The organism is Emcibacter nanhaiensis, assembly GCF_006385175.1.
GTDB lineage: Bacteria > Pseudomonadota > Alphaproteobacteria > Sphingomonadales > Emcibacteraceae > Emcibacter > Emcibacter nanhaiensis.
In genome coordinates this window covers 231,031-287,689 of record NZ_VFIY01000015.1, presented here as the reverse complement: position 1 = coordinate 287,689, position 56,659 = coordinate 231,031, and the positions used below count along the sequence as shown (strand labels likewise).

Annotated in this window: 56 protein-coding genes and 1 tRNA gene (2 of these 57 running past the window's edge); 15 read left to right on the top strand and 42 right to left on the bottom strand. The window is 56.9% G+C overall.

The window, feature by feature from the left end; genetic code table 11:
- From FIV46_RS13300 to FIV46_RS13290, 3 genes are all read right to left on the bottom strand, one after another.
- Positions 1–269, bottom strand: partial view of an Mpo1-like protein gene (locus tag FIV46_RS13300; RefSeq protein ID WP_139941418.1) — the 5' portion only. 37 nt of this gene lie to the left of the window's left edge; 269 of the gene's 306 nt are visible here — the first part of the coding sequence; its start codon is at positions 267–269; its stop codon lies beyond the left edge, outside the window.
- A gap of 324 nt (positions 270–593) precedes the next feature.
- The gene (locus FIV46_RS13295) at positions 594–1,784 is read right to left on the bottom strand and encodes a PP2C family protein-serine/threonine phosphatase (RefSeq protein ID WP_139941417.1); all 1,191 of its coding nucleotides are present in this window, start codon (positions 1,782–1,784) and stop codon (positions 594–596) included.
- Between the two features lie 53 nt (positions 1,785–1,837).
- Positions 1,838–2,140, bottom strand: a complete 303-nt coding sequence (locus FIV46_RS13290) for an STAS domain-containing protein (RefSeq protein WP_139941416.1) — start codon at positions 2,138–2,140, stop codon at positions 1,838–1,840.
- 353 nt (positions 2,141–2,493) lie between these two features.
- On the opposite strand from FIV46_RS13290, the gene FIV46_RS13285 reads away from it, so the two are divergent.
- Together FIV46_RS13285 and FIV46_RS13280 are read left to right on the top strand one after the other, a co-directional pair.
- Positions 2,494–3,387, top strand: coding sequence for an ATP-binding protein (locus tag FIV46_RS13285; protein ID WP_139941415.1), 894 nt, complete (start codon positions 2,494–2,496; stop codon positions 3,385–3,387).
- A gap of 59 nt (positions 3,388–3,446) precedes the next feature.
- Positions 3,447–4,223, top strand: a complete 777-nt coding sequence (locus tag FIV46_RS13280; RefSeq protein ID WP_139941414.1) for an enoyl-CoA hydratase/isomerase family protein — start codon at positions 3,447–3,449, stop codon at positions 4,221–4,223.
- Positions 4,224–4,251: 28 nt separating this feature from the next.
- On the opposite strand, the gene holA is transcribed toward FIV46_RS13280, so the two are convergent.
- From holA to FIV46_RS13260, 4 genes are all read right to left on the bottom strand, one after another.
- Positions 4,252–5,304, bottom strand: coding sequence for a DNA polymerase III subunit delta (holA, locus tag FIV46_RS13275; protein WP_139941413.1), 1,053 nt, complete (start codon positions 5,302–5,304; stop codon positions 4,252–4,254).
- A complete protein-coding gene (locus FIV46_RS13270; protein WP_139941412.1) occupies positions 5,301–5,852 on the bottom strand; it encodes a hypothetical protein in 552 nt (183 codons plus the stop codon). Before FIV46_RS13270 ends, holA begins: the two co-directional genes overlap by 4 nt.
- Before the next feature lie 28 nt (positions 5,853–5,880).
- Positions 5,881–8,448, bottom strand: coding sequence for a leucine--tRNA ligase (gene leuS, locus FIV46_RS13265; protein ID WP_139941411.1), 2,568 nt, complete (start codon positions 8,446–8,448; stop codon positions 5,881–5,883).
- Positions 8,449–8,573: 125 nt separating this feature from the next.
- The gene (locus tag FIV46_RS13260; RefSeq protein WP_181163238.1) at positions 8,574–9,026 is read right to left on the bottom strand and encodes a DUF3576 domain-containing protein; all 453 of its coding nucleotides are present in this window, start codon (positions 9,024–9,026) and stop codon (positions 8,574–8,576) included.
- Positions 9,027–9,428: 402 nt separating this feature from the next.
- Between FIV46_RS13260 and FIV46_RS13255 the strand changes: the two genes are divergently transcribed.
- The gene (locus FIV46_RS13255; RefSeq protein WP_139941409.1) at positions 9,429–10,340 is read left to right on the top strand and encodes a hypothetical protein; all 912 of its coding nucleotides are present in this window, start codon (positions 9,429–9,431) and stop codon (positions 10,338–10,340) included.
- A 34-nt stretch (positions 10,341–10,374) separates the two neighbouring features.
- On the opposite strand, the gene FIV46_RS13250 is transcribed toward FIV46_RS13255, so the two are convergent.
- The gene (locus FIV46_RS13250) at positions 10,375–10,884 is read right to left on the bottom strand and encodes a thiamine phosphate synthase (RefSeq protein ID WP_219846120.1); all 510 of its coding nucleotides are present in this window, start codon (positions 10,882–10,884) and stop codon (positions 10,375–10,377) included.
- 169 nt (positions 10,885–11,053) lie between these two features.
- On the opposite strand from FIV46_RS13250, the gene FIV46_RS13245 reads away from it, so the two are divergent.
- On the top strand, positions 11,054–11,716 hold the full coding sequence (locus FIV46_RS13245) for a YggS family pyridoxal phosphate-dependent enzyme (protein WP_139941407.1): 663 nt from the start codon (positions 11,054–11,056) through the stop codon (positions 11,714–11,716).
- A gap of 125 nt (positions 11,717–11,841) precedes the next feature.
- Here FIV46_RS13245 and FIV46_RS13240 read toward each other — a convergent pair whose 3' ends face one another.
- From FIV46_RS13240 to pspA, 6 genes are read right to left on the bottom strand one after another with little or no spacing between them, the layout of a single operon-like run.
- Positions 11,842–12,384, bottom strand: a complete 543-nt coding sequence (locus tag FIV46_RS13240) for a L,D-transpeptidase family protein (protein ID WP_139941406.1) — start codon at positions 12,382–12,384, stop codon at positions 11,842–11,844.
- A gap of 45 nt (positions 12,385–12,429) precedes the next feature.
- Positions 12,430–12,699, bottom strand: coding sequence for a hypothetical protein (locus tag FIV46_RS13235; protein WP_139941405.1), 270 nt, complete (start codon positions 12,697–12,699; stop codon positions 12,430–12,432).
- A 25-nt stretch (positions 12,700–12,724) separates the two neighbouring features.
- On the bottom strand, positions 12,725–12,967 hold the full coding sequence (locus FIV46_RS13230; protein WP_139941404.1) for a PspC domain-containing protein: 243 nt from the start codon (positions 12,965–12,967) through the stop codon (positions 12,725–12,727).
- Positions 12,967–13,374 (bottom strand): envelope stress response membrane protein PspC, encoded by a 408-nt coding sequence (gene pspC, locus FIV46_RS13225; RefSeq protein ID WP_139941403.1) that lies wholly within the window; start codon positions 13,372–13,374, stop codon positions 12,967–12,969. Before pspC ends, FIV46_RS13230 begins: the two co-directional genes overlap by 1 nt.
- Positions 13,374–13,589, bottom strand: a complete 216-nt coding sequence (gene pspB / locus FIV46_RS13220; protein ID WP_139941402.1) for an envelope stress response membrane protein PspB — start codon at positions 13,587–13,589, stop codon at positions 13,374–13,376. Before pspB ends, pspC begins: the two co-directional genes overlap by 1 nt.
- Before the next feature lie 55 nt (positions 13,590–13,644).
- Entirely contained in the window at positions 13,645–14,331 is a 687-nt protein-coding gene (gene pspA / locus FIV46_RS13215) for a phage shock protein PspA (protein ID WP_139941401.1), read from the bottom strand.
- Positions 14,332–14,524: 193 nt separating this feature from the next.
- Between pspA and pspF the strand changes: the two genes are divergently transcribed.
- Positions 14,525–15,559 carry a phage shock protein operon transcriptional activator gene (pspF, locus tag FIV46_RS13210; protein ID WP_139941400.1) on the top strand — a complete coding sequence of 345 codons (1,035 nt, stop codon included), beginning with the start codon at positions 14,525–14,527 and terminating at the stop codon, positions 15,557–15,559.
- Here the strand turns inward: pspF and ribA are convergent.
- Positions 15,556–16,641 carry a GTP cyclohydrolase II gene (gene ribA / locus FIV46_RS13205; RefSeq protein WP_139941399.1) on the bottom strand — a complete coding sequence of 362 codons (1,086 nt, stop codon included), beginning with the start codon at positions 16,639–16,641 and terminating at the stop codon, positions 15,556–15,558. The genes pspF and ribA overlap by 4 nt on opposite strands.
- Positions 16,642–16,776: 135 nt before the next feature.
- Here ribA and FIV46_RS13200 point away from each other — a divergent pair, with 135 nt between their 5' ends.
- The 4 genes from FIV46_RS13200 (at position 16,777) to FIV46_RS13185 (ending at position 19,323) form a co-directional block, all read left to right on the top strand.
- The gene (locus FIV46_RS13200; RefSeq protein ID WP_139941398.1) at positions 16,777–17,466 is read left to right on the top strand and encodes a response regulator transcription factor; all 690 of its coding nucleotides are present in this window, start codon (positions 16,777–16,779) and stop codon (positions 17,464–17,466) included.
- 91 nt (positions 17,467–17,557) lie between these two features.
- Positions 17,558–18,094 (top strand): 6-pyruvoyl trahydropterin synthase family protein, encoded by a 537-nt coding sequence (locus FIV46_RS13195; RefSeq protein WP_139941397.1) that lies wholly within the window; start codon positions 17,558–17,560, stop codon positions 18,092–18,094.
- 70 nt (positions 18,095–18,164) lie between these two features.
- Positions 18,165–18,944 (top strand): SDR family NAD(P)-dependent oxidoreductase, encoded by a 780-nt coding sequence (locus FIV46_RS13190; protein ID WP_139941396.1) that lies wholly within the window; start codon positions 18,165–18,167, stop codon positions 18,942–18,944.
- Positions 18,945–18,948: 4 nt separating this feature from the next.
- Positions 18,949–19,323, top strand: a complete 375-nt coding sequence (locus tag FIV46_RS13185) for a dihydroneopterin aldolase (RefSeq protein WP_181163236.1) — start codon at positions 18,949–18,951, stop codon at positions 19,321–19,323.
- On the opposite strand, the gene FIV46_RS13180 is transcribed toward FIV46_RS13185, so the two are convergent.
- From FIV46_RS13180 to FIV46_RS13125, 12 genes are all read right to left on the bottom strand, one after another.
- Positions 19,320–19,832: a PAS domain-containing protein gene (locus FIV46_RS13180; RefSeq protein WP_139941394.1), complete on the bottom strand. Its 513-nt coding sequence runs from the start codon at positions 19,830–19,832 to the stop codon at positions 19,320–19,322. The two genes, FIV46_RS13185 and FIV46_RS13180, sit on opposite strands and share 4 nt — an antisense overlap.
- 177 nt (positions 19,833–20,009) lie before the next feature.
- Positions 20,010–20,453 (bottom strand): PAS domain-containing protein, encoded by a 444-nt coding sequence (locus tag FIV46_RS13175; protein WP_219846118.1) that lies wholly within the window; start codon positions 20,451–20,453, stop codon positions 20,010–20,012.
- 256 nt (positions 20,454–20,709) lie between these two features.
- The gene (locus FIV46_RS13170) at positions 20,710–21,210 is read right to left on the bottom strand and encodes a PAS domain-containing protein (RefSeq protein ID WP_139941392.1); all 501 of its coding nucleotides are present in this window, start codon (positions 21,208–21,210) and stop codon (positions 20,710–20,712) included.
- A 182-nt stretch (positions 21,211–21,392) separates the two neighbouring features.
- Positions 21,393–21,896, bottom strand: coding sequence for a PAS domain-containing protein (locus FIV46_RS13165; RefSeq protein ID WP_139941391.1), 504 nt, complete (start codon positions 21,894–21,896; stop codon positions 21,393–21,395).
- 96 nt (positions 21,897–21,992) lie between these two features.
- Positions 21,993–22,790 carry an exodeoxyribonuclease III gene (xth, locus tag FIV46_RS13160; protein WP_139941390.1) on the bottom strand — a complete coding sequence of 266 codons (798 nt, stop codon included), beginning with the start codon at positions 22,788–22,790 and terminating at the stop codon, positions 21,993–21,995.
- Between the two features lie 46 nt (positions 22,791–22,836).
- A complete protein-coding gene (locus tag FIV46_RS13155; RefSeq protein WP_139941389.1) occupies positions 22,837–23,412 on the bottom strand; it encodes a hypothetical protein in 576 nt (191 codons plus the stop codon).
- A 338-nt stretch (positions 23,413–23,750) separates the two neighbouring features.
- Positions 23,751–24,446 carry a LolA family protein gene (locus tag FIV46_RS13150; RefSeq protein ID WP_181163235.1) on the bottom strand — a complete coding sequence of 232 codons (696 nt, stop codon included), beginning with the start codon at positions 24,444–24,446 and terminating at the stop codon, positions 23,751–23,753.
- A 62-nt stretch (positions 24,447–24,508) separates the two neighbouring features.
- Positions 24,509–26,917 (bottom strand): DNA translocase FtsK, encoded by a 2,409-nt coding sequence (locus FIV46_RS13145; RefSeq protein ID WP_139941387.1) that lies wholly within the window; start codon positions 26,915–26,917, stop codon positions 24,509–24,511.
- A gap of 71 nt (positions 26,918–26,988) precedes the next feature.
- Complete coding sequence (locus FIV46_RS13140; RefSeq protein ID WP_219846117.1) at positions 26,989–28,197, bottom strand: aminotransferase class I/II-fold pyridoxal phosphate-dependent enzyme; 1,209 nt, start codon at positions 28,195–28,197, stop codon at positions 26,989–26,991.
- A 135-nt stretch (positions 28,198–28,332) separates the two neighbouring features.
- Entirely contained in the window at positions 28,333–29,559 is a 1,227-nt protein-coding gene (locus tag FIV46_RS13135; RefSeq protein ID WP_139941386.1) for an ammonium transporter, read from the bottom strand.
- A 307-nt stretch (positions 29,560–29,866) separates the two neighbouring features.
- The gene (locus FIV46_RS13130) at positions 29,867–31,141 is read right to left on the bottom strand and encodes an ammonium transporter (RefSeq protein WP_342780437.1); all 1,275 of its coding nucleotides are present in this window, start codon (positions 31,139–31,141) and stop codon (positions 29,867–29,869) included.
- 61 nt (positions 31,142–31,202) lie between these two features.
- The gene (locus FIV46_RS13125; RefSeq protein ID WP_139941384.1) at positions 31,203–31,541 is read right to left on the bottom strand and encodes a P-II family nitrogen regulator; all 339 of its coding nucleotides are present in this window, start codon (positions 31,539–31,541) and stop codon (positions 31,203–31,205) included.
- A gap of 302 nt (positions 31,542–31,843) precedes the next feature.
- On the opposite strand from FIV46_RS13125, the gene FIV46_RS13120 reads away from it, so the two are divergent.
- Positions 31,844–33,055 carry a UbiH/UbiF/VisC/COQ6 family ubiquinone biosynthesis hydroxylase gene (locus FIV46_RS13120; RefSeq protein WP_139941383.1) on the top strand — a complete coding sequence of 404 codons (1,212 nt, stop codon included), beginning with the start codon at positions 31,844–31,846 and terminating at the stop codon, positions 33,053–33,055.
- Between the two features lie 102 nt (positions 33,056–33,157).
- Here the strand turns inward: FIV46_RS13120 and FIV46_RS13115 are convergent, their stop codons facing one another.
- The 5 genes from FIV46_RS13115 to FIV46_RS13095 form a co-directional block, all read right to left on the bottom strand.
- Positions 33,158–33,817 (bottom strand): PEP-CTERM sorting domain-containing protein, encoded by a 660-nt coding sequence (locus tag FIV46_RS13115; RefSeq protein ID WP_139941382.1) that lies wholly within the window; start codon positions 33,815–33,817, stop codon positions 33,158–33,160.
- A gap of 214 nt (positions 33,818–34,031) precedes the next feature.
- The gene (locus FIV46_RS13110) at positions 34,032–34,238 is read right to left on the bottom strand and encodes a Trm112 family protein (protein ID WP_139941381.1); all 207 of its coding nucleotides are present in this window, start codon (positions 34,236–34,238) and stop codon (positions 34,032–34,034) included.
- A 9-nt stretch (positions 34,239–34,247) separates the two neighbouring features.
- Positions 34,248–34,940, bottom strand: coding sequence for an LON peptidase substrate-binding domain-containing protein (locus FIV46_RS13105; protein WP_139941380.1), 693 nt, complete (start codon positions 34,938–34,940; stop codon positions 34,248–34,250).
- Between the two features lie 9 nt (positions 34,941–34,949).
- Positions 34,950–35,852 carry a thioredoxin gene (trxA, locus tag FIV46_RS13100; protein ID WP_139941379.1) on the bottom strand — a complete coding sequence of 301 codons (903 nt, stop codon included), beginning with the start codon at positions 35,850–35,852 and terminating at the stop codon, positions 34,950–34,952.
- An 87-nt stretch (positions 35,853–35,939) separates the two neighbouring features.
- Positions 35,940–36,464 carry a prolyl-tRNA synthetase associated domain-containing protein gene (locus FIV46_RS13095; protein WP_139941378.1) on the bottom strand — a complete coding sequence of 175 codons (525 nt, stop codon included), beginning with the start codon at positions 36,462–36,464 and terminating at the stop codon, positions 35,940–35,942.
- A gap of 170 nt (positions 36,465–36,634) precedes the next feature.
- On the opposite strand from FIV46_RS13095, the gene FIV46_RS13090 reads away from it, so the two are divergent.
- Both FIV46_RS13090 and FIV46_RS13085 read left to right on the top strand, forming a co-directional pair.
- A tRNA-Gly gene (locus FIV46_RS13090) sits at positions 36,635–36,709 on the top strand.
- A gap of 151 nt (positions 36,710–36,860) precedes the next feature.
- The gene (locus FIV46_RS13085; RefSeq protein ID WP_139941377.1) at positions 36,861–37,532 is read left to right on the top strand and encodes a response regulator; all 672 of its coding nucleotides are present in this window, start codon (positions 36,861–36,863) and stop codon (positions 37,530–37,532) included.
- Between the two features lie 3 nt (positions 37,533–37,535).
- Here the strand turns inward: FIV46_RS13085 and FIV46_RS13080 are convergent, their stop codons facing one another.
- Genes FIV46_RS13080 through FIV46_RS13070 form a run of 3 tightly spaced genes read right to left on the bottom strand, consistent with a single transcriptional unit; the run spans position 37,536 to position 44,453 of the window.
- Positions 37,536–41,042 (bottom strand): PAS domain-containing hybrid sensor histidine kinase/response regulator, encoded by a 3,507-nt coding sequence (locus FIV46_RS13080; protein WP_139941376.1) that lies wholly within the window; start codon positions 41,040–41,042, stop codon positions 37,536–37,538.
- 49 nt (positions 41,043–41,091) lie between these two features.
- Positions 41,092–43,131, bottom strand: coding sequence for a 3-hydroxybutyrate oligomer hydrolase family protein (locus tag FIV46_RS13075; protein WP_181163234.1), 2,040 nt, complete (start codon positions 43,129–43,131; stop codon positions 41,092–41,094).
- 11 nt (positions 43,132–43,142) lie between these two features.
- The gene (locus tag FIV46_RS13070) at positions 43,143–44,453 is read right to left on the bottom strand and encodes a GntP family permease (protein WP_139941374.1); all 1,311 of its coding nucleotides are present in this window, start codon (positions 44,451–44,453) and stop codon (positions 43,143–43,145) included.
- 272 nt (positions 44,454–44,725) lie between these two features.
- Between FIV46_RS13070 and FIV46_RS13065 the strand changes: the two genes are divergently transcribed.
- Positions 44,726–47,059 carry a TonB-dependent receptor gene (locus FIV46_RS13065; protein ID WP_139941373.1) on the top strand — a complete coding sequence of 778 codons (2,334 nt, stop codon included), beginning with the start codon at positions 44,726–44,728 and terminating at the stop codon, positions 47,057–47,059.
- Between the two features lie 124 nt (positions 47,060–47,183).
- Here FIV46_RS13065 and FIV46_RS13060 read toward each other — a convergent pair whose 3' ends face one another.
- The gene (locus tag FIV46_RS13060) at positions 47,184–47,963 is read right to left on the bottom strand and encodes an SDR family oxidoreductase (RefSeq protein ID WP_139941372.1); all 780 of its coding nucleotides are present in this window, start codon (positions 47,961–47,963) and stop codon (positions 47,184–47,186) included.
- Positions 47,964–48,114: 151 nt separating this feature from the next.
- Here FIV46_RS13060 and FIV46_RS13055 point away from each other — a divergent pair, with 151 nt between their 5' ends.
- Complete coding sequence (locus FIV46_RS13055; protein ID WP_139941371.1) at positions 48,115–48,603, top strand: glutathione peroxidase; 489 nt, start codon at positions 48,115–48,117, stop codon at positions 48,601–48,603.
- Positions 48,604–49,074, top strand: a complete 471-nt coding sequence (locus tag FIV46_RS13050; protein WP_139941370.1) for a MarR family winged helix-turn-helix transcriptional regulator — start codon at positions 48,604–48,606, stop codon at positions 49,072–49,074.
- Between the two features lie 55 nt (positions 49,075–49,129).
- Here FIV46_RS13050 and FIV46_RS13045 read toward each other — a convergent pair whose 3' ends face one another.
- The 6 genes from FIV46_RS13045 to FIV46_RS13020 all read right to left on the bottom strand — a co-directional run.
- Positions 49,130–49,336: a cold-shock protein gene (locus FIV46_RS13045; protein ID WP_139941369.1), complete on the bottom strand. Its 207-nt coding sequence runs from the start codon at positions 49,334–49,336 to the stop codon at positions 49,130–49,132.
- Positions 49,337–49,633: 297 nt separating this feature from the next.
- On the bottom strand, positions 49,634–52,492 hold the full coding sequence (gene fdhF / locus FIV46_RS13040; protein ID WP_139941368.1) for a formate dehydrogenase subunit alpha: 2,859 nt from the start codon (positions 52,490–52,492) through the stop codon (positions 49,634–49,636).
- 20 nt (positions 52,493–52,512) lie between these two features.
- Positions 52,513–54,069, bottom strand: a complete 1,557-nt coding sequence (locus tag FIV46_RS13035) for a formate dehydrogenase beta subunit (protein ID WP_139941367.1) — start codon at positions 54,067–54,069, stop codon at positions 52,513–52,515.
- Positions 54,066–54,533, bottom strand: a complete 468-nt coding sequence (locus FIV46_RS13030; protein ID WP_139941366.1) for a formate dehydrogenase subunit gamma — start codon at positions 54,531–54,533, stop codon at positions 54,066–54,068. The genes FIV46_RS13035 and FIV46_RS13030 overlap by 4 nt, the downstream gene beginning before the upstream one ends.
- Before the next feature lie 229 nt (positions 54,534–54,762).
- On the bottom strand, positions 54,763–55,608 hold the full coding sequence (fghA, locus tag FIV46_RS13025) for an S-formylglutathione hydrolase (RefSeq protein ID WP_139941365.1): 846 nt from the start codon (positions 55,606–55,608) through the stop codon (positions 54,763–54,765).
- Between the two features lie 12 nt (positions 55,609–55,620).
- Positions 55,621–56,659, bottom strand: partial view of an S-(hydroxymethyl)glutathione dehydrogenase/class III alcohol dehydrogenase gene (locus tag FIV46_RS13020; RefSeq protein ID WP_139941364.1) — the 3' portion only. Its footprint extends 68 nt past the window's final position; the window shows 1,039 of its 1,107 coding nt (coding positions 69–1,107); its start codon lies beyond the right edge, outside the window — the gene reads right to left on this strand; the stop codon is at positions 55,621–55,623.

Here is a 56,659-nt window from a genome sequence, read left to right as displayed (position 1 = left end):
ATGACAAAGTCACCCACGAGGCTGTAGAAAGGATATTTGAACGTCGCCGGCCGGTTCTTTTCGAAAACAAAATGTCCGATCCAGGCAAAGCCATACCCCAGCACGGGCAACAGCAGTAACAGCAAAAACTGGCCGCTGATCACCGCATAAAATGCCGTGAGAATGACAAGGCCGGTACCGAGAAAATGCAGCCGGCGGCAGGTACTGTCCGAATGTTCCGACAGATAGAAGGGATAAAACTCCCCAAATGATTGAAAGTCCCTGTCCATTTAACACTCCCTTTTTGCGGTATCTTAGCTGCAAAAAAGCCCGAGTCTCAAGCATTTCGTGAGTCCCGATTTGGGACGTCTGGAATCGCCCCCTAAACTCAGTCAGTTACACATGCCCCTCGCGATTGCCCGACAATATGTTAGCATATGCTACAATTACCGTGTCGCAATAGGGGTATTGAGCATGTCCAAGCCGCAGATAGAGAATTTTTTCGTTGCTTTCCTGATATCCTACGTCCTGTCCGTACTGATCATGATTAACCTGTCAGCCTGATGCACATAGGCTGACCGACGTACGGCACAGTATAACGTCCGGGGGAAGGATTATGTTTCGAGCGCTCGCAGGAAAACCGCTGTCATGTCATCCTGATAGGGAGGACAAAGGGTTTGCTCGATATTTTCAGACATGACCTCACAAACAGTCAATCCGGCCCGGTTGTCCAACAGTGACTTTCGAAACAATTCTTCGAGCCCCTCATCCCCCAGGGGCACCCCGCTCCTGTCGGGAGTCTCGGTCAGCACATCGCTATAGAGGAACAAAAGGTCACCCGTCGCAAAGGATACCTCGCGCCGCTCGAACGAAGCCTCTGCCATGGCGCCCAGCGGATAACCGGTCGGGTCAAGCAGTCTGATTTCCCCGCTCCCCTGTCGGCCGATCATCGGTGTCGTGGATGCCGCGCTGGAATAAACCAGCGTGCCGGCCGGCACATCAATATAGCCACACAGCATGGTGGCATATTGTTCGACCGGCAGCAGCCGATGAAGCTGCCGGTTCAGCTCTTTCAGGTAGATCTCCGGCGAGGGAATATTTTCCGCATGATCAATAAGAGAATGCAAGCGGAAGGTATTCAGTGCGGCTGTCACACCGTGACCGGCAAAATCCACAATGTAGAAAAACAGCCTGCCGTCCTCCATCACCCGCATCCCCCAGAAATCCCCGCCAAGTTCGTCCGAGCTTTCATAATTATAGCGGACCCGAACCCGATGACTTTGTTCCACCTGCTGAAGAAAATTCCGCCCGGGCATCAGCGCTTTTTGCATCTCTCGCGCCACTTCCAGATCTCGGGTCAGGCGGGAACGATAACCCTTCAGGTCGCGAAGCATAATCCGGTTTTCCAGATGAATACGCGTTCGCGAAACCAGTTCCAGGGGCGATAACGGTTTGGAGACAAGGTCCGTTGCGCCTGCCTCAAAAGCCTCAGCCCTTTCCTCGGGCTCGGACATGGCAGTCTGGATCAGAATGGGAAGATCAACATAGAGCTCGTCCTGACGCAGGGCCCGGCAGACTTCGAACCCGTCCATATTGGGCATGATAAGATCAAGGATGACAATATCAGGATTTAACTTTTTGACTTTGTCCAAAGCGTCCAGGCCGTCGACGGCAAAATGCAAATTCTCAAAACCGCTTTTGCCCAAATATGAAGAAATGAGGAGCCGGTTGAGTTCCACATCGTCCACAATGAGTATACATGCAGATAATGCTTCCTGACTTATGGATGGTTCATCGACCCCCATATTTTAAACCTTTGTTGCCTCAAAAAAGGGCCGGAAATCCGGCCCGGTCTATGTCACACTATTTCAAACATTTTGTCGAACTGCGCAACATCAAACATTCTTTTCACCTGACCCTGGGGCTGTTTGAGGACGAGCCTGGAAGACAGCTTACCCACTTCATCCTTGGCCAGCAGAAGCATGCCAAGCCCGGCGGAGTCAATAAACTCAACGCCTGACAGGTCCATAACATTTTCCGGCGCCGAAGCCTCGTGCATCTTTCTGATAATTTCCCGAAATCCCTCCAGGTCGGAGAACGTAATTTTCTCGCTGAGAACTGCTTCAAAACTGTCATTTGCCGTTTCCAGTCTGTATTTCATGGCCTTTCCTCTGAAATATGAAAACCTTCCTGATTTGATATTTTGTTTTGTACAATTAACTCAGTCAGCGGGAAAAAGTTCCATTGAATTGCCAGTCAGAACAAATGTTACCAAATTCGAATGTTAGACGTCAAAAATTAACAAGGCTTTAAGCCTCTGCAACTCCAGCTATAAATTTAGACTCCCCTGAAGTAGATTGATTTATAATGATAATACCCCACTTTTAACGTGCTGGTAATTATTTCCTACTAGCATGATACGCGCAATAATTGCACATATACATTCGAAATTCAGACGCAGGATATATTCCTGCTCACTATATTCGCACAAAATATATGAAACAATAATCCCCGATGACTGTTGTAATCTTTAAAAATGCCGGATTGTCCCCTGAGGAGCTGGATATTGTCCTGGGCGAAGACTGGCTGCGCGTCAAACAAACCGACAACATGAAGGAAGCGATCGACATGCTCCTGGATACCTGCTCACGGGAGCAGGAGCCAAAACTGGCAATCCTTTTGAGTGACCAGTCGCTCCATGAGGTGGGACACCAGTTGATCCGTCAACTTGACGAGACAAAAGTCCTGCGCACTGTGCCCCTGGTTGTCGTCATTGACGATGAAGAGTCCTATGACAGATTGAGAAAAGAATATAGCGGTAGCCTCTACTGGCTGCATAAACCCTTCAGGATGATCTCCCTTACCTCCATCCTTAACTCTGCGCTGGAAGACTATCTGCAGCGGAAAAAACTGCGGCATGAAGTGAAGTCGCGAGAATCAGTGATCGGCTATATCCAAAAAGGAACCTTCCGGCTCAAAAACTTTCCCGACGCCGAGAAAACCGCCACCATGCTGTCACTCAGCTGTCCCGAACCTGACCGGATCGCCCTTGGCCTGTTTGAACTCTTGGCCAACGCGATCGAACATGGCAACTTGGGCATAACCTTTGACGAAAAACGTCGCTTCCTTGAAACTGGTACATACCGCGAAGAACTCGACCGACGGATGGCGCTGCCGGAAAACAGGGACAAATTTGTCGAAGTGGAATTCGAACTGACAAACAATGAAGTCGTCTTCCGGATTACCGACCAGGGTAACGGCTTCGACGTGGAAAATTATATTTCTGCCAAGATCGAACCGACTCCCCTGCCGCTCGGACGGGGCATTGCCCTGGCCCGCGAAACCAGTTTTGACACGCTGGAATATTTGGGCAAAGGCAACATCGTTCGCGCCACCGCCCGTTTTTAGAGGTTGCTCTCCCCCACGGGCTCGCTATTCTGGCAACTGTTCAGCAAGAGAGAGTCATCATGGCCCACGCCGAAATTTACTTGAGAATTACAGACAATATTGCCTGGCTGGTTCTGAACCGGCCGGACAAGAAAAACGCCCTTGATAAATCCATGTGGGAGAAAATTCCCCGGCTTGTGGAGGAGGCAACCAGGGAATCTCACGTCAGGGTGCTGATTATCCGATCAGAAGATTCGGGTTTTTTCTCGGCTGGCGCCGATATCAGCGAATTCACCCTTTTCAAGAACGACAAAGCCGCGCGGGACGAAAACCGCAAGGCGATCCGGGCCGCCTGCCGGGCCCTGGAGCAATGCCCGCTACCTACCATTGCCATGATTCAGGGCGCCTGCGTCGGCGGCGGCTGCATGCTGGCGCTGTGCTGCGATATCCGGCTCGGCAATGAACGATCAAAATATGGCATCACCCCGGCCAAACTGGGCCTGGTCTACGGCCTTGGCGACACCCGGCGGCTGGTGGATCTGGTCGGGCCGGCCCGGGCCAAGCAGATCCTGTATACGGCCGGTATCTTCACGTCCGACCATGCCCTGCGCATCGGCCTGGTCAATGATATTTTTCCCGATGACAAACTGGAGGAGGAAACCCTGAATCTGGCCGAGCAGATGATGGCCAATTCCGGCTACAGCCTGCGCCATCTCAAGCAGAATATCGCCCGGGTTCTGAATGGCGAGCGCGAAGATGACGAAGCGTCAGAGGCCCTGTTCAATGCCGCCTTTGACGGTCCGGACCACCAGGAAGGCGTCGATGCCTTCCTGAACAAAAGGAAGCCTCAATTTTAAGATGCGGTGAATTTAGCGCCTTGGGAATTTAACGCCTGGCCCGCGCCGCATTGGCAATCCTGAGGCAGGCCCGGGCGCAGATGGTTTCCGCCGGCATGTCCGTGGTCTTGCAGTCCTGCTCCGCCAGCATGACAATTTCCAGCGCCCGGCTGAGGCTGTCCGTGGTCCATTTGCCGAGGTGCGCCTTGAACTGGGCCGCCTCCATCGGAAACACCCGGGGCATCAGTTTGCCCATGGCCTGCTCCATTCCCTGTCCCTGGTCCATCATCCCGCGGACAAAATGCATGCGCTGCAGGCGCCGGGACACCGCATAGAGAATACTGATGGGATTTTCCCCGCGATTGAAGGATTTGAACAACACATCGTCAAGATTACGCAGGTCGCCGCCACTGGTCGCTTTGGCGATCATATCCAGGGTCAGGGCGCCGCTGTCACCGACACAGGCCCGGGCATCGTCCAGCGTAACCGTCAGCGTCTGTCCTTCCGGCACCTTGCCCATATAGGTCACCAGCTTTTCCAGCTCGCTCCTGGATATCATGCGGTCGCTGCCCATATTGGCCTGCAGGTAGGCCACCGCATCCGGTTCGATGCGCAGGTTATTGTCCCGCATCACTGACAGGATCAGCCCCTCCAGCGCCGCCTGGTTGTCCTCGTAACAGGGAATGGCGGCCGCATTCTTGGCGCCTTCAAACAGCTTGCGCAGCCCGGAAGACGGCTTCAGGTTGCCGGCCGCAATCACCACCAGGCCGTCTTCCCGGTTCGTTTCCTGTGCGCTGTCGAGAAAAGATTTGGCGGCTTCCCTGGCGTTCTCCCCGGCCCCGTCCACCCGGACCACCCGGCGGCCGCCCATCATGGAAATAGCGGCGGCCTCGTCAGCCAGAAGCGCCGGTTCGGACTTCAGGGTATCGGGATCAAGGCTCGCAACCAGAAACGGATCTTTCAGATCCTCAACCACCTGCCGTGCAATCTTCTCGGCCCGCTCCCGCACCAGCCCCTCATCAGGGCCATAGACCAGCACCGCTACATATTTGGGGTCCAGTTTTTTGACCTGGCTTTCAATGTCGCGGTATTGAATCTTCATTGGCCGGCCGAGACCTCTTTCTGCTGTTGCTGCTGGCGGGCGCTGAAAAAGGCGCCGATCCGCGTGGTGATCCGGGTGGTTACTTCCTCCGACAGCCGTTTCAGCGCCGCATTGCGGGCCACCATGTTGGAATAGTCCGACTGCACCAGGTCAAAGGTCACCAGCGCCCGGGCCGCATCCTCCATCACCTTTTCGCCGGTCGCAATATCCTCGAGGATATAAAGCGCTGTCAGCTTCAGACTCTGGGCCGTAACCGATTCATCCTCGGTAAAGCCATAGCCGTGCTCTTCCACCTGGAATTTGATGTTCAGGGAATATTCCACCGACGCCTGCGATCCTTTGGCCCTGAGCCGGCTCATCATATTATTGCGGATAACCTGGCCGATACGGGAATTGCGCCCGTCAGCATCGCGGATATCCTCGACCCGGATGTTGGCCATGGTCTGTTCCAGCTCCCGGCCCTGACCGGACGCGCTGCCGTACATGGGCCGGAAGCCACAAGAGGCAAGGGTCATCAGCAATAAAGCAACTAGTCCGGTTCTGAGCATGTAACCTGCAGGTTCCCTATGAGACAATCTAGACAACAATATTAACGATCTTGTTGGGCACCACAATCACTTTGCGGATTTCCTGGCCCTCAATACTGCTTTTCACTTTCGGCAGTTCAAGCGCCAGCCTCTCCACCTCGGCCTTGTCCATGTCCTTGGCCACTTCCATGGTGTCGCGCAGCTTGCCGCGCACCTGGACCGCAATGGTGACAGAACTTTCCTGCATCAGTTCGGCCCGGGCCACCGGCCAAGGGGCATTGGTCACCAGACCTTCGCCGCCAAGCTGTTGCCACATTTCCTCGGCCAGGTGCGGCATCATCGGCGCGCACAGCTGGACGATAGTCACCAGCGCTTCATGCAGGGCAAAAAGATCGCCGTCACTGCCATCGCAATCAAAGGCGCCGATGGCGTTGGCGAATTTATACAGCTGGGCCACAGCGCTGTTGAAATGGAAATTCTCGATATCCTTGCCGACCTGGGCGATGCTCTGGTGGCTCATGCGGCGCAGGTCCTGGGCCTGCTTGCTGAAGGCTGCCGGCTCGTCGGACGCAACATCAGCGGTCGCCTCAATATTGCCGGTCACCAGCCGCCACAGACGCTGGCTGAAGCGCCAGGCACCCTCGATGCCTTCCTCGGTCCATTCCAGGTCGCGCTCCGGCGGGCTGTCGGACAGCATAAACCAGCGGGCCGTGTCGGCGCCATACTGGTCGATGATTTCCGTCGGATCGATCACATTCTTCTTCGACTTGGACATTTTGATGGAGCGGCCGACCGTCACCGGCTCGCCGTCCTTGCGGGTCAGATAACTGCCGTCTTCCTGCTTCACCAGCTCGGCCGGGCTGATCCAGGCGCCGGCCCCGTCCTGATAGGTCTCGTGGCACACCATGCCCTGGGTGAACAGGCCGTCAAACGGCTCGTCAATATCCAGCAGGCCAACCTTTTTCATGGCCCGGGTAAAAAAGCGGGAATACAACAGATGCAGGATCGCGTGCTCAACCCCGCCCACATACTGGTCCACCGGCAGCCAGTAGTCGGCCGCCGCCCGGTCAAACGGCAGCTCCGAAGTCGGCGAGGTGAAGCGGGCAAAATACCAGCTGGAATCGATGAAGGTATCGAAGGTGTCCGTTTCCCGGCGCGCGGGCTTGCCGCAGGACGGGCAGTCCACATTCTTCCAGCTCGGATGATGGTCCAGCGGGTTGCCCGGCTTGTCGAAACTGACATCGTCCGGCAGTTTCACCGGCAGGTCAGCCTTCGGCACCGGCACCACGCCGCAGCCGTCACAGTGGATCACCGGGATCGGCGCCCCCCAGTAGCGCTGGCGGGACACGCCCCAGTCGCGCAGACGGAAATTGATGGTGCGTTCGCCCACGCCCATTTCCTCGGCCTTGTCGATCATCGCCGCCTTTGCTTTGGCATTGTCGAGGCCATTGAGGAAGTCACTGTTGATCATGATGCCGGGCTCGAGATAGGCCTCGCGGTCAACCTTGAAGTTACCGTCGCCGTCCGGGGAGACCACGGTGCGCACCTCCAGGCCGTATTTATGGGCGAAGTCCAGATCGCGCTGGTCGTGGGCCGCGGACATGAAGATGGCGCCGGTGCCGTAATGCATCAGCACGAAATTGGCGACAAAGACCGGCAGTTCCCGTCCGGGCTCGAACGGGCTCGTGGCCTTGATCCCGGTATCGAAACCTTTCTTTTCCATCTTCTCGATGGCTTCCTCGGTGGTCGCACCTTTGCGGCACTCCTCGATAAAGGCCGCCAGCTCCGGATTGTCAGCCGCCAGCTTTTCCGCCAGCGGGTGGTCAGCCGCCACCGCCATGCCGCAGGCGCCGAACAGGGTGTCCGGCCGGGTGGTATAGATTTCCAGACTGTCGTAGCCGTCGACACCATGGATGCTGAAGTTCAGTTTCAGGCCTTCCGAGCGGCCGATCCAGTTTTCCTGCATGGACCGGACCTTGTCCGGCCAGCGCCCGAGGGACGCCAGCGCCGTATTCAGTTCGTCGGCAAAATCGGTGATTTTCAGGAACCACTGGCTCAGCTTGCGCCGTTCCACCGGCGCGCCGGAGCGCCAGCCGCAACCATCCACCACCTGTTCATTGGCCAGCACCGTATTGTCCACCGGGTCCCAGTTAACCCAGCTTTCCTTGCGATAGACCAGACCGGCTTCCAGGAAATCCAGGAACATGGCCTGTTCCTTGCCGTAATAATCGGGATCGCAGGTCGCGATCTCCCGCGACCAGTCCAGCGACAGCCCCATCTGCTTGAGCTGGCCCTTCATATGGTCGATATTTTCATAAGTCCATTTGGCCGGATGCACCTTGTTTTCCATGGCGGCATTTTCCGCCGGCATGCCGAAGGCGTCCCAGCCCATGGGATGCAGCACATTAAAGCCGGCAGCGCGACGGTAGCGCGCCACCACGTCACCCTGGGTATAGTTGCGCACATGGCCCATGTGAATGCGGCCGGAGGGATAGGGGAACATCTCCAGCACATAATATTTCGGTTTTGACGGATCTTCGGCGGCCTTGAAGGTTTGCTGGTCATCCCAGACTTTTTGCCATTTTGCTTCGGTCACACCGGCATTATAGCGTGTCATTCTTATACTTCCTGATCTCTGGTCCTGATCTTAAATCCCTGATTTCAAATCAAGGAGGACCCGTCGCGGCACAGCCAATGACGGATCCTGTGTTTTTGGTGCCTGTTGTTTCCGGCGGCAGCCGGTCAGTTTTTCAGCGGGGCATTATTCCGCCGCAGCGCCCTTGCCTGCAAAAGAATCGCATTGGTCAGCTTAAATTCGGCCCCGGGACGCGGCCCGACGCTGACCCAGTCACCCTCCTGCTTCTGCTGCCGGTGGATCACCACCTTCACCGCATCGGCCCGCAGCTTTTTGCCGACGATCTGGATTTCTGCCTTGGTGCGCTCGCTGGCGTCACGCGGATTGGTCTGCCAGTCGGTCAGAATCACACCGCTGGACTGGTCAGCCTGCAAGATCGGCATGAAATTGATGGTATCCAGGCTGGCCCGCCACAGATAGGCATTAACACCGATCTGATAGACTTCTTCTGCCGCTTCGAGCCTGGCTTCGGATGCCCCTTTGTCACCGCCGCCGAAAATGCTGCAGCCGCCGAGGGAAAACATCATTGCCGCCAGAATTGAAAGTGCGGCAAACTTCACGCCCATCCCCTGTCTGCCTCCTGCCATTGTATTTTTTATCCGCTTAAAAATCATGCAACTTCCATTCGTCTGTTACGCATCAGTAATTCGTTGTTTTTCCTGTCACCAGGTTTTCACAATCCGGGGCATCATACCCCTTGACTTTCGCTTATTAAAGCTGTTTATCCGTTTGTCTGAAATCAGACAAGATTTTCTTGGCCAAACTGTGTCCCGCCGTCGGGCCACGCGGCAGTTGCCGGCGGACAAACCTGCTGACAAAATACATCAGCATCAGCGCCGAATGCCATGGAATCCATTTGATTTTTCGGCGGCAGACTTTATACTGTCACACTATAACAATAAAGATCAGGCAGTCTTTGTGGGTAGCTTGAAAAGTAACCAGAATATAATGAGGAAACACCCTTGAAACGGCCCACTGGCACATTGATACTGGCAAGCACCGTCGGCTTTATCCTGACCGGCACCGTTGCCCATGCCCAGATGAAGGTGGAAACCGTTTCCTTCGAGATGCAGCCGCTCTCTGTTTCTTTCGACGAATCCCGGCAGACCCGGAAACAGTCACAAGGTCATTCTGACGAGGTGGAAATCATTCTTGATGAGCCCACTGCAGAAACCGCCGATCAGTATATCTATTTCACCGACCCGGCCGAAGAAGAAAACCGCAAAAAGAAAGCCTCCTTCAAGGTGGAAAAATCTTCTGAAAGCAAGCCGTCCATATTGTTCAGCATGCAGCCCATGGATATCTCCAGCGGCGGCGTACAATTGTCCAGCGGCCTGTTCGACGGCCTGATGGCGGGCAACCAGGTGACCTTCTCCTACGGGCCGGCCGATCGCAGCATGGATCCGGATACCTTTGATATTTCAGTGGGCTCCAGCTTCCTGGTCAGCCCCTCATCAATCCTGTCACCGCTTTATGACGGGTCCCAGTACGACCTGCGCAACCGGCAGGTTTACAACCTGTCGCTGGATCTGGCCTATGCCGGATTTTCCATCGGCGCCTCCTTCAGCCGGGAAAAAAGCCTGTCAGAACAGAACCTGAGCGGCTATGACGTGGGCCTCGGCTACCGGGGCCGCAGCTGGTTCACCGATTTGCGCTTTGCCGAATACCGCCGCAGCCAGGAATATAATTATCTGTCCTCTACCGTGGATTATTTCGACAAGGTTTATGCGCTGGAACTCGGCGGCGGCTACAGCCTGCGGCCGAACCTGCATTTCACCGGCCGCTTCACCTATTACACCTATGGCCAGAATGCGGAACAGGATCCCCTGTCCGATACCCAGGTCTTTATCCTGGGCACCAACGTCAATTTCTAGGCGTCAATTTCTAGGCGTCAATTTCCAGGAATTTCTATCCTTCGTAGCCGCGAATGGAGGCCAGCCCCGCCAGAGTGCTCTGCCTGAGTCGCGGCGCCGTGTCGACATTGAGTCCCCCGAGTGCATAGACAGGTATGTTGCTCCGGCGGCATAACGTCCTGAACCGACAGGCGCCAAGAGTCCGCTCGGGACGGGAAAAAGTCTCGGCGTGGCTGTGGGTGGGAAACACCGGGGACAGCAGGACCGCGTCGGCGCCAAGACGTTCGGCCCGCAAAAGGGCTCGAGCGGAATGGCAGGACGCAGTAAACAGGAAAGTCTGATATGTCTGCCGCAACCGGGGTAGACGGTCAATCAGCCGCTCGGGCAGGTGAACCCCGTGAGCCCCAACCCGATGGGCAAGGGCAGCATCGCCGCCGACAAAGAAATAAAGCCGGCGCCGCTGACACATTTCCGCCAGTCGGGCGGCCAGAACCTCCCGTTCTGGATGATCATAATCGCGAAGAATAACCACACTGGTGGCCGGCAGACGGTCAGGGATCTGCACCGGATCAGGGTGAACTCCCGTGTCCGTCAGGTAAAGGGCTGGCCCAAGTGGCAAGTCAATCAGAGTTTCCGACCCGTGATGTTGATTTGTCCGATTGAGCTCTGCAGCGATTGCTGCTAGGGTCTGGCGCTGTAAAGACATGGCCCTATAGTAACACAGGACAGCTTTTGTGACCAGAGCCCTCGAAGACGTACTGAGCAAAATTTCCGCCGCCGCCGAAGCCGCCGGCCGCGCCCCCGAAAGTGTCCAACTGGTGGCGGTGTCCAAGGTGCATGGCGCTGACGTCATCACGCCGGTGCTGGAGGCGGGACAACGCCTGTTCGGGGAAAACCGGGTCCAGGAAGCAGCGGACAAATGGCCGGCGCTCAGGGAACAGTATCCTGACGTGCGCCTGCACCTGATCGGGCCGCTGCAAACCAACAAAGTGCGCCAGGCGGTGCATCTGTTCGATGTGATCGAGACCGTGGACCGGCTCAAACTGGCCCGCACCCTGGCCCGGATTTTTGAGGAGGAAGGCATTCGCCGCGAGGTCTATGTCCAGGTCAATGTGGGACGCGAGGAGCAGAAGGCCGGCATCAATCCGGACGAGGCCGACGCCTTCATCGACCTGTGCCGTGACGAGTTGAACCTACCCGTGACCGGACTGATGTGCATTCCGCCGGCCGGCGAGGACCCGGCCCCCTATTTCGGCCTGCTGGCCGGGATTGCCCGGCGCAACAACATCGGCATCCTGTCCATGGGCATGAGCGGCGACTTTGAAATCGCCATCAAGCACGGCGCCACCCATGTGCGGGTCGGCACTGCGGTGTTCGGCACCCGACCGGGCTACTGAACTCCCTTCAGGAAGTTGTCTAAAAAAACCCGGCACCCTGAAACCAGGGGCCGGGAGTGGAAGATATCAGACGCATGAAGTCCAATAAGAAATTCTGTTGGTTGCCGGAAGGCCGGGGATAGAGTCTAGTTGACCATTACTTTCAATGTTGTCTCAGGCGACAAATTCGGCAGCAGTTCCAGCAGGTGTTCCTTCTGCAGAGCGACACAGCCTTCGGTGCCTTCAAAGCTTTCCGGGTCGTTGCCGCGGGCCACATGCAGGAAGATGGCGCTGCCCTTGCCCGGCACCACCGGGTCGTCATTCTGGCCCAGGACGACCAGCACGTCATAGAGCTCATCCTCCCGCCACAGCCGCTCCGCCCGGGCGTGATAAGGCAGCATCACCGGCTGGTTATAGGCGGCATCCTCGGGGTCATCGCACCAGCCGTCTTCCTCCAGGATGGCCAGCATGGGCACCTGGCTATAAATCGGCTTAGACAACTTATCAAAGCGATAAAAAACGGTTCTCAGGGGAAACTGCCCCACGGGAGTTTTATGATCCCCTTCCTGCTTGTCCACCACAAGACCCTGTTTCCCAAGGGCACAGGGAAATATGCGGTCCCCGGCTTTCAACACCCCGCGACAGGGATTGTCATTGGCAGGCTCTACAATCAGTTCCTTCAGCAACATTTTATGTCCTCCAGTGTTCTCTGCTTTATCGTCGGGTTCCGTGGCTTAGGCCAGGTTATCGATTTCATGGGCCAGGTTAGTGCCCTTGTCAGTGGCGATGCGCTCCAGAACCCGGATCCGCTCCTCCAGCTGATCGATACGGGCCAGGCAGGCCTTCATCTGCTGCTTGCTGCAGTAGCTGTCCGACAGCCCCAGCTCGCTTGAAAGCTCGTCAAAATCGATACCTTTGTCGTGCTTTGACTTGATCCAGTACATGATCGCGCTGCCAAGTGTGCTAACCAGCACGATAAGGACGATCATTTCAAAAACATTCATGTTCCCCTCCGCGGATAGAAATTTATTATTGATACAGCCGCAGGGGCTTTTCTGCCATGACCAGCGCGGCAATGAAATAGATCAGGATGACAATCGGGCCGGTCATGAAAATTCCGAGGATCCCCAGGATCCTGAGAAAGGTTTTGTTGATGCCCAGGAACTCTCCCAGGCCGGAAAAGACGCCGCTGATCATGCCGCCGATCTTGTCCTTGTAGAGGCGGTTCGCGCCACAGTCACAGCTTCTCCTGTCACAGTAATAGCAAGACATCAGTTGTTCTCCAGATCGCGAAATTCTTTATGCAGTTTATATTCGCTTGAGGTCACATGGGCCTCGGCGGCCCGCAGGCGGCGCTCGATATCGCGAAACTTGTAACGCACGTCGCGGATCGTATTGCGAGGTTTGACCCGCACGTTTTTCCAGAACTCACCTTCCTTCTCGTCGTGATAAAGATCCGACGGTTTGGGGTCCAGCATCCAGGCCAGGAGCACATAGGCAATCAGGACCAGGGGACCGGCGAAGAAGAAAAAGGCGATCACCGAAATAATGCGGATGACGGTGGGATCAATTCCGAAATAGTCGCCCAAGCCGGCGCACACCCCGGAAATTTTCCCGTTTTTCTTGTCCAGATACAGCTTGTTGTATTTGGGGGCATGTTGTTCAGGATGAGGGCTCATTATTTGTTCCTCCAATCCGGGGATTCCGCATCCAGGATGCGCTCGATGTTATTCAACCTGCTTTCGATCTTCTCGGCACTCTCATAAAGGTCGGCGAGAATTTGTTCGTCTTCGCTGGTCAGCGTCTTGGCCGATTTCCATTTCGTGATGTAATGGAAAATGATCCACAGCGGCGCGACAACAACGAGGAACAGTATCCCGAAAACTTCGCCCATCAGACTTCTCCTTTGATGCTATATCCCCACGGGTAGGCTTTCGCCCCCACCCGCATTATTTTTTATCTTCTTTGCTTTCTTTGCCTTTGGCCATTTTGGCTTTCAGCTCGGCAAGTTCGTCTGCCACTTTCTGCTGGGCTTCCAGATCGGCAAACTCGTCATGCAGGGTTTTCTCCCGCCCCATGTCGGCAGCCTCGACCCGGCTTTCGGTTTCCTCTACACGACGTTCCACCTGACCGAAACGTGTCATCACATCGTCAATCCGGTTGTCGTAAAGTTTCTGGCGCACCCGAAGCTGGCTGGACGCAGAGCGCTGACGTTCGATCAGGGATTTCTGTTTGGCCTTGGCTTCCTTGATCTTGGCTTCCAGCGAAATAATGTCGCTTTCATATTTGGTCAGCGCTTCTTCCAGCGGCTCGCGGTCATTTTCCAGGCGCTCCGCCATTTCCGCAAGTTTGGCCCGCTCCACCAGGGCGCCGTTGGCCAGGTCTTCGCGATCCTTGCTCAGCGCCAGCTCGGCCTTGGCGTACCATTCATCCTGTGCCGCCTGCAGGCGGGTGAGGTTGCGCTCCAGTTCCTTGCGGTCGGCAATGACCCGGGCGGCGGAAGAACGGACTTCCACAAGAGTGTCTTCCATTTCCTGGATCATCAGGCGGATCATTTTTGCCGGATCCTCTGCCTTGTCCAGAATATGGTTGATGTTGGAATTTACAATGTCACTGAGGCGAGTAAAAATGCCCATAATCTTTCTCCAGTTAAATAGCTCAATACCTGCTACCCGGATATGACATTTGCAGAAAGCGTGCCAGTTTTACAAAACCCCCTTATCTCATTGATATTAAACATTTTTATTTATCGACTTAAAAATCTTGCCAAATTTCTGTTAGTGAATTACGCTACCCATTAGTTATTTTCAACAATATTTGGCAATTTTCATGGCGAGCCCACAGGATCAACCCATCATCGGCGAAAGCCCGGCCTTTCTGGAGGTCATTGACCAGGCGTCCCGGGCCGCCCGGCACGAACGTCCGGTACTGGTAATCGGCGAGCGTGGCACCGGCAAGGAGCTGATCGCCGCCCGCCTGCATTTCCTGTCCCCGCGCTGGGAAGGCAATTTCATCCAGGTCAACTGCGCGGCACTGACCGAAAGCCTGCTGGAATCTGAATTGTTCGGCCATGAAGCCGGCAGCTTCACCGGCGCCGCCAACAAAAGGATCGGCCGGTTCGAGGAGGCCCACGGCGGCACCCTGTTTATGGATGAGATCGCCACCTGCTCCATGTCGGCCCAGGAAAAAATCCTGCGCATCACCGAATATGGCACCTTCCAGCGGGTCGGCGGCAACAAGGTGCTCAATGTGGATGTACGCCTGATCGGCGCCACCAATGTGGACCTGCCCTCCGCCGCAGACGCCGGCGAATTCCGCCATGACCTGCTGGACCGGCTGGCGCTCGACGTCATCACCCTGCCGCCGCTCAGGGCCCGGCGGGAGGACATCATCCTGCTGGCCTTCCATTTCGGCCAGCGCGCGGCCCATGACCGGGACTGGTCCAGCTTCCCCGGGTTTTCCGAAGACATGATCGAGGCCCTGCAGGAATATCACTGGCCGGGCAACATCCGCGAGTTGAAGAACGTGGTGGAGCGGGCCGTCTATCATGCTGAAGATGAATTTGACCCGATCCATATTCTGGAACTGGATCCGTTCCGCTCCCCCTGGCGGCCAAAGCCGGCCGCCTCATCCCATAAGGACGAGAAACCGCCGGTGCAGGAGGCGCCAGCCGCGCACAAAGAACCGGTAATTACGGAGACCCTGGGCCCCACCGATTACACTGAGACCGTCGCCAGGGTGGAAAAGGACCTGCTGCAGAAGGCACTCGACGCCAACAAGCATAACCAGCGGGATACGGCGGTCTATCTCAACCTGACCTATCACCAGCTCCGCCACCAGCTGAAAAAACACGACCTGCTCTAGAGCAGGTGACCGGAGCGCTTTTTCTTGGTCCTGAGATAAAATTCATTGTGGGCGTTGGACGGGAATTTATGTTCGACCCGTTCGACAACGTTGATGCCACAGGCTTCCAGCCCCGCCACCTTGTCCGGGTTGTTGGTCAGCAGACGCACCTTTGAAAATCCCAGCTTCTTGAGCATCTGCGCCGCCGGCTCGAAGATGCGCTCGTCGCTCAGAAAACCGAGCCGTTCGTTGGCGTCCACCGTATCGAACCCCTGGTCCTGCAGGTGATAGGCCCTGAGCTTGTTGATCAGGCCGATGCCGCGGCCTTCCTGGGCCAGGTAAAGCAGCACACCGCCGCCCTGCTCGCGCATGAATTTGATGGCGCCGCGCATCTGGTCGCCGCAGTCGCACTTCAGGCTGCCAAGCAGGTCACCGGTAAAACATTCCGAATGAATCCGGGCCAGCACCGGATCATGGCGATTGGGCGACCCGATCAGGATGGCGAAATGCTCGGTGCCGCCGTCTTTCGGCCGGAAGGCGACAATTTCCGTATCCTCCGCCCCTTCCAGCGGCACTTTGGCCGAGGTCACCTTCTCCAGCGACAGGGCGTCAGACAGGTCATAGTCGGTCACTTCACCGGCGGACACATTCAACAGATCGCCAAACCGCCCTTTCGGCACCGGCCCGACAAACACCGCTGCCGGCAGCAGGCGGGCGATCTTGCACAGCTTGATTCCGGCGTCATGCATCGGCCCTGCATTCTCCGCCGCCACTTTGTACGGCCCCATCATCGGGTGGTCCAGGTCATCGGCCGGATCGACCATGAACTGGATCGCCGCACTGGTCATGTGGCGGGACACGTCCACCAGCGCCACATCACCCTTACGCGGCGAGACCTTGAGCACATTGGCCCGGTTATAGGTCAACCCCACCTGCAGCTTGCCCCCGGCCGCCGCCTTCAGGCTGTCCAGCCATTGCTCCGTCAACAGTTCCGGTGGAAAGACCAGAAGCTCCTCGTCGGAATTGGTCACCACGACCGGCCGACCGCGCCGCAGTTCACTGGCGGCGCGCTCCACATTCACTATCTTGTGATCGAATGTCATTTCCCCTTTTGGGGTATTTGATGGCAGGTCTGTACCCATTAAAATATCCAGAAATCAGGTAATCTGATATACTAAGTATGTGCTTTATATAGTGTTGTAACCGAAAAAAGAACAGAATACAGAGGGAATTTTAACATGGCCCAAACCTTTCGGATCCTTTTGGTGGATGATGACGAGGACCTGCGCTCCACCCTGGCAGAGCAGCTCTCTTTCCACGAGGAGTTTGTCACCGAACAGGCCGGCACCGGTATGGACGGCCTGAAAGCCGCCAAGGAAGGGGGCTTTGACCTGGTGGTTCTCGATGTTGGCCTGCCGGATATTGACGGGCGGGAAATCTGCCGCATGATGCGGAAATCAAACATCAAGATTCCCATTATCATGCTGACGGCCAATAATTCCGACGCAGACACCATCCTCGGCCTTGATGCCGGCGCCAACGACTATGTCACCAAACCGTTCAAATTCGGCATCCTTTTGGCCCGCATCCGCGCCCACCTGCGCCAGCACAGCATCAGTGAGGATGCCTCCTTCGTGATCGGCCCCTATCTGTTCAAGCCGGGCGAGAAAACGCTCACCAACCAGGAAAATGATGAAAAGATCCGCCTGACCGAGAAGGAAACCAACATCCTGAAATACCTCAAGCGCGCCGAAGGCACCGCGGTCAGCCGGGATACCCTGCTTGATGAGGTCTGGGGCTATAATGCCGGGGTCACCACCCACACCCTGGAAACCCATATCTATCGCCTGCGTCAGAAAATCGAGCCGGACCCGTCCAGCGCCCGCATCCTGGTCACCGAACCGGGCGGCTACCGCCTCGGTGACTGACAATCGGCCCGGAAGCACGGGTCAGACTCTTCTGGACTTTGCGACGGCACTGATATATCAAGCGCCAGTTATCCTAATTAACGGGCGCACCATGTTTGAAATTTGTTTTACACGGCGATATTCCATGTCCCACAGGCTCTACAGCCTGAAGGACAGCCGTTGCTTTGTGCCCCACGGCCACAACGAGTTTGTCAAAGTCTACCTGAGCCGGCCGGAAAATGACGCGCTCGACGGCGACACCAATATGATGGCGCCGTTCGACACCCTGAAGAAAACCTGGCACCAGTGGGTCGACAATCACCTGGACCACAGCCTGCATCTGTCGGACAAGGATCCGCTGATCGGGTTTTTCCGCGACAACGAGCCGGAGAACCTGGCCCACCTTCTGGTCACGCCGGGCGATCCCACCACTGAAGCCCTGGCGGCCTGCCTGTTTGCCAAGATCAATGCGTTTCTCAACGACCTTGGCCTCGGCATTGTCTGCCGGCGCCTGGAGATCGAGGAAACCCCGACCAACACGGTGATCTTCCACGGCGACCCGGACAAGGCCCTGTGTACCGACAGCTACCCGGGTCCGGCCAGACCCTGGTGGAAACGGGCCGACATGTCCATCAACGACCTTGCCTGAAAACATCCAAGGCGCTTGAACTGACGTCACAGGTCAGGCTATTCTCCTGTAAATTCAACGGAAGAGCATAATGGACAGCAGCATTCTGGTTACCGGCGCGGCCAAACGGATCGGCCGCGATATTGCCCTGACCCTGGCGGCGGCCGGGTATCATATCCACCTGCATTATCACAACTCCGGCGACGAGGCCCGGCAGACCCTGACGGACATTGAAACGGCCGGCGGCAGCGCCAGCCTGGTGCAGGCCGACCTGGCCGACTATGACGCTGCACAGCGCCTGATCCCGGGCCTCGCGGCAACCAATACCCCGCCGCTGCGCCATCTGGTCAACAACGCTTCCCAGTTCGACGACGACACCCTGTTTTCGCTGGATGCCGCCTCCTTCCAGTCCCATATGGACGTCAACCTGCGGGCGCCATTGCAACTGAGCCGCGGCCTCTATGACTCCCTTGGGACAGATGACAACAAGGGCAGTGTGGTCAATATCATCGACAGCAGCATCTTCGCCATGAATCCGGATTTCCTGTCCTACAGCCTGAGCAAATATGCCCTGTCGGGCGCGACGGAGGCCAGCGCCATGGCCATGGCGCCACGGGTGCGCGTCAATGCCGTCGCGCCGGGCCTGACCCTGCTCAGCGGCGACCAGACGGAAGACAATTTTGAACTGACCCGCCACTTCAATCTCAATGAATCGTCCAGTACGGCGAAAGATATCGCCGCCACGGTCCGGCACCTGATCGAAACACCTTCCTTCAATGCCGCCGTCCTGCCGCTGGACAGCGGGCAGAAAAACCTGCATATGAACCGGGATGTCGCCAGGATCGCGGAAAAATATCTGGGGAAGGAATGACGGAATGAAGCCCTATCAGGTAACCCGGCGCCAGATCATTCTGGAAGATTTCGAAACCATGGTGTCGATCGGCATCCACGACCACGAGCGGGCGGCCCCGCAACGCATTATTTTCAACATTATTCTTACCGTCGACACCGCTTGCCCGGAGAGAGACCATATCGAGGAGGTGCTCGACTATGACTTCCTGCGCACCGGCATCACCGAACTGATCGAGGCCCGGCATTATAATCTGCAGGAAAGCCTGTGCCGGGATATTATTGACCTGTGCTTCAGCCGGAAACAGGTTGTGGCGGCAAAAGTGTCAAGCCGCAAAGCAGATGTCTATGAGGATTGCGCCTCTGTCGGGTACCAGATCGAGGCAGAACGGAACGCCTAGCGGCGCTTCCGGGCTGAAATAACACTGTCTGCCAGCACGATAAAGAACTGCCTGATTTCCCCGTCCGCCAGGCAAAAGGGGAACATGCCGCGCAACAGCAGGTGTTCGCCACCCTCAAAATCTGTCGCCTCGATTTTTGAAAAGATCGGCTGGCTGGTTTCCATGATTTGATGGACTTCCCGAAAGCACAATTCATATTGTCCGGGCTCCAGAACGTCTTTCAGGAAATTCCCGATATTCCCTTTACCGGCAAGCGCGACCAGATATTCCCCCTCCAGTCGGGGCCTCAGATCCTGTCCCCGTTCCGTATCCACCAGCTCCAGAACCACCAAGTAGGGAAGAAGAGAAGGCACATCGAGAGGGGAAAATTTCCTGCGCCAGGGCACGGGCTGATCTCCTTTCAGGCCGGCCCAGTAATCCGCAAACAGCTTGACCGGATGAACAGGAGGCAGATCATCCAGCTCAATTCCTTCGTAGGATGTATAGGCAAGTTTCGGCAGATCTGTCACCCGTACACATGAAGGCTTTTTCCCTTCACCCTTTCAGTCCCCGTTATTTGTAAGCCGCTGGAGCAGGAAACGACCATGCAATGGTAATATACTATATTCGCTTGTGATAAGCACAATATATTGGAGGTTAAAATCCAACAGAGCCTGGGGAACAGGCTCCGGGGCAGGGAGAAACCCTCACAGGCTCATTCCATTTTCGCCGACAACAATAAAAATCTGTCCCTTCCTGTCCCCGTCGAGGACGAAGGGAAAAACGCCGCGTAACAGTTTGTGGGTCTTGTTTTTATGATCCAGCGCCTCGATTTCCGCAAATTGCGCTTCCCCGTTTCCTAGGGTTTCCCTGGCTTCCTGCAGTCGCGCAAAATATCCGTCTTCTTCCATGACATGCCGTGCCGACGCCCCCATATTGCTTCTTCCGGTCAGGGAAATCATATATTCACCTTCCAGGCGGGTATGGAGATCCGGGCCGTCATCCGTCTCGGTAAGTTCCAGTACAACCAGATAGGGCAACAGGACCGGTACGTTAATGGGTGAGAAGTCCTGCCGTGCGGGGATTGGCCTGTCGCCGCGCAGTTTCCGCCAATGATCGGCAAACAACCTGACCGGATGATCCGCAGGCACCTCCTGGTCAGATATCTTCCGATAAGAGGTGTATTTTAATTTCTGCGTTTCCCTCATACTCCCCGAACCCCGATAAATAATGTCTGTAATACTCTACAATTTTTACAGGAAATCGATTACCAAAAAGTAACCGCACGAGAAATAAAACCATCCTTGAGAGAACAGCCGTCAGGAACCGGCCCGGGAAATCGGAAAATTACAATAGTGTTTGACGTCGAATCAGCAGTTGCCGGACATCGCGCAGACCCGTCTTCCCTCAAAGGGATGTATTTTCATCCGCCAGGACAACGAAAACCTGCTCGCTCTGTGATCCGTTCGACCTGAAGGGAAATACAGCGCGGAAAACCTTGTGGTATTTTTTCTCGCTATCGAGAAGTTCCACCAAGCTGAAGCGAACAATCCCGGTTTCAAGGGCGTCCTGCGTTTCCTTAAGACGCATCTGGAATCGCTCCTCGTTCATAACCCTCCGCCGGGAGTGCCCCCGGTTCGTTTTGCCGTTCAGGGACACATAAAATTCCCCTTCGAGACGAGTCATCAGATCCGGCCCCTGCTCCGTCTGTATCAGTTCGTGGACCACGAGATAAGGCAGCAATGCGGGCACCTTGACCGGCGAAAAATCCCTGCGGACCGGGATCGAACCATCACGGCCGAGCTCCCGCCAGTGGTCTGCGAACAACCTGACCGGATGCCGCTGTGGAATATCTTCTTCCTTCACAACGGTTTCGGATAGGTATTCCACATAGGTTTGAGGGGACATGGATGAATCGCCTGGGTTTATTTGCATATTTTTTTGGCAAATTTACACTGCAAAAACTTACCAAAAAGTTAACAAACTATTAATGAAATTCAAAATTAGCACATAATGCTACATGGTTAAAATATTTGCCAAGGCTTACAAACAGGAAATATTGGGACGGGCCAGCTAAAATCCGCTCACTTTCAGACGATGGAGCTGTCTTTATCGGCCAAAACGATAAAAACCTGTCCTGTCTCGGATCCGTTCATTCGGAAGGGGAAAATACCGCGAATGACAGTATGACTCTCATTCCGGTAATCAAGCAGATCATTGACACTGAAATATACTTGTCCCGATTTGAGTACCTTCCGGGCTTCTGCCAGACGCTTCTGGAAGCGTTCTTCACTCATTAAATTCCGCAGTGAATGCCCCCGATTGTTTCTGCCGCTCAGAGAAACAATATATTCCCCTTCCAGACGTGTCCTGAGATCAGGACCTTCTTCGGTGTCCACTAATTCCACCACCGCAACATAGGGCAACAAATTTGGAATTCTGATCGGTGAAAAATCTTTTCGCGCAGGTATGGATTTGTCACCACCGATGTCTCGCCAGTGATCTGCGAATAACCTGACCGGATGCCGCTGTGGAATTTCCTCCTCAGCCAACTCCTTTTCGGCAAAATATCCCAACCTTTTCGAACCTGACATGAACTCGACACCTGCTCGAATTTAGCCATGATGGATATGAAAATTACAATGCAAGAACTTTCCAAAATGTCAGTGCAAGGTTAACATGCTGAAATTCTAGAACTCGAAATCCACCAGCACCGGCGCATGATCCGATGGCCGCTCCCACCCCCGGGCGTCCTCCATGACCTGCATGGACCGGGGGGTATCTTTCAGGGCGGGGCTGACCCAGATATGATCTAGCCGGCGTCCTTTGTTGGCCGCCTGCCAGTCCCTTGCCCGGTAAGACCACCAACTATACAGTTTTTCCTCTTCCGGCACAAACTGGCGCATCACATCCTGCCAGTCATGGGCCACCTGCAGGTCCTTCATCCGCTCCACTTCAATCGGAGTATGGCTGACCACCTTCAACAGCTTCTTGTGATCCCAGACGTCCTGTTCCAGCGGCGCAATATTCAGATCCCCCACCAGGATATGCTTGCCGTCTTTTGGCAGGTCCTCCGACCAGCGGGTCATTTCATCGAGAAAATCCAGCTTGTGGGCGAATTTGTCATTGATGGCCGCGTCAGGCTCGTCGCCGCCCGCCGGCACATAGAAATTATGCAGCGCGACCCCGCCCGGCAGGACCACTTCCACATGCCGGGCGTCTCCCTTGCCGCACCAGTCTATGCGACCACGATTCTCAAAAGGGATACGCGAAAAGGTGGCCACGCCGTGATAGGCTTTCTGGCCGGCGAGAGCCGCATGCTCATAGCCCCGTTCGGCAAAGAATTTGACCGGAAACATATGGTCCTGGACCTTGGTTTCCTGCAGACAGAGAATATCCGGCGCCGCCTCCCGGATGAACTGGTCCACCAGCTCCAGTCTGGTTCTGACGCTGTTGATATTCCAGGTTGCCAGTCGTGCCGTCGTCATAAGAGTTCCCTGCCTGTTATAATGATTATTCTATATATAATGCTGGTCAGAAAATATTGAAGGTATTGCCAACGACGCCCAGTGGCCACCAGCCCATCTCATAAAGCTGAAACTTGAGGGCAAAGGGATGATTTTCCTCTTCCCCGGCCGCAATCATCAGCGCCGTCTGGTAACAGCAATGCATGGCGGTCCCTGCGGCCGCCCGGATCAGTTCCTCGTCATGGATACCCCACATATCCGCTGTGGTAATCAGGTTATCGGTAACATATTCGGAGGCTTGGGTATTCACATGGGTCAGCGCCACCCGCAGGGCCTCTTCATCAAGCATCTCCTGGGCGCTCAGGGCAAGACCGGCCAGTATCTGCTCTTCCGCTTCCCACCAGGGACTGTTCCAGTCGTTGGTTTCCATGGTCGCCGCCGCCTCGTCCCAGTCATGGATCTGGGCGATATCCGCGCCCGGAAACCCCAGGGCATCAAGATAGTCCTGTGCCTTTTCCCTGAGCTCGGCGCTCAGCGGCTCCCCGACATTGCGGAACCAGTTGGTCCGGGGGATCAACCGGGCAAACCGCCCCACCTGCAGGAGTGTGGGATAATCCTCGATATCGATGTCTTCTTCACTCATGACGGGTTCTTCCTGAATAACTCTTCCGCTCATTACTAATCCGCTGACAGGGCTTGCACAAGGAGCGAATAGAAAAAAACCCGGTCAGACACATCTGACCGGGCAGTCTACGCTATGCTAGGCAAGAGGGAGGGGGAGGGAAACCTCTTGCCGACGAACCGGGGAACTGGATAATCTGAGGAAGTGTAGATCATATAAGCAACCCCGGCTCGCATATTAGAGATAAGTGAAAAGCATCCACTTTCAAGAGTGTATCTGCAATTATTTAGCAACCTATTGCTTTATAAGGGTTTTTACATGAAAATAATGTTGTTTCCGGTTTTCCGCCGTTCCCGCAACTACTTGCGCGGGCCGTGGACCGGGCGTTTGCTGATCGGCCGCGGATCCTTATAGGTAAACCGGTCCTTGTCAATTTCCACATTATACTGCGGATTGACCAGGGCGACACGGGTCAGATAGCCCTGGGCGTCCATCACTTCCCAGGCCTTGAGCTCCATGCCGGATTCCTCAAAAATCAAGGTAATATAGCCCTGCTCTTCCCGTTCCTTGTCAATCACCGGCACCTTGAGCAGGCCGGCAAACCGGATGATTTCCGGAACTTCCACTTTGCCACTCAGGCTGACAGTATCATCCACCAGGATCCCCAGCGGAGTCTTGCCGATCGGCCAGCGGGTAATCTGGTCCACCTCATAGTCGATAAAGCTGAGCATATTGCCGTCACTGACAATCAGGAACGGCAGGTCGTCTTCATAGTCAAAACGCAGCTTGCCCGGCCGCTCCAGGAAGACGGTCCCTTCGGATGTGGTGCCGTCCGGGGCCCGCTGGATAAACTGCGCCTTCAGGCTCTTGATTTTATTGAGGCTCTCCTCGATGCGGGCAATAACCTTCTCCCGGTCCTCGCCGGTGACCAGAGTGGGCGCCGCTTCAACCGTTTTCATTTCGGCGCGGGGGGTCCGCTCGATCGCCTGGACCGTTTGTCCCGCGGGCAGCAGGGTGGAAACCACAAGAGCTCCGGCTAAAAAATATTTGTTCATCGTCTTTCCCAACACTCCCGCACGCCCACTGGATAGCACACCATCGGGATCAAAATAAGGCATCAGCTTTCACCGCTGTGGTCCTGGATCAGGACTTCCCGCTTGCCCACATGGTTGGCGGCACTGATCACACCTTCTTTTTCCATTCGGTCGATAATGTTGGCAGCCCGGTTATAGCCGATCTGCAACTGCCGCTGGACATAGCTGGTGGAGGCCTTGCCGTCCCGGGCCACAATAGCCACTGCCTGATCATATAGGTCGTCGCCACTGGATTTTCCACCATTGCCGTCGCTGACCGCATGCTGCAGGAAGGTATTTTCATAACCCTCCTCGGGCTCTTCGGTCACATTTTCGAGGTAATCGGGCCAGCCCTGCTTGCGCAATTCGTCCGCCACCCGCTCCACTTCCTCGTCACTGACAAAGGGGCCATGGACGCGGGTAATGCGGCCACCCCCGGCCATATAGAGCATGTCCCCCATACCCAGCAGCTGTTCCGCCCCCTGTTCGCCAAGGATGGTGCGGCTGTCGATCTTTGAGGTCACCTGGAAACTGATCCGGGTCGCAAGGTTGGCCTTGATGGTGCCGGTGATCACATCCACCGACGGGCGCTGTGTCGCCATGATCAGGTGAATGCCCGCGGCCCTGGCTTTCTGGGCCAAGCGCTGGATCAGCACCTCGATATCCTTGCCGGCCACCAGCATCAGGTCCGCCATCTCGTCGACGACGATGACAATCATCGGCATCGGGGTCAGGTCGAGATGTTCCTCCTCGTAAACCGGTTCACCGGTTTCCGGGTCAAAGCCGGTCTGGACCCGGCGCACAATATCCTCGCCCTTCTTGCGGGCCTGCTCCAGGCGCTGGTTATAGGCGGTGATGTTGCGCACCTGCAGCTTGGCGATATTCTGGTAGCGCTGGTCCATTTCCTGCACCGCCCATTTCAGCGCCACCACCGCCTTCTTCGGGTCCGTCACCACCGGGGTGAGCAGATGGGGAATATTGTCATAGACCGACAGTTCCAGCATCTTGGGGTCGATCATGATCAGGCGGCACTGTTCCGGCGTCAGCTTATAGAGCAGCGACAGGATCATTACGTTAATGGCGACCGACTTACCGGAGCCGGTGGTGCCGGCCACCAGAAGGTGCGGCATGCTGGCCAGGTCGGCAATGATCGGTTCGCCGCCGATATCCTTGCCCAGTGTGAGCGGCAGCTTGGCCTTGCTGTCTTCATAGGCCGGACTGGTCAGCAGCTCGCGCAGCGCCACAATCTCGCGTTTGCTGTTAGGCAGTTCGATACCGATGGCGTTCTTGCCCGGCACCACGGCGACACGGGCGGAAACGGCGCTCATGCTGCGGGCGATATCGTCGGCCAGATTGATCACCCGGGATGATTTGGTTCCCGGCGACGGCTCCAGTTCATAGAGGGTCACCACCGGTCCGGGGCGGACCTGGACAATCTCTCCCTGGACACCAAAATCATCCAGCACAGATTCCAGCATGCGGGCATTTTGTTCCAGCGCCTCGCGGGACAGCCGGTCCTCCCTGGACAGCGGCTTGGCCTTGCTCAACAGGCTGAGCGGCGGCAGGGCAAACTCGCCGTCGGAAAGGATATCCAGCATCGGCTGTTTTTCCTTTTCCTCGCGGCGGCTTTTTGTTTCCTTCGGTTTCGGCGTGTCGACAACGGGAATGGATTTCTGCTCCACCGGCTCCGCAGCCTTTTCGATCACCGGCTCCTTGCGCACTTTGGCTTTCCTGGGGCTGACATCAATGACATTGCCGCTTTCCACCGGTTCCCGGCGCAACTGGCCCGCCACCCGCCGTATCCCGGCAACAGCACTGCCTGCTCCCTTGAGCACGAGCCAGACCAGGAAGGCGCCGATGGTCCGCCATTCGGATTTTTCCAGTCCCAGCACAAACAGCAGGCACAGCCCCGTCAGAACCAGGGATACAAGCCCCATGATCACCGGAAAGGCCTCCACCCCGGTCATGGCCCAGACCGACATCAGGTTATCTTTCAGCAGGTCGCCCAGGATGCCGCCCATCCCTGTCGGCAGCGGCCAGGCGGAACTGGCCGGAAACAGGGACGTCGCCAGCGAGGCCAACAGCACCGCAATGGGCAACAGCAGCAAATGGCGGAACAGGAACGGCAGGCCCTGCAGGGAGATCACCCGCCAGCCCCAGGTAATGAAGGGGAAGATGAGAACCACGGCCCCGAGACCAAGGGACTGGAGCAACAGGTCTGCCACATGGGCTCCCGGCGCCCCAAGCCAGTTGCCGACCGGGCCGACAACTTCGTTATTCCAGCTCGGGTCATGGGTATCATAGCTGAGAAAAGAGGCGTAGACCGCCAGGGCAAATATCACCAGAACAGCGCCCCATCCCCGGATGAAGCTCTTTTTCAGGAATTCGGTGACTGCCTCGGGCAAAAGGGCCTTTTTGGCAGATTTCTTTATACTTTTCCGTCTGTTAGCCAAAAACTAATCCTAAAATATCTTGCCTGACTGCAACTATATTACATCTTGCAGGTTTTACAAAAATTACTCTTCTATAAAATTGTGGCGATTTTGGCGAGTGCCGGCTCCAGCAGCTCTTCCCCATGCACCAGGGTGAGACGGATATATCCGGCACCGGGATTGACGCCGTTGCGGTCTTCCCGTGCCAGATAGGCCCCGGGCAATACCTTGATGCCGGCTTCCCGCCACAGGGCCCTGGCTGCCTGTTCCCCGTCCCCGACCCTGAGCCACAGGCAAAAACCGCCCGATGGGCGCGAAAAGTCAAACCGGCCGGCCAGATATTTTTCTGCCAGGTCAAACTTGCGGCGATACAGCGCCCGGTTGGCGATTACATGTTCCTCATCCCGCCAGGCGGCGGCGGAGGCGGCATCGACCGGCAGCGGCAGGGGGGAGCCGCCGTAATTGCGCAACCTGCGGCATTCGGCAGCAATCACCGGATCGCCGGCCATAAAGGCGGAGCGCAACCCGGCCAGATTGGAGCGTTTCGAAAGCGAATTGAAACAGACCACATGGTCGAACGGATTTTCCGGATCGCCTTCGCCTGCCGAGACCAGCTCCATGCAGGCCTGCAAAATCCCAACCGGCGCCTCGGCGTCATAGATTTCCGAATAACATTCATCCCCCACCAGCACGAAATCATACTTTCTGGCCAAGCGGATGGCTTTTTTCAGATAATCGAGGGAGGCAAAACTGCCCTGGGGATTGGCGGGATTGCAGATAAAGCAAAGCGCCGTCCGTTCCAGAACCTCTTCCGGCAAGGCCTCATAGTCCGGCAAAAACCCGTTTTCCGCCTCCGCATTCACATAGAAAGGCTCCGCGTTGGCGGCAATGGCTGCCCCGGCATAAGGTTGGTAGAAGGGATTGGGCATCAGCACCAGCGGCACGCCGCCCGCCTTCTGCCGGTCAATGGTCACAAACCCGATGGCAAACAGGCCTTCCCGGCTGCCGCAAAGCGGCACCAGGTGATCTGCCCCGAGCATGCCCTCGTCCAGCCCGAAACGCCGTTCCAGCCAGCCGCCGACCGCCTGCTGCCAGTCCGGGGTTCCCGCGACCGGCGGATATTTGTGATAGCTGGCCCGTTCCTGATACAGGATCTCGGCCACAAATTCCGGGATCTCATGCTGCGGCTCCCCCAGGGACATGTTCAGTCCCCCGGGATCACCAGATTCAATATCATTGAGCAAAGCCCGCATGCGAGGAAAAGGATAATCCGGCAGCGCCTTCAGACGGGAATTCAACAAATAACAAGTCCTTCTGTTAATCTGGCGCTACTTTACTTTCCCGGACGGGGGGAAACAAGCACAGAAATGCGTCCTCCGGAACAGAAAAGGGCGGACCCGAAGGCCCGCCCTGCTCAAATAAGCCCGTCTGCCGGACTACTTCATGGTCAGATCTTCCTCCGGATAGGCGGAGATTTTATGGATGCTGAGATCCGCGCCGCGGAATTCTTCTTCCTCATCCAGGCGGATGCCCAGGAACTGGCGGATCACGCCATAAACGATAAATCCGGCCACAAGGGCGAAACCGGCCCCAATCAGGCTGCCCACCAGCTGGGACAGGAAGGTGACGCCGCCCAGGCCCCACAAGGCCTCAAGACCGAAAATGCCGGCCGCGATGCCGCCCCACAGCCCGCACAGGCCGTGCAGGGGCCACACGCCCAACACATCGTCAATTTTCCATTTTTCCTGGCAAACCACGAACAGTTTCACAAAAATCACCCCGGCCACTGCGCCGACAGCGAGGGCGCCGACCGGGTGCATGATATCAGAGCCGGCACAAACGGCCACCAAACCGGCCAGCGCACCGTTATGCACAAACCCGGGGTCATTGCGGCCAACCAGCAAGGCTGACAGAAGACCGCCAACCATGGCCAGCAGGCTGTTCATGGCCACCAGGCCGCTGGCCCCGTCCACTGCCTGGGCGCTCATCACGTTAAAGCCGAACCAGCCGATGCACAGGATCCAGGAGCCGAGCGCCAGGAACGGAATATTTGACGGCGGAATACCCACCGCCGAACCGTCCTTGCGATAGCGACCAATGCGGGCGCCCAGCAGCACGACGGCGCCAAGCGCCAGCCAGCCGCCGACCGCATGCACAACGATGGAACCGGCAAAATCGTGGAACGGCGCCCCGAACATGGCTTCCATCATGCCCTGGAAATTCAGGGTATCGCCCCAGACCATGCCCTCAAAGAAGGGATAGACCAGGCCGACGATGACGGCCGTCGCCAGAAGCTGGGAACCGAATTTGGCCCGTTCGGCGATGCCGCCGGAAATGATCGCCGGGATGGCCGCGGCAAACGTCAGCAGAAAGAAGAATTTTACCAGGTCATAGCCGTTGGCGGCAAACAGCTCGCCGGTCATGCCGCTGATTTCCGCGGCACTGGCCAGGAAACTGACCCCATAGGCAACCCCATAGCCGATAAAGAAATAGGCCACGGTGGACATTCCGAAATCGGAAAGGATTTTCACCAGGGCATTAACCTGGTTCTTTTTACGAACGGTTCCCACCTCGAGAAAGGCGAAACCTGAATGCATAGCAAACACGAGAATGGCACCGACAAGTACAAAAAATACGTCGGCGCCCGATTGTAAGGCTTCCATAATATTTGTCCCTCATTTTCAAGGCCCGGAAGTGGGACCTTTCGGGGCGAGCAGTACTCAAAAACCGTGCCAGAAAAGGAAAAATTCTGTCTGCCCAATATATTAACAAAAAATGACCAGAAATTGCGGCGTTGCAATATGCAAAAAAAACAGGCAAGAGCTGAATAGCTTTTGCCCACTTGCATAAATTTTGCCCATTTTTGAAAAAGGGAGGGCGGGCGCTCATGAGGGACTGGAGCACCCGCCCAATGGTCAGTTAGCTAGAAGACCCAAGCCAAAGACCAAACTTTAAGTTATACGGTCCCGATTAGAGTTTCTGGGAACCGTGACCGAATTCCGGATAGGCTTCCAGGCCAAGTTCAGCCAGGTCGCTACCGCGGTCTTCGTCTTCTTCGCTCATCCGGATACCCATGGTGTATTTCAGCACCAGCCATACCACAGCACTGGAGATGGCTACGAAGGCACCGATAGCAACCACACCGGTCAGCTGAGCGATGAAAGTCACATCCGGGTTGGTGATGGCGACAGCCAGCGTACCCCAGATACCGCAGACCAGGTGAACCGGGATCGCACCGACAACGTCATCGATCTTCAGTTTGTCGAGCAGCGGCACGGCGAAGACCACCAGGACGCCACCGAAGGCACCGATCAGGATGGATTCACCGATGGTCGGAGTCAGCGGTTCAGCCGTGATGGACACCAGACCGGCAAGGGCGCCGTTCAGGGCCATGGTCAGGTCGATCTTCTTGTAGATGATCTTGGTCAGAGCCATGGCAGCTACGATACCGCCGGCAGCAGCCATGTTGGTGTTGGCAAAGATCTGGGATACGGCAACAGCGTCGATGGCAGAACCAAGAGCCAGCTGTGAGGCGCCGTTAAATCCGAACCAGCCGAGCCACAGGATGAATGTACCCAGGGTAGCGAGCGGCAGGGATGAACCCGGGATCGGGCGAACGGAACCGTCGGCAGCATATTTGCCTTTACGGGCACCGAGGATGATGGCGCCGACCAGAGCAGCCCAACCACCTGTGGAGTGCACCAGGGTAGAACCGGCAAAGTCACTGAAGCCCAGACCGTCGAGCCAGCCGGCACCCCATTCCCAGGAACCCTGGATCGGGTAGATAATACCGGTCAGAACAAGTACGAAGATAAAGAAGGGCATCAGCTTGATGCGCTCGGCCAGGGTACCTGACACGACTGAAGCAGCGGTGGCCACAAACACCATCTGGAAGAACCAGTCTGATGCAGAGGCATAACCACCGGAAACATCAATCATTTCAGAAGCGGCTGTTTCGCCGGGACCCCAGATAGAGAAGGTTCCCATGAAACCGGTACCTTCAGCCACACCGGAATACATCAGGTTGTAACCGATCAGGTAATACATGATGCCGGCAAGGGCATAGAGCGCGATGTTTTTAAGGCACATGGTGGAAACGTTTTTGGTCCGCACAAGGCCGGCTTCAAGCATACAGAAGCCTGCAGCCATCCACATCACCAGGAAGCCACCAATCAAAAACAATAGTGTATTTAAAATATAAGCTGTTTCTTCGCTTACTTCGGCATGGGCAGCAGAAACGCCCATGAAAGCCGAAATCACCAAAAACAAACTTGTCCCACGTAATAACTTTTTCATATTTCTTCTCCTAAAGGGCGTCTTCGCCCGTCTCTCCTGTCCTGATCCGCATGGCCTGCAAAAGGTCGACAACAAAAATTTTGCCATCGCCAATGCGACCCGAATAGGCAGCCTGCCTGACAGCCTCGATTGCCTTGTCAACAAGATCCTCTTTCACGGCGAGTTCAAGACGAACCTTCGGTACAAAGGCCACGTCATATTCGGCACCACGATAGATTTCGGAATGGCCCTGTTGACGGCCATAACCTTTGACCTCATTCACAGTGAGACCTTCTACACCGATACCGGTGAGGGCCTCACGCACCTCATCCAGTTTGAACGGCTTTATAATTGCAGTTATTAATTTCATAGACTCTTCCTCCTGTATGTCCGAGTTGCCAGATTCATTTCAAGAGTCGTGCCAGAATCGAAATTTGCGCATAACCCTTTGATTTTTAAAAAGAAAAAAAATATTTCAAAATCCTGGCCAAATATTTAATCTTTTATTAATGACTATTTTTTGTGCAATTTTTATATTTGCATATATTTTGATCAAATATTTTGCATTGCCAGCGGAAAGATGCGGTCTATATATAATCAGTGTAAATCAACGGACTGAAATGGCCAAATTCTAACTGTGCCCCAGTCCCTCATTTTGTACCGGACGGGTAAATGAAGCTTGATTGTGATGTGGTGATTTCTGGCAGCGGCGTCGCCGGTATGACCCTGGCTCTGGGTCTTGCCCGCCAGGGCCTGAACTGTACCCTCATCGACCAGGTTGACCTGACCGCCACCCTGAATGACGACTTTGACGGCCGTTCCTATGCCATCTCCCATGCCCCCTATATGATGCTGGAAAGCCTGGGGCTGTGGGAAAAAATCGGCTTTGACGCCCAGCCCATCAACGAGATCCGCGTGACTGACGGCTTTTCGCCGCTGTTTCTGCATTTTGATGAAAAGGAACTGGGCGAGGGCCCGCTCGGTTACATGGTTGAGGTCCGCCACATCCGCAAGGGCCTCTATGACGCTCTCGTCGCCGAAAAAAACATCACTCTGCTGATGCCGGAAAGGATCACCGGATGTGAGGCCGGTCCGGGACATACAGAGGTCACCCTGTCCAGCGGCAGGAAACTGACCGCCGCGCTGCTGGTGGCGGCGGAAGGCCGCCGCTCGCCGCTGCGCGACCTGCATGGTATCCGCAGCCGCACCTGGGACTATCACCAGGCCGGCATCGTCACTACTGTCGAACACGAAAAAGACCACCAGGGCATCGCCCATGAGCGTTTCTTCCCCGGCGGCCCCTTTGCCATCCTGCCGTTAACAGGCAACCGCGCCTCCATCGTCTGGACCGAACCCAATGATCTGGCAAAGACCATCATGGGCCTGTCGGAAGACGCCTTTAACCGGGAACTTGGCAAAAAATTCGGTACTTTCCTCGGCGAGGTCAAATCGCTCGGCCAGAGATGGTCCTACCCCCTGACCCTGCAGCTGGCCGACCGCTACACCGACGACCGTTTTTGCCTGGTGGGCGATGCGGCCCATGGCATTCACCCCATCGCCGGGCAGGGATTCAACCTGGGCCTCCGGGACATTGCCGTGCTGCTGCAGGTCATTGTCGATCAGGCCCGGCTTGGCGGGGACATCGGCGCGCCAGATGTGCTGGAACATTATGCCCGCTGGCGGCGCACCGACAATGCCACCCTGGCCCTGGTCACCGACGGGCTGACCCGGCTCTTTTCCAACGATATTGCCCCGGTCCGCGTGGCGCGGCAGTTGGGCCTCGGCCTGGTCAATGAAATCCCGCCCTTGCGGAAATTCTTCATGCGCCACGCCCGGGGCACCGTCGGCGACCTGCCGAGGCTTCTCAGGGGAGAGAGCCTGTAGAGGAAATTCCTCACCTTCCGAACTTCGTCAGACAGAGCAAACAAAAAGGCGGCGTCCAATATCCTGAGGGCGCCGCCGTTATAGAGCTACGACAAAATTGATTTAGGTGCGACGTTTCCGTGTGGCAGCAAGACCGAGCAACCCAAGCCCCAGAAGCCCTAGTCCGGCAGGTTCCGCAACCTGCACGTCGTCCGAAAGCTCAAACGCAATCTCACCAACCACTGCCTGCGGATGCCCAAAGTTGGAGTTAATCACCATTTTGACAAATGACGCCTCTGTCGATGCAAATGAAAATACCTGACCCACATTTGAAGCCTCAGTTGTAATATTAGTTGCGTTGAAACTTCCAAGCAGTATTTCGTCAACAAAGCCGGCATTATCGGCAGCGTAAAGGTCAAAGGCGTTAACGCCGGCATCGAAGCCAAATGACCATAACCCAAGTGACTGAATGGCATACAGACCACCAAGAGAAAATGTAAGCTCCATCGGATAACCAGTACCAGGCACACTTGCCCAACAGCCATAGCCACAGGAGAAATCATGTGTTGTGCTGGTCACATAGGCATCAAAATCGGTCACTTGGGACGTATACCCCGCACTCAAACTGCTTTGATCGATCATATTTCCGGCGACGGCCGTACCGTTTGAATTTGTTGCAGTTACATCAACCGCCTGCAAAATCAATCCAGCATGCGCCAGGCCCGCCGACCCAATAAAAACCAGCGCTGATGAAACGATCAGTCTCGAAATCCAGTTACGCATTTTTACTTCCTCTTTTTTGTATTTTCGACATTTTTCACGCCTTGTTTCTAGGTAATTTTCGTGCCACAAAAAATACTTTTAAAACAGTTGGTTAACTTAATCACCATAACCAAATGTGTAAAGCAGGCCGTAAAACTGTCAGGATTTCTTACAGGTGTCAGCCTATGGAATGGAAGTGAACGTGAAATCCGGCCGACCTCGGGAACTTGACAAACTACTCAAGTTCCCGCGCTTCCTCCACCAGCATGATGGGGATACCGTCGCGGATCGGAAAGGCCAGCCTTGCCTTGCGGCTGATCAGTTCGCCCGCCTCGCGGTCATATTCCAGCGGTTCCTTGGTGACCGGACAGGCCAGCACCTCGAGAAGCTTTGGGTCCACCTTGCCGTAGTTTTCCTTTTCCGGAAGTTGTTCGTCACTCATCTTTCACCTTCAATGATAATGTTTGTCGGCCGATCCGGACGGGTCGGCAAGATTGATTTCCAGGAGATTGACCATCAGGTCAAAACGGTCTTTGAGACTCCTGGCTTCAAGCACCGCCTGGGCCTCGCCCGAACTGGTGACACAATATTTGGCCAGTTCATTGATCAGCACTTCATCTTCCGCCTGCTCGAAAAAGTCACCCCAGTCTGCCGACAGCCCCCGGGCCTCCAGTGATTTCAACAGCAGGCCCTCCAGCCGATAGCGATCGATATCCGGAGAGCGCGGCGGAGCGCCACAATCTTCCGTATAATTGTCATAGCTGACCCGAAGTTCGCGATAGAGATGACGCTGGGGCAGTTCCTCGACCACGTCAAAGCGGCTCAGTCCCGTCAGCATGAGAGTCACCTGACCATCTTTGGTCTGTTCGAAACTGGAAATCATGCCCAGGCATCCGCTGCCGTACAGTGGCGGCGTTTCGGGACCGCGTCCGATATTATCGAGGGCGAGCCCAGCCGGACCGACACCTTCCATCGGCAACGGCTGGATCATGCCAATCACCCCCTGTCCCTCGCGGGCATGCTCCACCATTTCCAGGTAGCGGGGTTCAAAAATATTGAGGTAGAGCTGGCTTTTCGGCAACAGCAATGCCCGGGTCAGGGGAAACACCGGGATTACGTCTGGCAGCTCTTCCAGTCCGAACATCTCAACACCTCAGGCAAAAAGAAGGCTTGAAAGCTTGCGTCGCGCCCGGAGCGTAAAGGGGTCGGCCGGACCGGCAATCTCGAAAAATTTCACCAGTTGCTCCCGGGCGCCGTCATCCTGCCATTCCCGGTCCCTGGCAATAATGTCCAGCAACTGGTCGGCCGCATCATCCCGCCGTCCTTGGGCCCATAGCGCCAGCGCCAGGTCAAACCGGGCCCGGTGGTTGTCCGGATTTTCAAACAGCGCGGCTTCCAGTTCCTGCACATCGCCAAGCTCGCCCGCCTGTTTGGCCATCTCCAGCGCCGCCCGGGCCGAAGAAATTTCCGGCGTGTTTTCCAGGTTGGCCTGGGCGCTGTTGAGAACATTTTCGGCATTTTCCAGATCGCCCAGTTCGACCAGCACCCGGGTCAGGCCGGCAATGGCGATCACATTCTGCGGTTCCACCTGCAGGATCTGGGAATAAATCCCGCCGGCGCTCTCGAAATCCCGGCCTTCGATCAGCATGGCGGCCTGCTCCAGCATCTGTTCCAGCGGGGACGGGCCGATCTCCCCGGCAAAGCGGGCGATAAATTCCTTGATCTTGTCCGCCGGCAAAGCCCCGGCGAAGGCATCGACCGGACGGCCATCCTTGAAGGCCACCACTGTCGGGACGGACCGGATCTGCATCTGGCTGGCGATCTGCTGGTTTTCGTCAATATTGATCTTGGCCAGGCGCACCGCGCCCCCGGCTTCGTTGACCACTCTTTCCAGCACCGGCGTCAGCGCCTTGCAGGGTTCGCACCAGGGCGCCCAGAAATCAACCAGCACGGGCACGTCCTGGGAGGCCTCAATCACATCCGCCATGAAGGTGGAGGTGTCCACATCCTTGATCAGTCCCGCCGGTCCCTGGTCCGCGCCATCAATCGTCTGCATCTTGTATCCTTTATTTTCGGGCGCCTCTTGTCACTGCCCATCATTGTTTTTTCTCTGGTCTTTAATATAGAGTGAAACAGGCCCCGGTTAAAGAACGGCGGCGTCAAAATCCATAATTATCGGTTCGATTCCGAAATGACGGACGAATTTGAGCAGGTCAGCACGGCGGATTGTGGTGGTCGCCTCGTTATGAAGCGGGTGATAGTTGAGCAACTCATGGTCCATCATTGCCTTGTCGAGAATCAGGGTGAAGCCGTCTTCCCGGTAGCGGTCCGGCAGATTGACCAGGCTGAAAGGCGTGACTGAGCCCGGCGTGACCCCGAGCACTTCCTGCATCAGCTCGGCGGAACCGAAGCTCAGCCGGCCGACCGACAGCTTATCGCTTTTCTGCAGCGCCTTGATGTCGAGACGCCGGTCCTCAAGCAGCACCACCAGCAGCAGGCGGCCTTTTTTGTCTTTCAGGAAAAGACTCTTGCAGTGGCCGCCTTCAATGTTGCTGCACAGGGCCTGGCTGTCTTCGACCGAAAAAACCGGTGCATGCCGGACGGTCCGGGTTTCGATTCCCAGTTCCTCAAAACACTTAAAGAGTTTTTCTTCCGCCTGATTGCTCATTTTCCAGCCAATAGTCCTGTTTTTAACCTGCAAAAACCGGCTTTTTTATAGCGGCGGGCCTTGATGACAATCAAATGAAATTTATTTGGATTTTGTACTTGCATTTGGAAAACATCTGCGTATTATCCCGCCCACAAGTCGCGTTGATGCGGCTTGCCCCAAATTGGAATGCGGGCGTAGCTCAGGGGTAGAGCATAACCTTGCCAAGGTTAGGGTCGTGAGTTCGAATCTCATCGCCCGCTCCAATTTCTTAAGAGAAAAGCATTTACTGGGCCGTCTCACTTGTGAGCGGCTTTTTTCTGTTTTGCACCCCGTCCTGCCGCGATATTTCCTGTACCTCTGCCGCCAAAGGCGCTAGCATGGCCGCCATAGGGAGAGAATAAAATAACCGGGTCCATGGACGACAAAAGAACCATCATCATCGCCGACGACCATCCGCTGTTCCGCACGGCCCTGCAACAGGCCATCGGGCAGGCGTTCGGCGACTGCCATATTCATGAAGCCGGCACCCTCGACGACCTGCAGCAGAAGCTGGAGGAAGTGCCGCATGCCGACTTCCTGCTGCTGGATTTGCAGATGCCCGGCACCTTCGGCTATTCCGGCCTGATTTTTATTCGTGAACAGTTCCCCGAACTGCCTATCATTATTGTGTCCGGCAACGAAGCCCCGGCCACCATTCACCAGTGCCTGAATTACGGCGCCGCCGGGTTCATCGCCAAATCCCAGAGCCTGCCGGAGATGGCTGAAGCTCTGCAGGCCGTCGATCAGGGACAACCCTGGATTCCGGAAGCCGCGCGATCAAGCCGGCCCGCACCCGACCCGGACAAACAGGATGTGGCCCGCATACTCGGCAGCCTGACCCCACAGCAATATCGCGTGCTGAGCTACATGGCCCAAGGCCTTTTGAACAAGCAGATCGCCTATGAGATGGACCTGTCCATCTCCACGGTGAAGGCGCATATGACATCGATCCTGAAAAAATTCGGCATGTTCCGCCGCACTCAGATCGTGGCGGCCATGAAGCAGCTGGACCTTGAAGAACTGGACCAGCCCCAGAACAGCGTCTGACGCTTAGCCTTCAGACCAGATTTTCGCGAGAACCGTTCGGAGCGACGCCGCCCGGAGCGGCTTGGGCAGGTAATAGTAGCCCTTTTCCCGCGCTTCCTTTTTGACCTGTTCGGTCTGGTCGGCGGAAATGACAATACAGGGAATTTCCCCGGCCTGCGCCTTATTAAAGGCCGAGACTATATCGATGCCGGTGCGGACACCGTCCAGATGATAATCAGCCAGGATCACATCTGGCCGGGTTTGGGCCAATGCCGACAAAAACTCTTCTTCGCTACGGCAGCCTGTAACCTCACACTGCCAGTTGCCAAGCAGCGCTTCCATGCCAAGCAAAATGGAGGAATCATTATCGAGGCAGACCACCCGGCGCCCGGCGAAGCTGTCCCACTGCGCCTGGCTATCCTTTTGGGATGAGGCAGACTGAGCAGTCCTCTCGCCAAGGGGAACCGTTACGGAAAAGCAGCTGCCCCTGCCATGTTCCGAATGCACCCTGACGTCATGACCGAGCATGCCGGACATACGCCGGACAATGGCAAGGCCGAGGCCGAGCCCCTTTTCGGTGGCCTGGTCAAGAAAATCGAGGCGCTGGAACTCGCCGAAAATCTGTTCCTGATATTCCTCGGGAATGCCGCTGCCGGTATCCCAGACCTCAATCCGCACCTGGTCCGGCCCGGCCCGGCGGCAGCCCAGCAGAACCCGGCCCTGCCGCGTATATTTCAGGGCATTGGACAGGAAATTCTGCAGGATCCGGCGCAGGAACTGCCGGTCACTGCGCACAATATAGCCGCCGCATTTCAGGGTCAGTTCGAGCCCCTTGTCCTCAAACAGCGGCCGGAATTCAGTGCCCAGCCCCGCCACCACGTCTTCCAGGGCAAAGTCGGTAATCTCGGGCCGGATGGCACCCGCTTCCAGTTTGGAAATATCCAGCACTTCCTTGAGGATTTCCTCTACCGAGTTGAGGGAGCTGTCCAGATGGTCGACAAGATCATCGGTCTTTCCATCAAAGGACTTCTGGTCCAGCGCCGAGGTGAAAATCCGCGCCGCATTGAGCGGCTGCAGAACGTCATGGCTGACCGCAGCAAGAAACCGGGTTTTGCTGCGGTTGGCATCTTCCGCTTCCGCCTTGGCCGTCGCCAGTTCCCGGGTTCGTTCAGCCACCCGCTGCTCCAGGGTTTCGTTGGCCTCCTTGAGTGCGGCCTCGGCGTTTTTGAATTCGGTAATGTCGGTGTAGCTGGTGACAAAGCCGCCGCCCGGCATGGGCTTGCCGCGCATCTCGACCACCGTGCCGTCCTTACGAAAGCGCTGGAAGGTATAGGCCGACCCCGCCTCCATATAGTCGATCCGTTTCCTGATTTCCTCTTCCGGCTCGGCAGCGCCGAAATCGCCCCGGTCGGCACAGAAACGGATCAGTTCCGAGACATGGCGTCCCTCATAGAGGAAACCGTCGGGGTAGCCGAGAATCTCCTCATAGCTTTTGTTCCAGGCCACCATGCGCAGGTTATGGTCAACCACGCTGATGCCCTGGCTGACATTGTCCATGGAGGACTGCAGCAGGTCGCGGTTATATTTGAAGACGGTCGAGGCCTCGTCAACGATGCTGACGAAGTCATCCAGCTTGATGTTGCGGCCCTCGAGCGCCATTTTCAGCACCACCCGGGCCGAGGCCGAGCCGATCGCCCCGGCCAGCAGGCGTTCGGTAAACAGGATGGTGGCGCCAACCGCCTTGTCCGAGGGCTGCAGGCTTAAGCCCTTGTCATCGGCAAATTTGCGGAACGCTTCCCGGGCCGCCTCCTCGCCAATGAAGCGTTCGGCGAGCGACTGCAGGTCTGCGTTATTGACCACTTCCCGGAACTGGCTCAGGTCCTCGCCGCTTTCCCCCTGGTCCTGATCGGTGAAAGTCGCCGCCTGGATATGTTCCACCAGGTTGGCCTTTGAGCGGAGTGAAACGAAGACATAGAGGCCGCTGTTGAACAGCAGGCTCCAGAACAGGCCGTGCCCCACCGTATCCATGAAGTCGGTGCCGAACAGCGCCGTCGGCCGGAGCCAGCTTTGCCCGAACAGTCCCTGCTCCACCAGATCCCCGCTCCACAGGCCGGAGCGGGCAAGTTCGGGAATCATCAGGGTATAGAAACAGACGACCAGGCCAGCCAGTAACCCGGCCATCACGCCACGCCGGTGCCCCTGCTTCCAGTACATGCCGCCAATCAGCGGCGGGGCAAACTGGCTCAGGAGCGCCATGGACAACAGGCCGAAACTGGCCAGTTCCGAATAGCTGGTGAGAATACGATAATAGAGATAGGCCAAGCTGATGATCAGCACGATGGCAATGCGGCGCACCAGCGGCACAATGGCGGAAAAATCCCGGGTCGTGTCCCGGGTGAAAAAGGCCGAACGCAGCAACAAGGGAATGACCACGTCGTTACAGACCATAATGCTGAGCGTCACCGTGGAAATGATCACCATACTGACCGCTGCGGCGAGACCGCCCAGATAAATCAAAACCGCAAATGCGGGATGGCCGGTGGAGAGCGGCAGGCTGAGAATATACATGTCCGGGTTGGCGTCCGCTGGCATCAACAGCAGACCGGCGCTGGTGATGGGCCAGATAAACAGGCCGATCAGGAACAGGAAGGCGGCAAATATCCAGCGCGCCACCTTGAGGTCCGACACCCGGGTGTTTTCCACCACGATCACATGGAAAGACCGCGGCAGACAGAAAATGGCCAGGCCGCCGAGGACAATGGACGACAGGAAGCTGTATTCGGAAGAGGCCTGCTCCTGCACATGATCATAGATCCCTTCCACTGCCGCCCGGTCAATCAGGTCGCCAAGGCCGCCGAACAGCCCGTAGGTGACAAACAGGCCGGCGCCGATAAAGACCAGCAGCTTGAACAGGGACAGGAAGGCCACCACCAGCATCAGTCCTTCGTGCCGTTCCGACGAGACCACACGGCGCGCCCCGAACAGGATGGAAAACAGCATCATCAACACTGCCACGAACAAGGCGGTATCGCGGCCAAAGGGCAGCGGGGAAGACGGCCAGCTCTGTTCCATAAAGCCGCCGGTCAGCACGTTGAAGCTGCTGGCCAGGGCTTTAAGCTGCAGAGCGATATAGGGCGTAACGCCGATGATGGCGACCAGGGTCACCAGGATGGCCAATGATTGGGACTTTCCGTAGCGGGCGGAAACGAAGTCAGCGATGGAGGTAATATTCTGGCGATGGCCGATGGTGAGCATCTTTTCCACCAGGCCCACCGCAAACAGCATCACCAGGATCCCGCCCACATAAGTGGGGCCGAACACCCAGCCGTTCTGGGCCGACTGGCCAATGGTGCCATACATGGCCCAGGTAGTGCTGTGCACGGCAAAGCCGAGGCCGTAAATGACCGGACGCCAGCGGGACCGGTTGAGCACGTCCGCCCGCCGGTCCCCGAGCCAGGCCATGAAAAACAGTCCCCCCATGAACGCGAGGGAAATCAGAATAATAGTCCAGTTACTCAGCAGGTCTGCCAACTCGGATGCGTCCTCCCGTCAGCCTTTATTGTTGCCCCTATTGACCCGTCTATTCTGGTACCGTCAGGCGATCGCCGTCAAATGTAATTTCCATTTTGCCGGGCGCGGCCGCGATCGCCGGCATATGGTCCGCAGCCAGCGGCGGTACGGTGCCGGCCGGATCCATGCCCCGCTCCTTGGTGTCGAGCAGCTGGCTCGGCGGCAGCGGCGCACCCTTTTTCAGGTGATCCCACATCAGATCCAGCGATTGCTCGAAATAATAATGCATCGGCGCTAGTTTGGCGGCAAAGGCCGGCAGCATGCTGAGCGCGTCGAAATGCTGGCCGTTGCGCACCTCGTAATAATGCAGGTCTGATGCGTCGCCCTTTTTCGCCTTGTTCAGCGCATAGTAGGAGCGGGAAGCGAAGTTTACATGGATCAGGCTGTCCCTGCGGCCATGCACAATGATCGCCGGACGCCCACCGAGGTCGGCGGAGTTGCGTACTTCTTCCATCCCGGTGGCCACCGCCGGATCCTGTTGCACCAGTCCGTCAAAGCACAAGGCGCTGGTGGCGTCATGGTCAAACAGGCCGTTTTCCGGGTTGGGGGTGAACTGGGCCCGCTGCCAGCCGGCATCGGACTTCTTGACCCAGTTGATGTCGTTGCTCGGGATCATGCCGGTGCTTTTGGCGAAATTCACCTGTTTGCGTTCGGCCGGATAGTCCTCCAACTGACCGGTTTTGCTGGTGGCGCCGATGGCCACGCCGCACAACTGGTCTTCGACCCCGTAACGGCCGAAGGCCATGGCGTAATCGCCGACCACCGCCGGCCAGATTTCCGAGAAGACGGAGAATCCGTCCATCAAACTGCTGTCCTCGAGCACACCGTAGGCACGCAGTTGCGCCCGCGCATCCCGGGAGCGATCCTCAGCTGTATCTCCCTTGACCAGGCCTTTTTCCGCCAAGGTCTGGCAGCGATTGGCAAGGCCCGCGTCGCCGAGCGGGATATAGGCGCGCAGCGGCAGGTCCCTGGGTTCAGAGAGCATGGCGCAGGCCAGCAGGACATTGACCTTGCTGCTGTATTCCAGGAACTGGGCCCCGTTCAGGGCAAGCTCATTCGCGCCCCAGGCGACAGACACCGGCCCCACACTGGCCATGTCCGGGGACACATTGGGCTCGGACACTACAATGGCGTCGATCAGCCCGTCCCCGTCCTGTTCCGCCGCCTTGAGGCTGCTGTACCCTCCGTTGGAGATACTGGAGGCAATCACTGTCACCGTATCTTTGTCATAGACTTTACCGCCCTGTTCGGGCTGGTGGTATTTGTTGAGGATATAAAAACCGACCCGAATGGATTCGAGTACGATCCGGCCCCAGTCCTTCATACTGTTGTCCCGGGAATGGGCATGCTTGAGAGCGATGTGCAGGGGGTTTTCCGCCGCATAGGCTTTGAGTGCCTCGGTTTCGTCCAGCTGAAAGGGTACCGGGGCGTCACTCTTCTTCACCAACCGGCCATGCATGTCATAGACCAGCCCCTCGCCCAGGAACTGCATGCCGATGCCGGTTGCCTTGTCGGTGTAGGCCACGGCGCAGCCCTTGGGCAGAGCCCAACTGCCGACCGTGCCCACCGCCCCAAATACAGAGCGCCCGCCGGATGACGGCGCCGTCACCAGGCAGGGATCATTCTTGTCAAAATTATCCGGCACCTGGATCATATAGGTGACCGGCTGCTTGAGGCCGTCGATCGTCCCCATGACCAGATATTCATGCCCCGCGACCTTGCCTTCCCCTTTCGGGCCATAGAGCCGGCCATAGCCCCCTGCATCGGTCACATCCACCAGAGCGCGGAAATTGAAATAGATGGTCAGCCGGCGGATTTCCTCCACCGTCGGATTGAGCGGATCCGCCAGCTGCGGCTCCGGCCCCTGCAGCCCGGCCGTACCCAGCCCGGCGGTCAGCAGATCATTGTCCGAGCCGTCATAATAGGCATGTGTCTCGGTCCCGATCAGGGAAGCCGGCTTTTGCACCTCGGCCTTCTCCGTGCCGCAGGCCGACAGGGCGGCCAGCGAGGCGAGGGTTACGGACATCAGTTTCAGTCGGGTCAGAGTCATGATCATTCTCTCTATAGTATAAACAGGGCGATGGCCATCGCCAGCCCGATTGTGGGCACGATGACGGTCAGCGCGCCCAGCGGCGCATAGGCATTTTTATGGGTTTCCTTGCAGATGGCATGAATGGTGGTCACCACATAGCCATTGTGCGGCAGGCTGTCGAGCGCCCCCGAGGCGATCGCCACCACCCTGTGCAAGGCTTCCGGGTTGACGCCGGCATCCAGGTAATGAGGGGCCAGCAACGGCAGGGCAATGGACTGCCCGCCCGAGGCCGAGCCGGTCAGGCCGGCGATCACCGTGACCGCGACCGCTGCGCCGACCAGTTCGTTGCCCGGCAGGTTGGTCATGAAATCCACCGCCGCAGCGAAGGCGGGCGTGGCCTGGGCGACGGTGCCGAAGCCCACCACTGCCGCCGTATTGGCGATGGCGATCACCGCTCCGGTGGCGCCGATGGCGCAGGTTTTCTGCAGATTGTCAAAGCGGTGCAGGTTCAGAAATATCCCCATCAGAACCCCGCTCAGCAGCGCCAGGATCAATGCCGACTCCTTCAACGAGTCATGAAACATGAAAGCGACCACAAGCACCGTCAGCAGCGGCAGCAGGCTGAGCAGCGGATGCGGCTTGGACGAAAAATTACGCTCGAACACATCGTCGGAGCGGACCTCGAAACTTTCCCCGTTGCGCACCGCGCGGCGGATCATGAAGCTGAGCCACCAGTAGCCGAACAGCATCATGAACAGGGCCACCACCAGGCTCACCTGCCAGCCGGCAAAATGGGTGGTGCCGAGATATTTGATCGGGATCCAGTTCTGGATTTCCGGCGATCCGGCGGAGGTCATGGTGAAAGTCACCGAGCCGAAAGCCAGGGTCGCGGGAATGAAGCGGCGCGGCAGGTTCGCTTCCCTGAACAGGCTGAGCGCAATGGGATAGACGGAGAAAGCCACGACAAAGACACTGACCCCGCCGTAGGTCAGGATCGCACAGGCGCCGACCACGGCCAGCACCGCATTGCGTTTGCCCAGTTTGCCGATCACCCAGTCGGAGAAACTGTAGGCGGCGCCGGAGTCCTCCATCACCTTGCCGAAAATGGCGCCGAGCAGGAACATGAAAAACCAGCTGAAGATAAATTTAGTGAAGCCCGCCATATAATTGCTGACGAAATTGGCCTCGCCCTCGCCGGCCCACTGCGGCATCAGGGTGAGGTCGCCGGTGAGCGCCACAATCAGGGCGCAGAACGGAGCGGCAATCATAATGCTGACCCCCCGGATGGTGAGGTAAATCAGCAGCAGCAAACCGCCTATCAGACCAATTAAGCTTAACATTATATTAGCGCAGCCTCCCGGGGCTATATATTTAACATATTGTTTTTTATAGGTTTATTATGAAATTTGACTCGCATTCTATGGGAGAATCGGCTCGCAAGGGTATATGGACCTAGGTCTATAGGGCGCACCCGTAAAAGCTGTGATAGGTTTTCTCGGGTCAAACGGGAAAAGATAAAAATCCCGTCCATGGAAATTGGGTTGATGCCGGTCCGGGACGACCGCATAAGGCATCAATCGGGAAACCAAAACACATCTGGGAGGTCCTTCTGATGAACAGAACACCGTTTAAATCAAAATTCTTACATTCCGTCTCCCTGGCGGGGATTCTGGCCGGCGCCACCATCGTCAGTGTGCCCGGCTGGGCCAACGCCCAGGAAGCCGACGACGGCTATGTGCTTGAGGAAATCACCGTCACCGCCCGTCGCCGGTCAGAAAGCCTGCAGGATGTTCCGGTTGCGGTTTCCGCCTTTGGCGCAGACATGCTCGAGAACCAGGGCGTGCAGGACATTGTCGAGGTGGCGAAATTCACCCCGAACCTGACCCTGGAGGTTTCCCGCGGCACCAACACCACCCTGACCGCCTTTATTCGCGGTATCGGCCAGCAGGATCCGGTCGCCGGTTTTGAGGCCGGTGTTGGTCTCTATATTGATGACGTTTACCTCAACCGGCCGCAGGCTGCCGTGGTTGACATCTATGACGTGGAACGGATCGAGGTCCTGCGCGGTCCGCAGGGTACCCTGTACGGCCGCAACACCATCGGGGGCGCCGTGAAATATGTCACCAAACGGCTGGCGGACGACCCTGAACTCAATGTCCGCGGTTCTATCGGCACCTATGAACAGCTGGACCTGGTGGTCAGCGGCAGTACCCCGGTTTCAGATACGGTTCGCGTCGGCGCCGCCCTGGCGACACTGAACCGTGGCGGATTTGGTGAAAACCTCAACATCAGCGGCTTGGACAACTACCACAAGCAGGTGGTGGCCGGACGGGGATCCGTTGAGTTCACGCCTTCAGATACTGTTTTCATCCGCTTGGCCGCCGACTATATCAAAGATGACTCCGATCCGCGCCAGGGCCACCGCCTGATCCCGAGCACCTCCGGTGATCCGGTCCTGGACAACGTATTTGATACCCGGGCAGGTCTCAACAATCCGAAACAGAGTGTGGAAGCCTACGGTTTTTCCGGTGTGCTGGAATGGCAGCTGAGCGATACCCTGACGGTGAAGAATATCGCGGCCTACCGCAAGGATGAGTCATGGAGCCCGATCGATTTTGACAGTCTGCCGGCAGCGGACCTCGATGTTCCCGTACTGTATAAAAATGATCAGTTCTCTGAAGAATTCCAGTTGATTTATGAAGGTGAGCGACTGAGCGGCGTTGCCGGTTTTTACTACCTGGACGCCAACGCTTTCAATGATTTCGATGTAATCCTTGGCACCACCGGCGACCTGATCGGCTTGCCGGGCCTCAACGCCAACACGCTCGGCGATGTTGACACCAGCACCTGGTCTGTATTCGGCGACTTCACCTATGACCTCACCGAACAGTTCAGCCTGTCCGTCGGCGGTCGCTATACCAGCGACAAACGCACGTCACAGGTTCTGCGCCGCACCTTCATCGGCGGTACTTCCGAACGTTTTGGCGGCGATGCAGTTGTGATCGCCACGACCTCCGACTTTAACGGCAGCGAAACATACGAAAAATTCACGCCCCGGGCATCTTTGAGCTTCAAGCCCAACGATAACCACAACATCTACCTGAGCTATAGCGAGGGATTCAAGGGCGGTGGTTTTGACCCCCGCAGCCAGACAACCGCGGCGCCGGATCTGGACGGTGACGGCGACATCGATTACGAAGATATTTTCAACTTCATGTCTTTCGAGCCGGAAACCGTCAAAACCGTTGAACTCGGCTGGAAAGCCTCGCTGTTCGATAACCGGATGGACATCAGTGTTGCCGGCTTCCTGTCCAATTACACAAACATCCAGATTCCGGGCTCTGTCGGCACCCCTGACGGCACCTTTATCGGCGTAACCTCCAACGCCGGGGATGCGGACGTCAACGGGATCGAAATCGAGGGCCGGGCCCTTCTGGCGGGCGACCTGACCGGACAGGGCGACACGCTGAATATGAACTTCTCAGTTGGATATCTGGACGCCAAGTTCAACGAATTTATCGACGCCTTCGGCGAAGATGTCGCGGACGAGCGCGTGTTCCAGAACACCCCGGACTGGACGGCGAGCGGCTCACTGCAGTATACCCGGCCGCTGTCCCTCGGCTCCTACGATGGTGCATTGTCCGTGATTACCTCCGTGGCCTACCGCAGCGATGCCAGCCAGTTTGAGACCCCCAATCCCTATCTGGATCAGCCGGGCTTTGCCCTCTGGGATGCAAGTCTGGTCTGGAATGCGGAAGACGACAAACTTTCCATCGGTGCGCATGTCAAGAACATTACCGACAAGAAATATATCGTAGCGGGCTATAATTTTGTTGCCATCGGCGACGACGGAACCGTCACCCCGACACTGGGCACCGAGGGAACATTGACCGCCTTCTACGGCAACCCGCGGACCTTCACCCTGACAGTGGACTACCGTTTCTAAAAAGTCTCCTCCCTAGACTTTCCGGGAAGGCCTGACCTTCCCGGACACCAACTCACCGATCTCCCCGGGGCGCTTGCGCCCCATTTTTTTATTTAAGGGGAGCGCCTGTCGCCCCGTTTTTTGTCTAAAACGTCCCCGGATAGTCGCCGCCGTCAATCAACAGGTTCTGGCCGGTGATATAGCCGGCGCGGGCGCTGCACAGGAAAGCGCAATAGGCGCCGAATTCATCGGGATTACCGAGCCGCCCGGCCGGAAAGTTTTTGGCGAAGATGGCAATGGCCTCTTCTTCGGAAATGCCGTCCCGGGTGGTGATCATATTCAGCAGTGACGTCATGCGGTCGGTGGCAAACAGCCCCGGCAGCAAATTGTTGATGGTCACATTATGGGCCACCCCGTCCCGGGCAATGCCGGCAATAAACCCGGTCAGGCCGGTGCGCGCCCCGTTGGACAGGCCGAGCGGCTTGAAGGGCGATTTCACCCCGGCGCTGGTGATATTGACAATGCGGCCGAACTTGCGGGCGATCATGCCGTCCAAGCAGCGCCGGATCATTTCGATCGGCGCGAGCATGTTGCCGTCCAGCGCCATGTGCCAGTCCGCCCGGCTCCAGTCGCGAAAATCCCCGGCCGGCGGCCCGGCTGCATTATTGACCAGGATATCCGGTGCCGGACAGGCGGCAAAAATCTCCTCCTGCCCGGCTTCGGTCGTGACATCGGCCGCCACCGGGGTGACTTTGACGCCAAAGGCGGCGCGAATTTGTTCGGCCGTTTCCCTGAGCGGCCCCGCGCTCCGGGCATTGAGCACCAGGTCGACGCCGGCCTCCGCCAGATGTTCGGCACAGGCCCGGCCCAGCCCCTTGCTCGAGGCGCAGACAATGGCCTTGCGGCCCTTCAGTCCCAAATCCATCGTAATTCTCCTTATCTGATCTGACCTGCATAACAGATATCATTTCCCGGCGGAACTGTCTCCCCGGCAGGAGCAACTATTCGGCTGTCGGTTGACAAATTATATATATTGTGCACAATTTAATTGTTCATAATATAATGAGGCACTTGCTATGTCAGATATTTACTCCATTCCCGTCACGACGAAAAACGGCGAACAGACCACCCTTGAGGCCTATCGTGGCAAGACCCTGTTGATCGTCAATACCGCCAGCGCGTGCGGTTTTACGCCCCAGTTCGAAGGCCTGGAAACCCTGTACCAGACCTATCAGGATCAGGGCCTGGAAATCCTCGGCTTTCCCTGCAACCAGTTCGGCGGCCAGGATCCCGGCAGCCAGGAAGAAATCGAAAGCTTCTGCAAGGTTAACTACGGCGTCACCTTCCCGATTTTCAAGAAGATCGAGGTCAATGGCGACAATGAAGCCCCGCTGTTTACCTGGCTCAAATCGAAGGCCAAAGGCGTGTTGGGCAGCCGCAAGATCAAATGGAATTTCACCAAGTTCCTGGTGGATCCCAGCGGGACAATCGTCAAGCGCTATGCACCGATGACCAAGCCGGGGAAAATTTCCGCCGATATTAAGAAATTACTCGGAGCAGACTAGATGCCAGATCTTCCTCCCGCTGACGACCTGCTCAAACTGGAGAACCAGACCTGTTTCCGGCTCTATGCCGCCTCGCGGGCGATCACAAAAATCTACCAGCCGCTGCTGGCGGAAATTGACCTGACCTATCCCCAGTATCTGGCGATGCTGGTCCTGTGGGAAAATTGCGAAGCTGTAACGGTCAGAACACTGGGGCAACGGCTGATGCTTGATTCCGGCACCCTGAGTCCGCTCCTGAAACGGCTTGCCGCCAAAGGGCTGTTGCTGAAAACACGGGGGAAGCAAGATGAGCGGGAAGTTTATGTGAGCCTGACGGAGAAAGGAACGGCCCTGAAAGAGAAGGCCCGGCAAATTCCTGAACTGCTGCTCTGCCGCGTGCTGGAAGCACAGCTACCGGTCCAGCAAGTCAACGAACGGCTGGACCAGTTGCTCGAGTTCCTGACCGGAAGCGACCAGGCGGCAACGGTCTGAAATAAAAAATGCGGCAGGAAGTCCTGCCGCATTGTCTAAGAAACCAGACTGTTTCTTAACCTGCAGAAAGCTTGGATGCCGCCATCCGGCCGTTGCGGCCTTCTTCCAGCTCGTAAGAAATTTTCTGACCCTCATCCAGGGAATCCATTCCGGCCTGGTGAACCGCGGTGATATGCACGAACACATCGGATCCGCCTTCGTCGGGCTGAATGAAACCAAAACCTTTGGTGGGGTTAAACCATTTGACAGTACCAGTTGCCATTTATTCGTCCTTCATCTTGATATTCAATTAACTTCTCAACACGGAACCCCCGTGTATGATTCTCCCCGGACAACCCGGAAAGAGACATAAAAATCAGGAAGTTAGCGTATCTTCAGAAACCGAATTTTGGCTTATCTTCACTGCATTTTCATACTATTTGTACTTTCTTTATACGGCTTTGGCAACCGCTCTTGATGGGCTATCCTGCCGAAACCAAACGATTTTCACAAAAGAAACATGTTTTTTTAACAAATATCCGGAAGAAAGGCCGGGAATTTCCCGGCCCTTCGATCCCGTTTATTCGGCGATATGCCGCGTCTGTTCGGTGAACTCGTCGTAATGTTCCTGCCAGTCGGACCGCTTGTTGGTGTGGCGCACCTGCACGGCGGTCACTTTATATTCCGGACAGTTGGTGGCCCAGTCGCTGAGCTCCGTGGTCACCACATTGGCGCCGGTTTCCGGCATATGGAAGGTGGTGTAGACCACGCCCGGCTGCATGCGTTCGGAAATATGAGCCCGCAGGCTGGTCTCCCCCATCCGGCTTTCCAGACTGACCAGATCGCCGTCGGCAATATTGCGTTCTTCGGCATCATGGGGATGGATTTCCAGCACATCCTCTTCATGCCAGACATTATTCTCGGTGCGGCGGGTCTGGGCGCCCACATTATACTGGCTGAGAATCCGCCCGGTGGTCAGCAGCAGCGGGAAGCGACGGGTGACCTTCTCCTTGGTCGGGACAAATTCGGTCACCACAAAGTTGCCCTTGCCGCGCACGAAGCCGCCCACATGCATGGTCACGGTGCCTTCCGGGGCTTCATCATTGCAGGGCCACTGAATGCTGCCCTTCTGGTCCAGCTTGTCAAAACTGATCCCGGCAAAGGACGGCGTCAGGCGGGCGATTTCGTCCATGATCTCGGACGCCTCGTTATACTGCATGTCATAGCCCATGGCCCGGGCGATGCGGCAGGTGATTTCCCATTCATCCATGCCCTGGCCGTCGGGCCCGTTTTTCGGCGACATGGCCTTGCGCACCCGGCTGGTACGGCGTTCGGCATTGATAAAGGTGCCGTCTTTTTCCAGGAAGCTGGTGCCGGGCAGGAAGATATGGGCAAAGCGGGCGGTTTCGTTGAGAAACAGGTCCTGCACGATCAGGCAGTCCAGGTTGCCGAGCGCCGCTTCCACATGGTGGGTGTTGGGATCGCTCTGGGCGACGTCTTCACCCTGGATATACATGGCCTTGTAACTGCCGTCCACCGCAGCATCGAACATCCCGGGAATGCGCAGGCCAGGTTCATTATCCAGCTTGACGCCCCAGTCCTGTTCAAACAGGCTGCGGGTCGCGTCGTCAGACACATGGCGGTAGCCCGGGAACTCGTGCGGGAAGGAGCCCATGTCGCAGGAGCCCTGCACGTTATTCTGGCCGCGCATGGGGTTGACCCCGGCGCCTTCAAAACCGATATTGCCGGTCGCCATGGCCAGGTTGGCCATGCCCATCACCATGGTGGAGCCCTGGCTGTGTTCGGTCACGCCGAGGCCGTAGTAGATCGCGGCGCGACCTTCCTTGCCGTCATGGGCGGAGGCATAAAGCCGGGCGGCGGCGCGAATATCCTCGGCCGGTACGCCGGTGATTTCCGCCACATTCTCCGGGCTGTTTTCCTCGCGCAGGACAAATTCCCGCCAGGCCTCATAGGCCTCGAGGTCGCAGCGCTCGTTGATATAGTCTTTCTGCTCCAGCCCTTCGCTGACAATCACATGGGCCAGGGCATTGACCATGGCCACATTGGTGCCGGGCTTGAGCGGCAGATGATAGTCCGCCCTGATATGCGGAGTCTGCACCAGTTCGATGGCGCGCGGGTCAATGATGATCAGCTTGGCGCCCTGGCGCAGCCGCCGCTTCATCTGGGAGGCAAACACCGGGTGGGCATCGGACGGGTTGGAGCCGATGATCATGATCACATCCGCTTCGAGCACGCTGTCGAACGCCTGGGTGCCGGCGCTGGTGCCAAGGGTTTCCTTGAGGCCGTAGCCGGTCGGGCTGTGGCAGACACGGGCGCAGGTATCCACATTGTTGTTGCCGAAGGCGGCGCGGATCAGTTTCTGCACCACATAGACTTCCTCGTTGGTGCAACGGGAAGAGGTGATGCCGCCGATGGATTTACGGCCGTATTTTTCCTGCACTTCCTTGAGGCGTTTGGCGCTGTATTCGATAGCCTCGTCCCAGCTCACCTCCCGCCAGGGATCGGTGATCTTTTCACGGATCATCGGGCTGATGACCCGGTCCTGGTGGGTGGCATAACCCCAGGCGAAGCGGCCTTTAACACAGCTGTGGCCATGGTTGGCCTTGCCGTCCTTCCACGGCACCATGCGAACAACCTCGCTGCCTTTCATTTCCGCCTTGAAACCGCAGCCGACACCGCAATAGGCGCAGGTGGTGATGACGGAATGTTCCGGCTGGCCCATTTCGATGACGCTGTCTTCCATCAGGGTCGCGGTCGGACAGGCGTCCACACAGGCGCCGCAGGACACGCAGTCGCTTTCCAGGAACGGCTGGTCGGCGCCGGCGGAAACATGGCTGTCAAAGCCGCGCCCTCCGATGGTCAGGGCAAAGGTGCCCTGCACTTCCTCGCAGGCGCGCACGCAACGGGAACAGACGATACATTTGCTGGGATCGAAGGTGAAATAGGGGTTGCTCTCGTCCTTCTCAGCCTCGAGATGGTTTTCCCCGTCATAGCCATAGCGCACATTCCGCAGGCCGACCTGGCCGGCCATATCCTGCAGTTCACAGTTGCCGTTGGCGGAACAGGTCAGGCAGTCCAGCGGGTGGTCGGAGATATAAAGCTCCATCACCCCGCGGCGCACCCGGGCCAGCTTGTCATTTTCGGTGGTGACCTTCATGCCGTCTTCTGCCGGCAGGGTACAGCTTGACGGCAGGCCGCGACGGCCTTCCACCTCGACCACACACAGGCGGCAGGAACCGAAGGATTCCAGCTTGTCGGTGGCGCAAAGCTTGGGGATATTGATGCCCACTTCCGCCGCCGCACGAATGACCGAGGTGCCCTCCGGCACGGTCACGCTGCGGCCGTCAATTTCCAGCGTCACCTGCTTGTCGCTGGTGCGCGCCGGGGTTCCGAAATCTTTGTCCCTGATCAGAGTCATCTTATCTCACTCCGTTTAATCTATTGGGCTTGTGTCTTGGGTGACCGGAAGTCATCCGGGAAATATTTTATTGCTGATTTCACCGGATAGGGCGTCATACCGCCCATCGCGCACAGCGACCCGTCTTCCATCACTTCACATAAATCTTCAATCAGCTGCAGGTTCTGTTCCGCATGCTCACCGCGGATGACCTTGTCCATGGTTTCCATGCCGCGGACCGAGCCGATCCGGCAGGGGGTGCATTTGCCGCAGGATTCCGCCACGCAGAATTCAAAGGCAAAGCGCGCCTGTTGCGCCATATCCACTGTGTCGTCAAACACCACAATGCCGCCGTGGCCGACCATGGCGCCTTCGGCACTGAAGGATTCATAATCCATCGGCAGATCGAACTGATGTTCCGGCAGATAGGCGCCGAGCGGTCCGCCCACCTGAACGGCGCGGGCGGGCCTGCCGCTGATGGTGCCGCCGCCGAACTCTTCCATCAGGTCCCGCAGCGTCACGCCAAAGGCCTTTTCCACCAGGCCGCCCTGGCGGATATTCCCCGCCAGCTGGAATGTCATTGTACCACGGGAACGCCCCATTCCAAAATCCGCATAGGCCTTGCCGCCGTTGGCCAGGATCCACGGCACGGAGGCCAGGGTGATCACATTGTTGACCACAGTCGGTTTACCGAACAGTCCTTCCAGCGCCGGCAGCGGCGGCTTGGCCCGGACCATGCCCTTTTTGCCCTCAAGGCTTTCCAGCATGCTGGTTTCCTCGCCGCAGATATAGGCGCCGGCGCCCTTGCGCACTTCCACGTCAAAGGCCTTGCCGGATCCGTTAATATTATCGCCCAGATAGCCGGCGTCGCGCATCACCTGGAGGGCCTCGTTGAGGATTTCGTGGCACAGGGGATATTCGCTGCGCAGGTAGATGTAACCTTTGGTCGCGCCAACGGCGAGCCCGGCGATGGCCATACCTTCCAGCAGGCAGAAGGGGTCGCCTTCCATCAGCAGGCGGTCGGCAAAGGTGCCGCTGTCGCCTTCATCGGCGTTACAGGTGATATATTTCTGGTCCGCTTCCGCGCCCAGCACCGTGTTCCATTTAATCCCCGCCGGGAAGGCCGCGCCGCCACGGCCGCGCAGGCCGGAGTCGGTCACTTCCCTGACGATATCCGCGGGTGCCATGGCAAGCGCCTTTTCCAGACCGGCGAGGCCGCCGTTGGCCCGGTAATCCTCCAGATTGAGGGGATCGATCAGTCCCACCCGGGCGAAGGTCAGCCGCTCCTGCTTCTTGAGATAGGGGATTTCCTCGGTCAAGCCCAGGCGCAGGGCGTGATCGCCACCGTCGAGGAAGCCGGCCTCGAACAGGCCTTTGACCTGTTCCGGCGTCACCGGCCCATAGGCCACGCGCCCCTTGTCGGTTTCCACTTCGATCAGCGGCTCGAGCCAGCTCAGGCCCCGGCTGCCGTTACGAATCATTTCAAGTTCGATGTCCCGGTCGGTGGATTCATCAAAGACGGCCTTGGCCACCTCGTCGGCGCCGAGGGACAGGGCGGTTGTTTCGAGGGGGATATAAATCTTTGTCACGTCACTCACAGCTGAGTCTCCTTCAGCAGTGTTTTCAGACGTTCGCTTGTCACCCGCCCGTAAACCCGGTTATCCAGCATGGCATTGGGGCTGACCGCACAATTACCAAGGCAATAGACCGGTTCCAGGGTCACTTCGCCGTCCCTGGTGGTTTCTCCGAAATCAATCCCGAGCAGCTCGCGGATTTCCTTGGTGAGCTGGCGGGAGCCTCTGGCCTGGCAGGCTTCCGCCTGGCAGATTTTCAGGACCCGCTTGCCGGTCGGATGGTTATGGAAGTCATGGTAAAAGCTGACGACTCCGTAAACCTCGGCGCGGGAAATGTTGAATCCCCTGGCCAGAGACGCGTAAACAGCTTCGTCGATATAGCCGAACTCAGCCTGGAGTGCATGCAATGCCTCAATCAGGCCGCCTTTCACCTCGGCATAGTCTTCAATAATTTGGCCCGCTCTCTGCGGATCCCATATTTTTTGCATTACCCATCCACTCCCGTAATTGCATGCAATATGGTATAAACGCTATTTATAATTGATATAAATTATGTCTATAATACCGTAACTTGGCGCAGTTTTTAAGACCTGAACGCCCAATAATTGCATGCAACATAGCACAAAATATCATTATGAAAATGGTTTTAAGCGCCAAATCTGCAATAAAAACAAAATGCCCCGCTCAGAAGACCCGGGGCATTTTTCATTTACATGGTTACCCGAGCAATGCTGCATGATGCGCCAGATGATCATCCATAAAGGTCTGGATAAAGAAATATCCATGATCATACCCCTCATGACGACGCAAGGTCAACTTCTGCCCCACCTTTGCACAAGCCTTCTCAAACAATTCCGGCTTCAATTGCTCCTCCAGGAACGCATCCGCCAACCCCTGATCTACTAGAATTTTAGATCGATGTAAACCCTCTCCAAGCGCCTGTATGAGTTCACAGGAATCATATTGTCGCCAGCCTTCCCGATCTTCGCCGATATAACCGCCGAGCGCCTTGTGTCCCCACGGGCAATTCATGGGGGACACGATCGGCGCAAAGGCAGAGACGGATTTATAAATGTCCTGATTTTTCAGGTAGATGGTCAGCGCCCCGTGACCGCCCATACTGTGGCCAAAAATTCCCAATTTATGGGAATCAACCGGAAATTCCTGCAACACCAGTTCACGGAGTTCCCGGGTGATATAGCTGTACATCTGGAAATGGGGCTTCCAGGGCGCCTCGGTGCTGTCCACATAGAAGCCGGCCCCCTGGCCCATGTCATAGCCTTCATCATCGGCCACGCCCTCGCCGCGCGGCGAGGTGTCGGGGGCCAGGATGGCCAGCCCAAGTTCCGACGCCTTCTTATAGGCGCCGGCCTTGGCGGTGAAATTCTCCTCGGTGCAGGTCAGGCCGCTGAGCCAGGTGACCAGCGGCACCGGCCCCTGTGCCGCTGCCGGCGGCAGGTACAGGGAAAAGCGCATGCGGCAATTGGTGACGGCCGATTGGTGCTCGCAGTACAGCAAACGGCCGTCGAAACAGCGATGTTCTCCGACAATCAGATCAGACATAGTGCGTCCCCTTTAGTAGAGCACGACGCTACGGATGCTTTCACCGTGATGCATCAGGTCAAAGGCCTTGTTGATATCTTCCAGCGGCATGGTGTGGGTGATCAGGTCGTCGATGTTGATCTTGCCGTTCATATACCAGTCGACAATCTTCGGCACGTCGGTGCGGCCGCGGGCGCCGCCAAAGGCAGAGCCGCGCCACACGCGCCCGGTGACCAGCTGGAACGGACGGGTGGAAATTTCCTGGCCGGCGCCGGCGACACCGATGATGACGCTTTCCCCCCAGCCCTTGTGGCAGCATTCCAGCGCCTGGCGCATGGTGTTGACATTGCCGATACATTCAAAGCTGTAATCGGCGCCGCCATTGGTGAGATCAAGGATGGCCTCGATCACATTGTCGCATTTGCTCGGGTTGATGAAGTCGGTCATGCCGAATTTCTTCGCCATTTCCACCTTGCCTTCGTTGAGGTCGATGCCGACGATCTTGTTGGCGCCGACCATGCGCGCGCCCTGAATCACATTGAGGCCGATGCCGCCGAGGCCGAACACCACCACATTGGAGCCCGGCTCCACCTTGGCGTCATAGACCACGGCGCCAACGCCGGTGGTCACACCGCAACCGATGTAGCAGACCTTGTCAAATGGCGCATCCTTGCGGATTTTCGCCAGGGCAATTTCCGGCAGTACCGTATAGTTGGAGAAAGTGGAACAGCCCATGTAGTGCAGGATCGGCTCGCCATTGAGGGAGAAACGGCTGGTGCCGTCCGGCATCACGCCCTTGCCCTGGGTCTCGCGGATTGACTGACAGAGGTTGGTTTTGGGATGCAGGCAATAGTCACACTCGCGGCATTCCGGGGTGTAGAGCGGAATCACATGATCGCCCACTTCCAGGGAGGTCACGCCCTCGCCCACTTCAACCACCACGCCGGCCCCTTCATGGCCCAGGATCGCCGGGAAGGCGCCTTCCGGATCATCCCCGGACAGGGTAAAGGCATCGGTATGACAGATACCGGTCGCCTTCAGTTCCACCAGCACTTCGCCCTTGCGCGGGCCA

Excerpts from the sequence above, each read along its gene's own strand:
- FIV46_RS13135 (WP_139941386.1), bottom strand. The coding sequence starts at position 29,559 with ATGGAAGCCTTACAATCGGGCGCCGACGTATTTTTTGTACTTGTCGGT.
- FIV46_RS13170 (WP_139941392.1), bottom strand. The coding sequence starts at position 21,210 with ATGTCCCCTCAAACCTATGTGGAATACCTATCCGAAACCGTTGTGAAG.
- FIV46_RS13070 (WP_139941374.1), bottom strand. The coding sequence starts at position 44,453 with ATGTTAAGCTTAATTGGTCTGATAGGCGGTTTGCTGCTGCTGATTTAC.
- FIV46_RS13030 (WP_139941366.1), bottom strand. The coding sequence starts at position 54,533 with ATGCAAAAAATATGGGATCCGCAGAGAGCGGGCCAAATTATTGAAGAC.
- pspB (WP_139941402.1), bottom strand. The coding sequence starts at position 13,589 with ATGGGCGAAGTTTTCGGGATACTGTTCCTCGTTGTTGTCGCGCCGCTG.
- pspF (WP_139941400.1), top strand. The coding sequence starts at position 14,525 with ATGGCGAGCCCACAGGATCAACCCATCATCGGCGAAAGCCCGGCCTTT.
- FIV46_RS13295 (WP_139941417.1), bottom strand. The coding sequence starts at position 1,784 with ATGGGGGTCGATGAACCATCCATAAGTCAGGAAGCATTATCTGCATGT.
- FIV46_RS13130 (WP_342780437.1), bottom strand. The coding sequence starts at position 31,141 with ATGGGCGTTTCTGCTGCCCATGCCGAAGTAAGCGAAGAAACAGCTTAT.
- FIV46_RS13165 (WP_139941391.1), bottom strand. The coding sequence starts at position 21,896 with ATGTCAGGTTCGAAAAGGTTGGGATATTTTGCCGAAAAGGAGTTGGCT.
- FIV46_RS13105 (WP_139941380.1), bottom strand. The coding sequence starts at position 34,940 with ATGTTCGGACTGGAAGAGCTGCCAGACGTAATCCCGGTGTTTCCCCTG.
- pspA (WP_139941401.1), bottom strand. The coding sequence starts at position 14,331 with ATGGGCATTTTTACTCGCCTCAGTGACATTGTAAATTCCAACATCAAC.
- pspC (WP_139941403.1), bottom strand. The coding sequence starts at position 13,374 with ATGAGCCCTCATCCTGAACAACATGCCCCCAAATACAACAAGCTGTAT.
- trxA (WP_139941379.1), bottom strand. The coding sequence starts at position 35,852 with ATGCAGACGATTGATGGCGCGGACCAGGGACCGGCGGGACTGATCAAG.
- fdhF (WP_139941368.1), bottom strand. The coding sequence starts at position 52,492 with ATGACTCTGATCAGGGACAAAGATTTCGGAACCCCGGCGCGCACCAGC.
- holA (WP_139941413.1), bottom strand. The coding sequence starts at position 5,304 with ATGAAGATTCAATACCGCGACATTGAAAGCCAGGTCAAAAAACTGGAC.
- FIV46_RS13050 (WP_139941370.1), top strand. The coding sequence starts at position 48,604 with ATGCCAGATCTTCCTCCCGCTGACGACCTGCTCAAACTGGAGAACCAG.
- FIV46_RS13095 (WP_139941378.1), bottom strand. The coding sequence starts at position 36,464 with ATGAGCAATCAGGCGGAAGAAAAACTCTTTAAGTGTTTTGAGGAACTG.
- leuS (WP_139941411.1), bottom strand. The coding sequence starts at position 8,448 with ATGACACGCTATAATGCCGGTGTGACCGAAGCAAAATGGCAAAAAGTC.
- FIV46_RS13075 (WP_181163234.1), bottom strand. The coding sequence starts at position 43,131 with ATGACTCTGACCCGACTGAAACTGATGTCCGTAACCCTCGCCTCGCTG.
- xth (WP_139941390.1), bottom strand. The coding sequence starts at position 22,790 with ATGACGACGGCACGACTGGCAACCTGGAATATCAACAGCGTCAGAACC.
- FIV46_RS13045 (WP_139941369.1), bottom strand. The coding sequence starts at position 49,336 with ATGGCAACTGGTACTGTCAAATGGTTTAACCCCACCAAAGGTTTTGGT.
- FIV46_RS13230 (WP_139941404.1), bottom strand. The coding sequence starts at position 12,967 with ATGTCTTGCTATTACTGTGACAGGAGAAGCTGTGACTGTGGCGCGAAC.
- FIV46_RS13155 (WP_139941389.1), bottom strand. The coding sequence starts at position 23,412 with ATGAGTGAAGAAGACATCGATATCGAGGATTATCCCACACTCCTGCAG.
- FIV46_RS13065 (WP_139941373.1), top strand. The coding sequence starts at position 44,726 with ATGAACAGAACACCGTTTAAATCAAAATTCTTACATTCCGTCTCCCTG.
- FIV46_RS13200 (WP_139941398.1), top strand. The coding sequence starts at position 16,777 with ATGGCCCAAACCTTTCGGATCCTTTTGGTGGATGATGACGAGGACCTG.
- FIV46_RS13115 (WP_139941382.1), bottom strand. The coding sequence starts at position 33,817 with ATGCGTAACTGGATTTCGAGACTGATCGTTTCATCAGCGCTGGTTTTT.
- FIV46_RS13240 (WP_139941406.1), bottom strand. The coding sequence starts at position 12,384 with ATGTTGCTGAAGGAACTGATTGTAGAGCCTGCCAATGACAATCCCTGT.
- FIV46_RS13055 (WP_139941371.1), top strand. The coding sequence starts at position 48,115 with ATGTCAGATATTTACTCCATTCCCGTCACGACGAAAAACGGCGAACAG.
- FIV46_RS13085 (WP_139941377.1), top strand. The coding sequence starts at position 36,861 with ATGGACGACAAAAGAACCATCATCATCGCCGACGACCATCCGCTGTTC.
- FIV46_RS13190 (WP_139941396.1), top strand. The coding sequence starts at position 18,165 with ATGGACAGCAGCATTCTGGTTACCGGCGCGGCCAAACGGATCGGCCGC.
- FIV46_RS13280 (WP_139941414.1), top strand. The coding sequence starts at position 3,447 with ATGGCCCACGCCGAAATTTACTTGAGAATTACAGACAATATTGCCTGG.
- FIV46_RS13125 (WP_139941384.1), bottom strand. The coding sequence starts at position 31,541 with ATGAAATTAATAACTGCAATTATAAAGCCGTTCAAACTGGATGAGGTG.
- FIV46_RS13235 (WP_139941405.1), bottom strand. The coding sequence starts at position 12,699 with ATGAATGTTTTTGAAATGATCGTCCTTATCGTGCTGGTTAGCACACTT.
- FIV46_RS13150 (WP_181163235.1), bottom strand. The coding sequence starts at position 24,446 with ATGAACAAATATTTTTTAGCCGGAGCTCTTGTGGTTTCCACCCTGCTG.
- fghA (WP_139941365.1), bottom strand. The coding sequence starts at position 55,608 with ATGTCTGATCTGATTGTCGGAGAACATCGCTGTTTCGACGGCCGTTTG.
- FIV46_RS13290 (WP_139941416.1), bottom strand. The coding sequence starts at position 2,140 with ATGAAATACAGACTGGAAACGGCAAATGACAGTTTTGAAGCAGTTCTC.
- FIV46_RS13270 (WP_139941412.1), bottom strand. The coding sequence starts at position 5,852 with ATGCTCAGAACCGGACTAGTTGCTTTATTGCTGATGACCCTTGCCTCT.
- FIV46_RS13195 (WP_139941397.1), top strand. The coding sequence starts at position 17,558 with ATGTTTGAAATTTGTTTTACACGGCGATATTCCATGTCCCACAGGCTC.
- ribA (WP_139941399.1), bottom strand. The coding sequence starts at position 16,641 with ATGACATTCGATCACAAGATAGTGAATGTGGAGCGCGCCGCCAGTGAA.
- FIV46_RS13120 (WP_139941383.1), top strand. The coding sequence starts at position 31,844 with ATGAAGCTTGATTGTGATGTGGTGATTTCTGGCAGCGGCGTCGCCGGT.
- FIV46_RS13285 (WP_139941415.1), top strand. The coding sequence starts at position 2,494 with ATGACTGTTGTAATCTTTAAAAATGCCGGATTGTCCCCTGAGGAGCTG.
- FIV46_RS13060 (WP_139941372.1), bottom strand. The coding sequence starts at position 47,963 with ATGGATTTGGGACTGAAGGGCCGCAAGGCCATTGTCTGCGCCTCGAGC.
- FIV46_RS13185 (WP_181163236.1), top strand. The coding sequence starts at position 18,949 with ATGAAGCCCTATCAGGTAACCCGGCGCCAGATCATTCTGGAAGATTTC.
- FIV46_RS13110 (WP_139941381.1), bottom strand. The coding sequence starts at position 34,238 with ATGAGTGACGAACAACTTCCGGAAAAGGAAAACTACGGCAAGGTGGAC.